The organism is Streptomyces sp. NPDC050433, assembly GCF_044458565.1.
Classification (GTDB): domain Bacteria; phylum Actinomycetota; class Actinomycetes; order Streptomycetales; family Streptomycetaceae; genus Streptomyces.
On the sequence record NZ_JBITIB010000016.1, the window covers coordinates 115,344 to 171,812 of the forward strand.

52 protein-coding genes and 2 pseudogenes (1 of these 54 cut by a window edge) are annotated in these 56,469 nt (G+C 69.3%); 36 read left to right on the top strand and 18 right to left on the bottom strand.

Annotated features, from left to right (window positions below; genetic code table 11):
- Positions 1–20: 20 nt before the first annotated feature.
- Complete coding sequence (locus tag ACIBLA_RS20885) at positions 21–1,148, top strand: histidine kinase (RefSeq protein WP_363243931.1); 1,128 nt, start codon at positions 21–23, stop codon at positions 1,146–1,148.
- Positions 1,145–1,747 carry a response regulator transcription factor gene (locus ACIBLA_RS20890; RefSeq protein ID WP_363243932.1) on the top strand — a complete coding sequence of 201 codons (603 nt, stop codon included), beginning with the start codon at positions 1,145–1,147 and terminating at the stop codon, positions 1,745–1,747. Before ACIBLA_RS20885 ends, ACIBLA_RS20890 begins: the two co-directional genes overlap by 4 nt.
- A gap of 42 nt (positions 1,748–1,789) precedes the next feature.
- Here the strand turns inward: ACIBLA_RS20890 and ACIBLA_RS20895 are convergent, their stop codons facing one another.
- On the bottom strand, positions 1,790–2,707 hold the full coding sequence (locus tag ACIBLA_RS20895) for an NmrA/HSCARG family protein (protein WP_399199408.1): 918 nt from the start codon (positions 2,705–2,707) through the stop codon (positions 1,790–1,792).
- Positions 2,708–2,917: 210 nt separating this feature from the next.
- Here ACIBLA_RS20895 and ACIBLA_RS20900 point away from each other — a divergent pair, with 210 nt between their 5' ends.
- From ACIBLA_RS20900 to ACIBLA_RS20910, 3 genes and pseudogenes are all read left to right on the top strand, one after another.
- Positions 2,918–3,280, top strand: a complete 363-nt coding sequence (locus tag ACIBLA_RS20900) for a MerR family transcriptional regulator (protein ID WP_363243934.1) — start codon at positions 2,918–2,920, stop codon at positions 3,278–3,280.
- Between the two features lie 124 nt (positions 3,281–3,404).
- Positions 3,405–4,228, top strand: a pseudogene (locus tag ACIBLA_RS20905) (aldo/keto reductase).
- A gap of 34 nt (positions 4,229–4,262) precedes the next feature.
- Positions 4,263–4,439 (top strand): hypothetical protein, encoded by a 177-nt coding sequence (locus tag ACIBLA_RS20910; RefSeq protein WP_363243935.1) that lies wholly within the window; start codon positions 4,263–4,265, stop codon positions 4,437–4,439.
- A gap of 120 nt (positions 4,440–4,559) precedes the next feature.
- Here the strand turns inward: ACIBLA_RS20910 and ACIBLA_RS20915 are convergent, their stop codons facing one another.
- Positions 4,560–4,967 (bottom strand): MarR family transcriptional regulator, encoded by a 408-nt coding sequence (locus ACIBLA_RS20915; protein WP_363243936.1) that lies wholly within the window; start codon positions 4,965–4,967, stop codon positions 4,560–4,562.
- A gap of 133 nt (positions 4,968–5,100) precedes the next feature.
- On the opposite strand from ACIBLA_RS20915, the gene ACIBLA_RS20920 reads away from it, so the two are divergent.
- From ACIBLA_RS20920 to ACIBLA_RS20940, 5 genes are all read left to right on the top strand, one after another.
- A complete protein-coding gene (locus ACIBLA_RS20920; protein WP_363243937.1) occupies positions 5,101–6,024 on the top strand; it encodes an alpha/beta hydrolase in 924 nt (307 codons plus the stop codon).
- A 51-nt stretch (positions 6,025–6,075) separates the two neighbouring features.
- Positions 6,076–7,089 carry an aldo/keto reductase gene (locus ACIBLA_RS20925; protein ID WP_363243938.1) on the top strand — a complete coding sequence of 338 codons (1,014 nt, stop codon included), beginning with the start codon at positions 6,076–6,078 and terminating at the stop codon, positions 7,087–7,089.
- Between the two features lie 212 nt (positions 7,090–7,301).
- Entirely contained in the window at positions 7,302–7,607 is a 306-nt protein-coding gene (locus ACIBLA_RS20930) for a GNAT family N-acetyltransferase (RefSeq protein WP_363243939.1), read from the top strand.
- A gap of 8 nt (positions 7,608–7,615) precedes the next feature.
- Positions 7,616–8,134 (top strand): OsmC family protein, encoded by a 519-nt coding sequence (locus ACIBLA_RS20935; RefSeq protein ID WP_399199409.1) that lies wholly within the window; start codon positions 7,616–7,618, stop codon positions 8,132–8,134.
- Positions 8,131–9,093, top strand: coding sequence for a pirin family protein (locus tag ACIBLA_RS20940; RefSeq protein WP_363243941.1), 963 nt, complete (start codon positions 8,131–8,133; stop codon positions 9,091–9,093). The genes ACIBLA_RS20935 and ACIBLA_RS20940 overlap by 4 nt, the downstream gene beginning before the upstream one ends.
- 50 nt (positions 9,094–9,143) lie before the next feature.
- Here the strand turns inward: ACIBLA_RS20940 and ACIBLA_RS20945 are convergent.
- Positions 9,144–9,599 (bottom strand): annotated as a pseudogene (locus ACIBLA_RS20945) (MarR family winged helix-turn-helix transcriptional regulator); the annotation flags it as partial.
- A gap of 315 nt (positions 9,600–9,914) precedes the next feature.
- Here ACIBLA_RS20945 and tal point away from each other — a divergent pair.
- The 10 genes from tal (at position 9,915) to ACIBLA_RS20995 (ending at position 21,869) form a co-directional block, all read left to right on the top strand.
- Positions 9,915–11,042 (top strand): transaldolase, encoded by a 1,128-nt coding sequence (tal, locus tag ACIBLA_RS20950; RefSeq protein ID WP_399199410.1) that lies wholly within the window; start codon positions 9,915–9,917, stop codon positions 11,040–11,042.
- 4 nt (positions 11,043–11,046) lie between these two features.
- A complete protein-coding gene (gene zwf, locus ACIBLA_RS20955; RefSeq protein WP_399199411.1) occupies positions 11,047–12,600 on the top strand; it encodes a glucose-6-phosphate dehydrogenase in 1,554 nt (517 codons plus the stop codon).
- Positions 12,597–13,550, top strand: coding sequence for a glucose-6-phosphate dehydrogenase assembly protein OpcA (opcA, locus tag ACIBLA_RS20960; RefSeq protein WP_399199412.1), 954 nt, complete (start codon positions 12,597–12,599; stop codon positions 13,548–13,550). The genes zwf and opcA overlap by 4 nt, the downstream gene beginning before the upstream one ends.
- The gene (pgi, locus tag ACIBLA_RS20965; RefSeq protein ID WP_399199413.1) at positions 13,543–15,195 is read left to right on the top strand and encodes a glucose-6-phosphate isomerase; all 1,653 of its coding nucleotides are present in this window, start codon (positions 13,543–13,545) and stop codon (positions 15,193–15,195) included. The genes opcA and pgi overlap by 8 nt, the downstream gene beginning before the upstream one ends.
- A gap of 51 nt (positions 15,196–15,246) precedes the next feature.
- Positions 15,247–16,197, top strand: coding sequence for a phosphogluconate dehydrogenase (NAD(+)-dependent, decarboxylating) (gene gnd / locus ACIBLA_RS20970; RefSeq protein ID WP_363243946.1), 951 nt, complete (start codon positions 15,247–15,249; stop codon positions 16,195–16,197).
- 107 nt (positions 16,198–16,304) lie between these two features.
- On the top strand, positions 16,305–16,517 hold the full coding sequence (locus ACIBLA_RS20975) for a hypothetical protein (RefSeq protein ID WP_363243947.1): 213 nt from the start codon (positions 16,305–16,307) through the stop codon (positions 16,515–16,517).
- A 378-nt stretch (positions 16,518–16,895) separates the two neighbouring features.
- Positions 16,896–17,999: a type III polyketide synthase gene (locus ACIBLA_RS20980; RefSeq protein WP_399199415.1), complete on the top strand. Its 1,104-nt coding sequence runs from the start codon at positions 16,896–16,898 to the stop codon at positions 17,997–17,999.
- The gene (locus ACIBLA_RS20985; RefSeq protein WP_399199416.1) at positions 17,996–19,312 is read left to right on the top strand and encodes an aldo/keto reductase; all 1,317 of its coding nucleotides are present in this window, start codon (positions 17,996–17,998) and stop codon (positions 19,310–19,312) included. Before ACIBLA_RS20980 ends, ACIBLA_RS20985 begins: the two co-directional genes overlap by 4 nt.
- Positions 19,305–20,522, top strand: coding sequence for a cytochrome P450 (locus ACIBLA_RS20990; protein WP_399199417.1), 1,218 nt, complete (start codon positions 19,305–19,307; stop codon positions 20,520–20,522). Before ACIBLA_RS20985 ends, ACIBLA_RS20990 begins: the two co-directional genes overlap by 8 nt.
- A 150-nt stretch (positions 20,523–20,672) precedes the next feature.
- Entirely contained in the window at positions 20,673–21,869 is a 1,197-nt protein-coding gene (locus tag ACIBLA_RS20995; protein ID WP_399199418.1) for a DUF418 domain-containing protein, read from the top strand.
- A 3-nt stretch (positions 21,870–21,872) separates the two neighbouring features.
- On the opposite strand, the gene ACIBLA_RS21000 is transcribed toward ACIBLA_RS20995, so the two are convergent.
- From ACIBLA_RS21000 to ACIBLA_RS21035, 8 genes are all read right to left on the bottom strand, one after another.
- Positions 21,873–23,696 carry a type IV secretory system conjugative DNA transfer family protein gene (locus ACIBLA_RS21000; protein WP_399199419.1) on the bottom strand — a complete coding sequence of 608 codons (1,824 nt, stop codon included), beginning with the start codon at positions 23,694–23,696 and terminating at the stop codon, positions 21,873–21,875.
- Positions 23,693–25,132, bottom strand: a complete 1,440-nt coding sequence (locus ACIBLA_RS21005; protein ID WP_399199453.1) for an ATP/GTP-binding protein — start codon at positions 25,130–25,132, stop codon at positions 23,693–23,695. The genes ACIBLA_RS21000 and ACIBLA_RS21005 overlap by 4 nt, the downstream gene beginning before the upstream one ends.
- A 122-nt stretch (positions 25,133–25,254) precedes the next feature.
- Positions 25,255–26,751 (bottom strand): SCO6880 family protein, encoded by a 1,497-nt coding sequence (locus ACIBLA_RS21010; protein ID WP_363243953.1) that lies wholly within the window; start codon positions 26,749–26,751, stop codon positions 25,255–25,257.
- Positions 26,752–26,904: 153 nt separating this feature from the next.
- Positions 26,905–28,242: a hypothetical protein gene (locus ACIBLA_RS21015; RefSeq protein WP_399199420.1), complete on the bottom strand. Its 1,338-nt coding sequence runs from the start codon at positions 28,240–28,242 to the stop codon at positions 26,905–26,907.
- A 1-nt stretch (position 28,243) separates the two neighbouring features.
- Positions 28,244–29,029, bottom strand: a complete 786-nt coding sequence (locus ACIBLA_RS21020) for a hypothetical protein (protein WP_399199421.1) — start codon at positions 29,027–29,029, stop codon at positions 28,244–28,246.
- Positions 29,030–29,054: 25 nt separating this feature from the next.
- Positions 29,055–29,399 carry a hypothetical protein gene (locus ACIBLA_RS21025; RefSeq protein ID WP_363243956.1) on the bottom strand — a complete coding sequence of 115 codons (345 nt, stop codon included), beginning with the start codon at positions 29,397–29,399 and terminating at the stop codon, positions 29,055–29,057.
- 58 nt (positions 29,400–29,457) lie between these two features.
- Positions 29,458–29,772, bottom strand: a complete 315-nt coding sequence (locus ACIBLA_RS21030; RefSeq protein ID WP_363243957.1) for a hypothetical protein — start codon at positions 29,770–29,772, stop codon at positions 29,458–29,460.
- Entirely contained in the window at positions 29,769–30,365 is a 597-nt protein-coding gene (locus ACIBLA_RS21035; protein WP_363243958.1) for a DUF6668 family protein, read from the bottom strand. Before ACIBLA_RS21035 ends, ACIBLA_RS21030 begins: the two co-directional genes overlap by 4 nt.
- 191 nt (positions 30,366–30,556) lie before the next feature.
- On the opposite strand from ACIBLA_RS21035, the gene ACIBLA_RS21040 reads away from it, so the two are divergent.
- The 3 genes from ACIBLA_RS21040 to ACIBLA_RS21050 all read left to right on the top strand — a co-directional run bounded on the left by ACIBLA_RS21040 (position 30,557) and on the right by ACIBLA_RS21050 (position 33,154).
- Positions 30,557–31,372 carry a transglycosylase SLT domain-containing protein gene (locus tag ACIBLA_RS21040; protein ID WP_363243959.1) on the top strand — a complete coding sequence of 272 codons (816 nt, stop codon included), beginning with the start codon at positions 30,557–30,559 and terminating at the stop codon, positions 31,370–31,372.
- Between the two features lie 24 nt (positions 31,373–31,396).
- Positions 31,397–32,341 (top strand): hypothetical protein, encoded by a 945-nt coding sequence (locus tag ACIBLA_RS21045; RefSeq protein ID WP_399199422.1) that lies wholly within the window; start codon positions 31,397–31,399, stop codon positions 32,339–32,341.
- A 228-nt stretch (positions 32,342–32,569) separates the two neighbouring features.
- Positions 32,570–33,154, top strand: a complete 585-nt coding sequence (locus ACIBLA_RS21050) for a sigma-70 family RNA polymerase sigma factor (protein ID WP_363243961.1) — start codon at positions 32,570–32,572, stop codon at positions 33,152–33,154.
- Between the two features lie 35 nt (positions 33,155–33,189).
- On the opposite strand, the gene ACIBLA_RS21055 is transcribed toward ACIBLA_RS21050, so the two are convergent.
- From ACIBLA_RS21055 to ACIBLA_RS21065, 3 genes are read right to left on the bottom strand one after another with little or no spacing between them, the layout of a single operon-like run.
- Positions 33,190–34,101, bottom strand: a complete 912-nt coding sequence (locus tag ACIBLA_RS21055) for a hypothetical protein (RefSeq protein ID WP_399199424.1) — start codon at positions 34,099–34,101, stop codon at positions 33,190–33,192.
- Positions 34,102–34,159: 58 nt separating this feature from the next.
- Complete coding sequence (locus ACIBLA_RS21060) at positions 34,160–34,864, bottom strand: hypothetical protein (RefSeq protein ID WP_399199425.1); 705 nt, start codon at positions 34,862–34,864, stop codon at positions 34,160–34,162.
- A complete protein-coding gene (locus ACIBLA_RS21065; RefSeq protein WP_399199426.1) occupies positions 34,861–35,910 on the bottom strand; it encodes an NlpC/P60 family protein in 1,050 nt (349 codons plus the stop codon). Before ACIBLA_RS21065 ends, ACIBLA_RS21060 begins: the two co-directional genes overlap by 4 nt.
- Before the next feature lie 160 nt (positions 35,911–36,070).
- Here ACIBLA_RS21065 and ACIBLA_RS21070 point away from each other — a divergent pair, with 160 nt between their 5' ends.
- The 6 genes from ACIBLA_RS21070 (at position 36,071) to ACIBLA_RS21095 (ending at position 42,125) form a co-directional block, all read left to right on the top strand.
- On the top strand, positions 36,071–36,673 hold the full coding sequence (locus ACIBLA_RS21070; protein ID WP_363243965.1) for a DUF6668 family protein: 603 nt from the start codon (positions 36,071–36,073) through the stop codon (positions 36,671–36,673).
- A gap of 13 nt (positions 36,674–36,686) precedes the next feature.
- Positions 36,687–37,007, top strand: coding sequence for a hypothetical protein (locus ACIBLA_RS21075; protein WP_363243966.1), 321 nt, complete (start codon positions 36,687–36,689; stop codon positions 37,005–37,007).
- A 66-nt stretch (positions 37,008–37,073) separates the two neighbouring features.
- Positions 37,074–37,832 carry a hypothetical protein gene (locus ACIBLA_RS21080; RefSeq protein ID WP_399199427.1) on the top strand — a complete coding sequence of 253 codons (759 nt, stop codon included), beginning with the start codon at positions 37,074–37,076 and terminating at the stop codon, positions 37,830–37,832.
- Complete coding sequence (locus tag ACIBLA_RS21085) at positions 37,832–39,079, top strand: hypothetical protein (protein WP_399199428.1); 1,248 nt, start codon at positions 37,832–37,834, stop codon at positions 39,077–39,079. The genes ACIBLA_RS21080 and ACIBLA_RS21085 overlap by 1 nt, the downstream gene beginning before the upstream one ends.
- Entirely contained in the window at positions 39,069–40,565 is a 1,497-nt protein-coding gene (locus tag ACIBLA_RS21090) for an SCO6880 family protein (protein ID WP_363243969.1), read from the top strand. Before ACIBLA_RS21085 ends, ACIBLA_RS21090 begins: the two co-directional genes overlap by 11 nt.
- A gap of 102 nt (positions 40,566–40,667) precedes the next feature.
- Positions 40,668–42,125, top strand: coding sequence for an ATP/GTP-binding protein (locus tag ACIBLA_RS21095; RefSeq protein WP_363243970.1), 1,458 nt, complete (start codon positions 40,668–40,670; stop codon positions 42,123–42,125).
- A 146-nt stretch (positions 42,126–42,271) separates the two neighbouring features.
- Here the strand turns inward: ACIBLA_RS21095 and ACIBLA_RS21100 are convergent, their stop codons facing one another.
- On the bottom strand, positions 42,272–43,177 hold the full coding sequence (locus tag ACIBLA_RS21100; protein ID WP_399199429.1) for a LysR family transcriptional regulator: 906 nt from the start codon (positions 43,175–43,177) through the stop codon (positions 42,272–42,274).
- An 89-nt stretch (positions 43,178–43,266) separates the two neighbouring features.
- On the opposite strand from ACIBLA_RS21100, the gene ACIBLA_RS21105 reads away from it, so the two are divergent.
- A complete protein-coding gene (locus ACIBLA_RS21105; protein ID WP_399199431.1) occupies positions 43,267–44,604 on the top strand; it encodes an aspartate aminotransferase family protein in 1,338 nt (445 codons plus the stop codon).
- A gap of 109 nt (positions 44,605–44,713) precedes the next feature.
- Here the strand turns inward: ACIBLA_RS21105 and ACIBLA_RS21110 are convergent, their stop codons facing one another.
- Both ACIBLA_RS21110 and ACIBLA_RS21115 read right to left on the bottom strand, forming a co-directional pair.
- Positions 44,714–45,517, bottom strand: a complete 804-nt coding sequence (locus ACIBLA_RS21110; RefSeq protein WP_363243973.1) for an SDR family oxidoreductase — start codon at positions 45,515–45,517, stop codon at positions 44,714–44,716.
- A gap of 42 nt (positions 45,518–45,559) precedes the next feature.
- Positions 45,560–46,042: a GNAT family N-acetyltransferase gene (locus ACIBLA_RS21115; RefSeq protein ID WP_363243974.1), complete on the bottom strand. Its 483-nt coding sequence runs from the start codon at positions 46,040–46,042 to the stop codon at positions 45,560–45,562.
- Positions 46,043–46,166: 124 nt separating this feature from the next.
- Between ACIBLA_RS21115 and ACIBLA_RS21120 the strand changes: the two genes are divergently transcribed.
- The 4 genes from ACIBLA_RS21120 (at position 46,167) to ACIBLA_RS21135 (ending at position 50,383) form a co-directional block, all read left to right on the top strand.
- Complete coding sequence (locus tag ACIBLA_RS21120; protein WP_399199432.1) at positions 46,167–46,565, top strand: molybdopterin-binding protein; 399 nt, start codon at positions 46,167–46,169, stop codon at positions 46,563–46,565.
- 41 nt (positions 46,566–46,606) lie between these two features.
- Positions 46,607–47,428 carry a molybdate ABC transporter substrate-binding protein gene (gene modA, locus ACIBLA_RS21125; protein ID WP_399199434.1) on the top strand — a complete coding sequence of 274 codons (822 nt, stop codon included), beginning with the start codon at positions 46,607–46,609 and terminating at the stop codon, positions 47,426–47,428.
- Between the two features lie 17 nt (positions 47,429–47,445).
- Positions 47,446–49,464 carry an ABC transporter permease gene (locus ACIBLA_RS21130; protein WP_399199435.1) on the top strand — a complete coding sequence of 673 codons (2,019 nt, stop codon included), beginning with the start codon at positions 47,446–47,448 and terminating at the stop codon, positions 49,462–49,464.
- Between the two features lie 73 nt (positions 49,465–49,537).
- Positions 49,538–50,383, top strand: coding sequence for a hypothetical protein (locus ACIBLA_RS21135; protein ID WP_399199436.1), 846 nt, complete (start codon positions 49,538–49,540; stop codon positions 50,381–50,383).
- Positions 50,384–50,405: 22 nt separating this feature from the next.
- Here the strand turns inward: ACIBLA_RS21135 and ACIBLA_RS21140 are convergent, their stop codons facing one another.
- Positions 50,406–51,413 carry an aminoglycoside phosphotransferase family protein gene (locus ACIBLA_RS21140; RefSeq protein ID WP_399199437.1) on the bottom strand — a complete coding sequence of 336 codons (1,008 nt, stop codon included), beginning with the start codon at positions 51,411–51,413 and terminating at the stop codon, positions 50,406–50,408.
- Positions 51,414–51,822: 409 nt separating this feature from the next.
- On the opposite strand from ACIBLA_RS21140, the gene ACIBLA_RS21145 reads away from it, so the two are divergent.
- The gene (locus ACIBLA_RS21145) at positions 51,823–54,303 is read left to right on the top strand and encodes a PQQ-dependent sugar dehydrogenase (protein WP_399199438.1); all 2,481 of its coding nucleotides are present in this window, start codon (positions 51,823–51,825) and stop codon (positions 54,301–54,303) included.
- Positions 54,300–56,469, top strand: partial view of a ThuA domain-containing protein gene (locus ACIBLA_RS21150; RefSeq protein ID WP_399199439.1) — the 5' portion only. Its footprint extends 11 nt past the window's final position; only the first 2,170 of its 2,181 coding nucleotides appear in the window; it begins with the start codon at positions 54,300–54,302; the stop codon falls past the right edge of the window. The genes ACIBLA_RS21145 and ACIBLA_RS21150 overlap by 4 nt, the downstream gene beginning before the upstream one ends.

Below are 56,469 nucleotides of genomic sequence, written 5' to 3' on the forward strand. Positions count from 1 at the left end.
GCACGGATACTGGCTGGACCATGTCTGAAATTACCGAGGCGACAACACAGGGACGGCTGCGACGGCTCAACCTGATCACGCTGCTCCCGGTGGTCGCTGTCGGTGGGGTGTTCCTGGTAGCGCTGGACGCCGATTCCTGGTTGGACGCTCTGGTCCTGGGCCTGGGTGTGGTCGCGGCACTGGTGGCCTTCGTATTCTGGGCGGCAGGCACTCTGGTCCGGGTCGCCGTGCCGTGCCTGGTCCTCACCGCGGGCGTCTGGATCTTCGGTGTCCTGGAGGCCGGGAGTGGGAAGGCGATATTCGGCCTGTCCATCGTGGGCCCGTTGGTCGTGCCGCGGCTGCGCCGCCATCGTGGCGCAGCCGCCGTCACCCTGGTCGCCTACGTCGCCCTCGTGGGCGCGGCACGGTTCCTGATGACGGATGACGACCCGCGTCAGGTGCTGATCACGTATGTCATCTTCCCCGCGGGCCTCACCGCCATCGTGACGGGGCTGATGTTCCCCAACAAGCAGTTCTACGACGTCGTCCACGACTTGGAGGAGTCGCGTCGGCATGAGGCGGAGCTGGCCGTGGTGCGTGAGCGTATTCGGTTCGCCAGCGACCTGCACGACATCCAGGGTCACACCCTGCATGTCGTGAAGCTCAAAGTCGCCCTTGCACAGAAGCTGGTGCACCGCGACCCCGGCCGGGCGGAGCAGGAGCTGCACGAGATCCACTCGCTCGTCAGCGACACCATCGCGCAGACCAAGGAGCTCGTCTACGCACAGCGTCGACTCAACCTCCCCGCTGAACTGGAGAACGCCAAGAATCTGTTCGAGGCCGCCGGCATCGAGGTACACATCCGCCGCGACGCGGACGTGGACAGTCGCGCGGGCGAGCTGCTCGGCCAGGTCCTGCGCGAGACAACGACCAACATCCTGCGGCACGCCGAGGCCCGGGAAGTCCGGATCACTTTGTCCGAGTCAGGCATCACCATCGTGAACGACGGCGTACCGGACGAGCCGCTCCCGGAACTCAGCGGTCTCGCCGTTCTCGAACAACGCGTGGCCGACAACGGGGGAAAGCTCACGGTGGACCAGAAGAACGGGCATTTCCTGACCTTCGCCAACTTCCCGTCGCCCGGTCCCGAGGCACAGGAGGCCCGATGACCACCATCGTTATCGCCGACGACGAGGCACTCTTGCGCAAGGCGCTCGCGGCGCTGCTGCCGCTTGAGGGCGACATCACTGTGCGCGCCGAAGCCGAGGACGGCGAGGACGCCGTCCGTACCACCCTGCGGTACCAGCCCGACGTGCTCGTCCTCGACCTGGAGATGCCCGGCGTCGACGGGCTCAGCGCCGTCTCGGCGATCCGCAGCGTCCTGCCGGACCAGGTGATCCTCATGCTGACCAGGCACGCCCGGCCCGGGGTACTGCGCCGGGCACTGAAGCTCGGTGTCCAGGGATTCGTCAGCAAGTCCGCCGAACCGGCGCACATCGCGTCCGTCATCGCGACCCTGCACGAGGGTCGGCGGTGGATCGACCCGGACGTCTCCGCGCTCGCCCTCATCGACGACTGCCCCCTCACCGACCGCGAGATCGACGTCCTGCGCGCCACGGCCGACGGCTACTCCGCCGTCGACATCGCCGGCCAGCTCCACCTCGCCGAGGGCACCGTCCGCAACTACCTGTCCAATGCGATGCGGAAGACCCAGACCCAGACCCGGCACGAAGCGGCGCGGTACGCCCGCGAACACGACTGGCTGTGACCACACCCGACGGGTGACCCGGAGTGGGGGCGGAAGCCTCGTTCAGCGCGGAGCGATGCCCGTGTCCGTGGAACGGAGCGCCTCGTCGAGGAGGCCCGCACCGGGGCCCGCCAGCCAGCGGTCGAAGCCCAACAGGAAGGGGAACTCCGTGCGCAACGCGTCGAGGTTCGCGTTTCCCGCCAGCCTGCCGTCGTCGACGAGTGCTTCCAACTTGCTGAGGACCTCGTCCTGTGCCGGCAGCGTCGTCGGCAGACGGCTGTAGCTGATCGGCCGGCCGGCGGCCCGGGTCAGATGCTCGGCCAGGGCGTTGCCGGTGAGAGCGTCACCGGCGATCTCCATGGTGCGGCCGGTGTAGCTTTCGGGTGAGCCGAAGACCGCGGCGACGATGCGGCCGATGTCGTGTACCGCGATGAACTGCATGGCCTGGTCGGGGCGCATCAGGAAGGACAGGTGTCCCCGGTCGAGGCCCATTTCGGGGGTCACCAGGAGCTCCATGAACGTGGCCGGCCGAATGATGGTGCCGGCGATGCCCAGATTCCGGACACGGGCCTCGATACGGCTCTTGGTGTCGAGATGGTCGACGCCCGTTGTCGAGCCCGCGGTGATCGCCGAGCTGTAGACGAGGTGGGCGACGCCGCAGCGCTCGGCGATGTCGGCCACCGCCGTGCCGAAGCGGACCTCGTCCTCGTTGGTCACGTCGGCGCCGGCCTGGCCGGAGTTCGGCTGGACGCTGAAGACACCGTGGGCGCCGGCGAAGGCCACGCGGAGCGAATCCGGATCGCCGAGGTCACCGCGGACGGTTTCGACGCCGGAGGCGGAGAGGGACCGGGCCCGGTGGCCGGACGGATCCCGCACGACCGCGCGCACCCCCCAGCCGTCGGCCCGCAGCGCAGCGGCGACCGATCCTCCCTGCTGCCCCGTGGCGCCGAGGACGACGACGGTTTTGTTGATGTCGGTCATGCCGACCACACCGCACTCCCGGCGATCACGGACATGTTCCTGATGAACATCGCTGATTCTTCCTGAGGCCCTGAGAAGTGAGCCGGAGATGTGCTGGTCACAGGCGTGCTCCAGAGTCCGTAAGGGATGGTTCGTACCGGTGCCGTTACGCTAAAACCTGACGCCAACGTCAGGTGCAAGCGAGACGTCGAGTCGGGTCGGGGGGCCGGGATGCGGATCGGAGAGGTCGCCGCGAAGGCGGGCGTCAGCGTCAGGGCGCTGCGCTACTACGAGCAGCAGGACTTGCTCCACTCCACCCGGAATCCGGGTGGCCAGCGCCAGTATCCGGCCGGCGCCGTCGAACGGGTCAGGCTGATCCAGCGGCTCTACTCCGTGGGCCTGCCCAGCAGAACCATCCGCGAGGTGCTGCCGTTCGCCGACTCCGGTGAAGTGTCACCGGAACTGCTGGAACTGCTCGCGGCCGAACGCGACCGCCTCGACCGGCAGATGACGGACCTGCGGGACGTGCGCGACCGGCTGCACGACTGCATCACGGAGGCGCGCAATCATGACGGAACAGGAAGTCCTTCCTGAAGCAGGGGCGGCGGCCGTGGCGTTCCCTCGCCCGCCCCTCAACTGCCGCTCCGGGGTAGGCGCGCAGGACCAGCCGGCACGGCAAGCGCGGAACATCAGGCGCGGAGCGCGCGTTGGTCTCGGCATGACTGAACTCCGCGTCCTCGGCTCGTCCGACCTCCTCGTTTCCCCCCTCTGCCTGGGTGGCAACGTCTTCGGCTGGACCGCCGACAAAGCACAGTCGTTCGCGGTGCTCGACGCCTACCTCGCCGGAGGGGGCAACTTCATCGATACCTCCGACTCATACATGAACTACTTTCCCGAACAGGGCAACGAGCCGGGCCAGTCCGAGACCATCATCGGCGACTGGCTCGCCACCCGTCGCAACCGCGACGACGTGGCCGTCGCAACCAAGGTCGGTGACCACCCGAAGTACATGGGCCTCGCGCCCGCCACTATCAAGGCCGCCGCCGAGGAGTCCCTGCGGCGACTGCGTACCGACCACATCGACCTCTACTACACCCATTACGACCGGGACGCGTCCATCCCCGTAGACGAGATCATCGCCGCGCTCGACGACCTCGTGAAGTCCGGCAAAGTGCGCGCCATCGCGACCTCCAACATCAGTCCCGAACGGCTTTCCGCATCACTGGCCTTCTCCGATCGTGAGGGTCTGGCGCGCGTTACGTGGCGCTGCAGCCGGCGTACGTGCGCAACCTTCCCGGACTCGCTGGTGGCTACGCGGACACCGATCGCGGCGTGAAGGTGCTCGATGCGTTGGAGCAGGTCGCGACGGCGCGAGGCGTGGAGATGGCCACGGTGGCACTGGCCTGGCTCGCGCAGCAGCCGACTGTGACCGCACCGATCGCATCGGCACGCACCGTCGATCAGCTGCCGGCGCTGTTCGCTGCGCACGACCTGCACCTGTCGGACGCCGAGTTGCAGACCCTGACGGCAGCCTCTTCCTGACCGGAGCCAGTGGGAACGGAGAGCCAGGCGCCGGTTGCGGCATTGGTCCGGGCCGGACTCACGCACCTCGGCGGGCGGGGCGAGCCTGCCGATGCCGATGGCGAAGTCCCGGCACAAGCAGCCGGAGAACGCCCGCAGGTACCTTCATCCCTCGGCGGAGGCGATCGCCGAAGTCACCGGCCTGCTCGCCCCCGGCGACAGCAGACACTGAGATCAGCCGCGGACGACCGCGCCGTCCCGCATGATCGTCAGCTGGTGCGGACTGTTCAGGGTCGGCGACCCGCTTTCGCGGCTCTCTCCTCCGGCAGGCCCGCCAGCTCTTCTACGTCGTTCACGCCTCGCTCCGCCCCTCGGGTTCGAGGAGCGTCAGCAGGATGCGCCGCAGCTCGTCGCGGTCGTGTTGATCGAGCCTGCCCATGATGTCGGAGAATCCCGCAGCGAGGGCGTCAAGAGCCTGGCCCAGAACATGGCGGCCGTGCTGGGTGGTCGCCAGGCGGTGGCGGCGCAGGTCCTCTTCGTCGATCTCCCGCCGCACCAGCCCCTTGCTGACCAGGCTCCGCAGGTAGATCGTCACGCTCGCCCTCGGGATCATCAGCTTGGTCGCCAAGACCGCGGGATACCGGCAAGTGTCCACCTCGTCGAGGACGAAGAACTCTTTCGTCTCCAGCCCCAGCTCGTCGAAGGTACCGACGCAGGAGTTCATCACCACCGTCAGCAGGCGCTGGTTCAGCTTCCACATCTGCGCCGCGTCGTCCGAAGGAATCGCGCACCCCGTTCCAAAGTGATACAGTCTCGTATTAGTTCGATAGTGAACTAGTGAGGTCAGTGGATTGGCTGCCTCCTGTACAGGATATGGGAAAGGTTCTCAGCTCATGCCGCGTCAGCACATCTCCATCCCACGAGGCCCCTTCGAGCTCGCCGCCGATCTGTATCTGCCGGAGGGCTTCGATGCCGCGCAGCCGCACGCGGCGGTCGTCCTCTCCACGCCCGGCAGCAGCGTCAAGGAGCAGATCGGCGCGAACTACGCCGCCCGGCTCGCGGACGGCGGCCTGGTCGCGCTTGTGTTCGACCCCGCCCACCAGGGGCAGAGCGGTGGTGAGCCGAGGGACCTGGAGGACCCGTACCGTCGTGGTGAGGACATCTCCTACGCCATCGACGCGCTCACCCTTGTCCCCGGCGTCGACCCCGACCGCATCGGCGTCCTCGGCATCTGCGCCGGCGGCGGCTATGCCGTGCATACGGCCCGCACCGATCACCGCATCAAGGCCGTGGGCACTGTCGTAGGCGGCAACATAGGCGCATCGTTCCGCGGCTTCACCCCGAACGGTCCTGCCGCCGCACTGGACGAACTGGCGAAAGCGCGCACGCAGGAGATCCTCAACGGGCAGGTGAAGCGCGACAACTGGCTGCCCGACACCCTTGAGGATGCTGCGGCGATCGGCCTCACCGACATCGACAGCACCCAGGCGATCACCTACTACCGCACCCCACGTGGGCACAGCGAGCACTCCACCAATCGCCGGCTCTCCCGCAGCGACTCCCTCATCCTCGGCTACGACGCGTTCGCGCATGTGGAGGAACTGCTCACGCAGCCGCTCACTGTCATCCTGGCGGGCCGTAAGGGCAACACCGGCTCCTACGAGGCGGGCATGCAGCTGTGGGAGAAGGCGCCGAACCCCGTCGACCTGTACGTCGTCGAAGGCGCCGGGCACTACGAGATGTACGACGTACCCGACTACGTCGACCAGGCGATCGCACGACTCGTGCCCTTCTACCACGAGCACCTGCCCGCGTGACCCCAGCGCAGGCCCTGACCTTGACAAGTCCTGTGAAAGGAACGTGACCAGATGCGCATCCCGGCTCGGTCCCTGGGACCCGACCGCTTGGAGGTCGGTGCGATCGGCTTCGGCGCGATGAGCTTCGCCAACGTCTACGGGCAAGGCGGCGATTACAGCCCCGACGCGGTGGCGCGGGAGATTGTCGAGCGCGCGGACAAGCTCGGCGTGACCATGATCGACACCGCCGACGGCTACGGCGACAGCGAGGAAATCATCGGCCGGGCAGTTGCTGGTCGGCGCGACGACTTCGTCATCGCCACGAAGTTCGGCATCGTCTCCGTGCCTGTCGGGGGAGCGGAAGCCCGCATCGACGGCAGCCCCGCCTACGCGCGTGAGCGCCTGGAGCGGTCGTTGCGGAGGCTGGGCACCGACCACATCGACCTCTACTACCAGCACCGTGTAGACCCGACGATCCCGATCGAGGAAACCGTCGGCGCCCTGGCCGAATTCGTCGCCGAGGGCAAGGTGCGCCACCTTGGATTGTCCGAGGCCGCCCCGGACACGATCCGGCGGGCTGCGGCTGTCCACCCGATCACCGCCCTGCAGACCGAATGGTCCCTGTGGGAACGAAGCATCGAAGCCGACATCGTCCCTCTGGCCCGGGAACTCGGCATCGGCATCGTGCCCTACAGCCCCCTTGGGCGCGGTGCGCTTACCGGTGCCATCGCCTCACGCGGGGATCTGAACAGCCAGGACTACCGGCGCGACCTGCCCTGGTACTCGGAAGAGAACCTCGACCGCAACCTCTCCACCCTTGATGTCCTGCGCGGCATCGCGGCGGAGGTGAACGCCACGCCTGGCCAGGTGGCCCTGGCCTGGCTGCTGGCCCAGGCGCCCGACGTCGTCCCGATTCCCGGCACCCGCCGGCCCCAGTACTTCGACGAGAACGCTCTGGCCGCCACCGTCCCCCTCACGGCAGTGCACCTTGCCGCCCTTGAGCGCATCACAGTGCTGGGCGAACGCGACCAAAGCACCGCCATCGCCGCGCATAACTGGATCAACGGTGTCACGCCGCCACGCTGACCGATCGCGCCCGGTCGGCGTACGGCCCGTCGCCGGGTCCGGCGTGACATCGCCGACGGTGGTGATCCCGAACTGTATGGTCGCTCACCTGGCTCGCGGGTGCCGTCGCGGGGGTCGGTTGACTAATCAACTAGCCTGGTGGTTGTCTTGCCGCGGAAGTCTCCTCCTCGTGCGGAGGAACGGCGGCGCAGCGACCATCCCGAGGAGGAGCGATGGAATCCCGCGTGGCGGACAACCCCGGCCGATCGCGTTTCGAAGTCTTCGACGGCGACGAACTCGCCGGCTTCGCCGAGTACCACCGGTACCGGGACGAGATCGCCTTCATCCATACGGAAATCGATCCGCGGTTCGCAGGCCGGGGCCTCGGCGGCGTACTGGCCCGCGCGGCCCTGGGCGCGGCCAGGGAGGAAGGGCTCGGGGTGCTTCCCTTCTGCCCCTTCATCCGTGGCTGGATCGGCAAGCACTCGGAGTACGCCGACCTGGTGCCGCAGGGGCAGCGGGACCGGTTCGGGCTGTGAGGCGGGCCGTGTCGCAGGCGGAGCAGACCGAGACGGCTGATGCCATCCAGCCCCAGCCCCAGCCCGAGTACGTACGAGCCGCAGCCGTGGTCGCCACCAGTTCTGGATCGGACTACCGGGTGGACATACGCGCGGGTCGCCACCCGCTGGCCGCCGATGAGCCGGAGTCGGTCGGTGGGGCCGACACAGCGCCCACTCCCGTCGGCCTGCTGCTGTCGGCGCTGGGCTCCTGCACGGCAATCACCCTGCGCATGTACGCCCAGCGCAAGCAGTGGCCCCTGCCCGAAGTCCGGGTGCACCTGGCATACGAGAAGGGGCCGGACCGGGCGTTCCGCATCACCCGGCGCATCGAGTTGACGGGTGACCTCGACGACGATCGGCGTGCGCGGCTGCTGGAGATCGCCGACCGGACCCCCGTCACGCGGGCGGTACGGGGTGAAGTGCCCATCGTGCCCGCGCCCGAACGCCCGGGACGGCACAACTCCGTACCGCGGCCCGCCGCGACAGAAGGGACGCAGTCGTCATGAGTGACCTCGACCTCCAGCCCGGCCTCCGTGAGTTCGGAGGCCGGGCCGATGTGCCTGGACAGCCCGTCAGGGAGCTGCTGAACCCGCGTGAGGCAAGCCTGGGCGCCACGGTCGTGCGCAGACTGCTGCCGAATCTGGGACGGCGCATGGTGGGCGCCTGGTGCTTCGTCGACCACTACGGGCCCGACGACATCGCCGACGAGCCCGGCATGCAGGTGCCGCCCCACCCGCACATGGGCCTGCAGACGGTGAGCTGGCTGCACGAGGGCGAGGTCCTGCACCGCGACAGCGTCGGCAGCGTGCAGGTCCTGCGTCCTCGTCAGCTCGGTCTGATGACGTCGGGGCGGGCCATCGCGCACGCCGAGCAGAGCAACGTGCCGCATCCCCGGCTGCTTCACGGCGCCCAGCTGTGGGTCGCGCTGCCCGACGCCCACCGGCACACCGCGCCCGCCTTCGAGCACCACGCCGACCTGCCGGCCGTCACGGGTCCGGGGCTGACGGCCACCGTCATCCTGGGCGGACTGGACGGCGCCGTCTCGCCGGGCACGACGTATTCGCCGCTGGTCGGCGCGGACCTCGCGCTCGCCGAAGGCGCGGACGTACGGCTGCCGGTGGAGCCGGACTTCGAGTACGCCGTGCTGACGATGTCCGGAGCCACCGAGGTCGACGGCGTGCGCCTCGACCCCGGCTCCATGCTCTATCTGGGGTCGGGGCGTACCGAGCTGCCGCTGCGCGCCCTCAGCGACTCGGGGCTGCTGCTGATCGGGGGAGAGCCGTTCGAGGAGAAGATCATCATGTGGTGGAACCTCATCGGACGAACCCAGGAGGAGATCGCCGAGGGGCGTGCGGCCTGGATGTCCGGCGATCGTTTCGGGACGGTCCACGGCTACGACGGCTCGCCGTTGCCCGCCCCCGCACTGCCGGCGACCCCGCTCAAGCCGCGCGGCCGTACCCGCTGACCGCCCTGGCCCTGCTGACGGAACGGTACGAAACCGTCCTGGAGCGAATCCTTTTCCAGCTGCTCCAGAAGGCGCTTCGAGAGTTCGCTGAACGTGTTCAGCTCCTGTGGTGTGAAGGGGGCGATGAACAGGCGGCGCACGGCTCCGGCGTGGAGTGGGGCCGCTGCCGCGATCGCCGCCCGGCCTGCCGGGGTGGCGACCACGAACGCGCCGCGGCCGTCCTCGGGGCACGGCTCACGAGTCACCAGCCCACGTTTCGTCATCCGGGCTATGTGGTGGGACATGCGGCTCTTCTCCCATTCCACAGCTCTGGCCAGGTCCAGGAAGCGGAGTCGGCCCTCGGGCGCCTGGGTGAGATTGACGAGGACCGCGTAGTCGGCGGCGGACAGGTTGCACTCGGTCTGCAGATCGTGGGAGAGCCGGCCGATGAGCCTGCTCTGCAACCGGACGAAGTTGCGCCAGGCGTCCTGCTCGGCCGGGGTGAGCCAGCTTGCTTCCTCAGTCATACGTGCAAGCGTAGAGGTGATTGTTGATGTGTCACCTAGCAATGTAGGTTGAGCCTCGGTAACAGTTGATGCATCATCTAATCTGCGGGTCGGCCGTCGGTCAAGGTGCGAGGGTGAGCTTTCTCCCTGTGGCAAGGAGGGGAATCGTGTCGGAGAAGAAGGTCATCGCGGTGGTTGGTGCCACCGGTGCGCAGGGCGGTGGTCCGGCCAGGGCGATCCTCGCCGATTGATCAGAGCCGACGTCAACGTCCGTCGTTCTCGTGACGCGTGAGGTCACGGGCTGATCCCCCTTACACCGAGCAGGAGTTCTGTCCGATGACTGACAACATGAGCGCACTGAAGCGCCTCTCCGAGGAAGGCGTCTCGATCTGGTTGGACGACCTGTCGCGCCGGCGGATCACGTCCGGCAGCCTCGCCGAACTGATCGACCAGCAGCACGTCGTGGGCGTCACCACCAACCCGTCGATCTTCCAGAAGGCCATCAGTGGCGGCGACGGTTACGAGCAGCAGCTCACCGACCTCGCCACTCGCAAGGTCACCGCCGAAGAAGCCCTCCGCATGATCACCACGGCGGACGTCCGCGACGCCGCCGACATCCTGCGCCCGGTCTTCGACGAGACCCAGGGCCAGGACGGCCGCGTCTCCATCGAGGTGGACCCGCGTCTGGCGCACAACACCGCCGCGACTGCTGCCGAGGCCAAGCAACTGGCCTGGCTGGTGGACCGCCCCAACACTCTCATCAAGATCCCGGCGACCAGGGCGGGCCTGCCCGCGATCACCGAGGTGATCGGTAACGGCATCAGCGTCAACGTCACGCTGATCTTCTCCCTGGAGCGCTACCGCGAGGTCATGGACGCCTACGTGGCGGGCCTGGAGAAGGCGCAGGCCGCAGGCGTCGATCTCGCGACCATCCACTCCGTCGCTTCCTTCTTCGTCTCCCGTGTCGACAGTGAGGTCGACAAGAGGCTGGAGACGCTCGGCACCGATGAGGCCAAGGTACTCAAGGGCACCGCCGCGCTGGCCAATGCCCGGCTCGCCTATCAGGCGTACGAGGAGACGTTCGTGGGGGAGCGTTGGGCCGCCCTGGAGCAGGCGGGAGCCAACAAGCAGCGCCCCCTGTGGGCTTCGACCGGCGTCAAGGACCCCGCGTACAAGGACACGCTGTACGTCGTCGAGCTGGTCGCGCCGAACACGGTCAACACGATGCCGGAGGCCACGCTCCACGCCACAGCCGACCATGGCGAGGTCACGGGCGACACCATCACCGGCACCTATGACCATGCCCGCGCCGCCCTCGATGCCGTCGAGAAGCTGGGTATCTCCTACGCCGATGTCGTGCAGTCGCTGGAGGACGAGGGCGTCGCGAAGTTCGAGGAGGCCTGGAACGAACTGCTCGCGTCCACCGAGAAGGAGCTGAAGCGCCTTGCCTCGAAAGGGGATTGACGCGATGCCGGACACAACCCCGACGCCTGGGGCGGACGGGTGGACGAACCCTCTGCGCACCGCTTCCGACCGCCGTCTGCCGCGTATCGCGGGCCCGTCGGGTCTGGTCATTTTCGGTGTCACCGGCGACCTGTCCCGCAAGAAGCTGATGCCGGCCGTGTACGACCTCGCCAACCGCGGGCTGCTGCCGCCGGGCTTCTCGCTCATCGGCTTCGCCCGGCGGGACTGGGAGGACGAGGACTTCGCGCGGATAGTCCACGACTCGGTGCGCGAGCACGCCCGTACGGAGTTCCGGGAGGAAGTCTGGCAGCAGCTCGCCGAGGGCATCCGTTTCATCGTGGGCGACTTCGGTGATGACGAGGCGTTCAAGAAGCTCCGGGAGACCATCGACGACCTCGACGCGTCCCGGGGCACCAGTGGCAACTTCGCCTTCTACCTGTCCGTGCCGCCGAAATTCTTCCCCAACGTCGTCCGGCAGCTGAAGAGGCACGGGCTGGCCGACGCGCCTGAGGGCTCCTGGCGGCGGGCGGTGATCGAGAAGCCCTTCGGGCGCGACCTGAGGAGCGCCCGTGAGCTGAACGCGCTCGTGCACGACGTGTTCGAGCCGGACCAGGTGTTCCGCATCGACCACTACCTGGGCAAGGAGACCGTCCAGAACATCCTGGCGCTGCGCTTCGCCAACCAGATGTACGAGCCGATCTGGAACCGCTCGTACGTCGACCACGTGCAGATCACGATGGCGGAGGACATCGGCATCGGCGGCCGGGCCGGCTACTACGACGGCATCGGATCGGCTCGCGACGTCATCCAGAACCACCTCCTCCAACTCCTCGCCCTGACCGCCATGGAGGAGCCCATCGCCTTCGACGCCGATTCGCTGCTCACCGAGAAGCTCAAGGTCCTGAAGTCGGTGCGGCTGCCGGAGGAACTGGGCGAGCACACCGTGTTCGGCCAGTACGCGGCCGGCTGGCAGGGCGGCGAGAAGGTCGTCGGCTATCTCCAGGAAGACGGCATCGATCCCGTGTCGAAGACCGACACGTACGCGGCCGTCAAGCTGGAGGTGGACAACCGCCGCTGGGCGGGCGTCCCGTTCTACCTGCGCACCGGCAAGCGGCTGGGCCGCCGGGTCACGGAGATCGCGGTGGTCTTCCAGCGTGCCCCGCACTCGCCGTTCGACTCGACCGCCACCGCGGAACTCGGCACGAACGTCCTGGTCATCCGGGTGCAGCCCGACGAGGGCATGACCACCCGGTTCGGTTCGAAGGTGCCCGGCACCTCGATGGAGATCCGAGACGTGACCATGGACTTCGCCTACGGCGAGTCGTTCACCGAGGAGAGCCCCGAGGCGTACGAGCGCCTGATCCTCGACGTCCTGCTCGGCGACGCCAACCTCTTCCCGCGTACCGAGGAGGTCGAGGAGTCCTGGCGGATCCTCGACCCGATCGAGGAGTACTGGGAGACGCACCGGAAGCCCGCGCAGTACACCTCGGGCGGCTGGGGCCCCACCGAGGCCGACGAGATGCTCGCACGAGACGGACGGAAGTGGCGCAGGCCGTGATCACCGACCTCACGTACACGACGGCCGCCCGGATCAACAAGGCGTTGACCGAGGGCAGGGCCAACGGCAGCGCCGCTGTCGGCATGGTGCTCACTCTCGTCATCGTCACCGACGAGGAGAACGCACACGACGCGGTGAAGGCCGCGACCGAGGCCTCGCGTGAACATCCCTCCCGGATCCTGGCCGTCATCAAGCGGCCGGCCCGTGGCTTCCGGCACCGCAGCGAGCCCCGCGTCGACGCCGAGGTCCGTATCGGCGGCGATTCCGGCAGCGGTGAGACCGTGCTGCTCCGGTTGTACGACGAGGCGGTCGACCACGCCGACTCGGTGATCCTGCCGCTGCTGCTGCCGGACGCCCCGGTCGTCGTCTGGTGGCCGGCCGACGCCCCGGCGGCGCCCGCCGAAGACCCGCTGGGCGCGCTAGCCCAGCGCCGGATCACCGACCTGTACGCCGTCGAGGAACCGCTGCGGGAACTGGCCGCCCGTGCGGCCTCCTACGCCCCCGGCGACACGGATCTGGCCTGGACGCGCCTCACCCCGTGGCGTTCCATGCTGGCCGCCGCGCTCGACCAGGTCCGCGCCACCGTCACCTCGGCGGTGGTGGAGAGCGAACCGGGCAACCCCAGCGCCGAGTTGCTGGCCCGCTGGCTCACCGACCGCCTCCGCGTGCCGGTCGAGCAGCGGGACACCGACGGCCCCGTGGTGACAGGGGTCCGGCTGTACACCGAGTCGGGCGAGATCCATATCGATCGCCCGGTCGGCGTGGTGGCGACCCTCTCCATCACCGGCCAGCCCACCCGCACCCTCGCCCTGCGCGTGCGGAGCACGGCCGAGCTGATCGCCGAGGAACTGCGGCGTCTCGACCCGGACGACGCGTACGCGGCGGCGCTGCCCACCGCTGTGACACCACCGGCACGGCCGCGCACGAATCAGGAGCCGGAGCATGCCTGACACCCTCCGAGTCAACGAACTGCCCGAGTTCGCGGCGCTCGTCAAACACCGCGAGGACTTCGGGCCGACGCATCTGCGAGATCTCTTCGCGGCGGACGGGGACCGTGCTCAGCGTTTCGCCGGGAGCGTCGGTGACCTCCTCGTCGACTACTCCAAGCACCTGATCACCGACCGGACGCTCGATCTGCTGCGGGAACTGGCTACCGCCACCGGCGTGTTCGGCCTGCGCGACGCGATGTTCCGCGGTGAGCCGATCAACGTCACCGAGCGGCGGGCCGTGCTGCATATCGCGCTGCGCGCCCCGCGGGACGCGGTGATCGAGGTCGACGGCGAGAACGTCGTACCGAAGGTGCACGCCGTTCTCGACAAGATGGCGGCCTTCGCCGGGCGAATCCGTTCGGGAGAGTGGTCCGGGCACACCGGCAAGCCGATCCGCAATGTCGTCAACATCGGTATCGGCGGGTCGGACCTGGGCCCGGCGATGGCGTACGAGGCGCTGCGGGCCTACACCGACCGCTCGCTGACCGTCCGCTTCGTCTCCAACGTCGACGGCGCGGACCTGCACGAGGCCGTGCGGGACCTGGACCCGGCGGAGACGCTGTTCATCGTCGCCTCGAAGACCTTCACCACCATCGAGACGATCACCAACGCGACCTCGGCGCGGACCTGGCTGCTGGCCGGGCTCGGCGATGATCCCGGATCCGACGCCGTCGCCAAGCACTTCGTGGCGCTGTCGACGAACGCCGAGAAGGTGTCGGACTTCGGTATCGACACGGCCAACATGTTCGAGTTCTGGGACTGGGTCGGTGGCCGGTACTCGTACGACTCGGCGATCGGTCTGTCGCTGATGATCGCGATCGGTCCCGACCGGTTCCGGGAGATGCTCGACGGCTTCCGGCAGGTCGACGAGCACTTCCGCACCGCGCCCGCCGAGGCCAACGTGCCACTGATTCTTGGTCTGCTGGGCGTCTGGTACGGCAACTTCTTCGATGCCCAGTCGCACGCCGTACTGCCGTACTCACACTATCTGTCCAAGTTCACGGCGTACTTGCAGCAGCTGGACATGGAGTCCAACGGCAAGTCCGTGGACCGCGACGGGAACCCGGTGCGGTGGCAGACCGGGCCGGTGGTGTGGGGCACGCCCGGCACCAACGGCCAGCACGCCTACTACCAGTTGCTCCACCAGGGCACGAAGACGATCCCGGCCGACCTGATCGGTTTCGCCAACCCGGTCAACGGACTGGAGCCCGAACTCGACGCCCAGCACGACCTGCTGATGGCCAACCTCTTCGCGCAGGGCCAGGCGCTCGCCTTCGGCAGGACCGCCGACGAGGTACGGGCGGAAGGCATCCCGGAGGAGCAGGTTCCGCACCGCACCTTCCGCGGCAACCATCCCACCACCACCATCCTGGCGCCCGAGCTGACTCCGTCGGTGCTCGGCCAGCTGATCGCGCTGTACGAGCACAAGGTGTTCGTGCAAGGCGCGATCTGGAACATCGACTCCTTCGACCAGTGGGGCGTCGAACTGGGCAAGGTCCTCGCCCAGCGAGTGGAACCCGCCCTGACCCAAGGCGCCGAGGTACCCGGCCTCGACACCTCCACCAGCGCCCTCTTGGCCGCCTACCGCAGGATGCGGTGGCGATGACGCGGGTCCACGAGGTCTTTGTGAAGGCTCCCTTCAGCCAGGACGGGCGTCATGTCCGCCACATCGGAATGCTGGCCGGCCACGAACAGCACAGGAGCACGTGACATGACGGCGATGGAACTCGGACTCATCGGCCTGGGCAAGATGGGCGGCAACATGCGCGAGCGGATCCGCCGTGCGGGCCACACCGTCATCGGCTACGACAGCAACCCCGAGGTCTCCGACGTGAACAGCCTCGGTGAACTGGTCGGCAAGCTCGATGGCCCGCGCGTGATCTGGGTGATGGTCCCCGCGGGTCCGGCGACACAGGGCGTCATCGACGAGCTGGCGGAACTGCTGTCTCCCGGTGACATCGTGGTCGACGGCGGCAACTCCCGCTGGACGGACGACGAGAAGCACGCCCTTGAGCTCGCCGCGAAGGGTATCGGCTTCGTCGACGCCGGCGTCTCCGGCGGTGTCTGGGGTCTGCGGAACGGTTACGCCCTCATGGTCGGCGGTGCGGCTGAGGACATCGCCGTCGTGCGGCCGGTCTTCGAGGCGCTCAAGCCGGAGGGTCCGTACGGCTATGTCCACGCGGGCAAGGTCGGCGCCGGGCACTTCGCGAAGATGGTCCACAACGGCATCGAGTACGCCATGATGCAGGCCTACGCCGAGGGCTGGGAGCTGCTGGAGAAGGTCGACTCCGTCACGGATGTGCGTGAGGTCTTCCGGTCCTGGCAGGAGGGCACGGTCATCCGCTCCTGGCTGCTCGACCTGGCCGTGAACGCCCTGGACGCCGACGAACACCTCGACAAGCTCAAGGGATACGCCGCCGACTCGGGTGAAGGCCGCTGGACTGTCGAGGCCGCCATCGACAACGCCGTACCCCTCCCCACCATTACCGCCTCTCTCTTCTCCCGGTTCGCGTCCCGGCAGGACGATTCCCCGCAGATGAAGATGATCGCCGCCCTGCGTAACCAGTTCGGCGGCCATGCCGTCGCCGCCGTGGGTGACAACGAGTAGTCGCGCGAAACGACGGCCTCACAGCCGGTGCCGAGCCTCAGCCGAGCAGCCTCCGCCACCGGCCCCTTCCTGTCAGTCAGCAACCCATCCAGGAATGTGAAAGTGACATGAACCAGACGCTGTCACGACGCCTGCACCCACTCAGCCGCAACACGGACAAAGGCGAATACGCCACCGGCCAGTACCGCGGCATGCTGATGCGCGCCCTGGCGCTGATCGCCCCGACCGTCGGCCGGCTGCCCACCCCTCAGGAACAGACCCTGACCTCGCCAAGTTCAACATGGGCGCACCGAAGGTGCGGTTCACCTTCGGCTTCCTAAAGACGACCTCCAAGCCCTACCAGGTAATTGATCGACCAGGGTGAGCCAGGCGTTGAACCACCCAACAACTTCGACCGTAGTTGATCAACACAGGGACCACTGAGCCCGATGGATGAACACGGCGATCCCTGTGCCCGCTGAACCGGTGCGATGTGTTGTCCGACTTGGGAGGTTGTGGCGATGACACGACTACGGAGGTCGAGTCCGGACGGGCTGACGGAGGAACATCCGGCCGGCCGGGGCCGGATGACGGGGTGTCCTGCGTTCCACCGCCCCGCGGGCGCATTCTCGACGCTGGAATCAGCGGCCTCCCGAACTCCCGCAGCACGTCCGGAACGAGACTGAATCATCTGTTCCAGAATATCGATCGGAAGACGCGTGCCTGTACTTTGCTGCCCAGCAGTCGATGTACCTGAATACACGATCAGCATGCAGGAGACGCTTGAGCTTGCGGAGCGCCTGCACCCTGACCACAGTCAGCTGCCGTTGGCACTCAAGTTGATCAACAATACGGGAGTACGGACCCGGCATCTGGTTCAGCCCATCGAAAGAACCCTGGCGCATCCGGGATTTGAGGAACGCAACCGAATTCATCTCCATGAAGCGAAGGCCCGGATCCCGGCCGTGGTCGAGCGGGCACTGCGGAATGCCGCGCTCAGCGCCGACCAGGTTGATGCCATCATCTACGTGTCGTGCACGGGGTACAGCATGCCCTCCATGACCGCATGGATGATCAACAGCCTGGGGTTTCGGGCGGACACACGACAGTTACCCATCTCGCAGATGGGTTGCGCCGCGGGCGGCGCTGCCATCAATCGTGCCAGTGACTTCTGCCGGGCCCATGCCGACGCGAATGTCCTGATAGTTTCCTGTGAATTCTGTTCGCTCTGCTATCAACCGACCGATATGACCGTGGGCAATCTACTGTCCAACGGGTTGTTCGGGGACGCGGTGGCGGCGGCGGTCGTTCGCTCGGAGGGGGGCAGCGGAATACAGTTGACGCGGAACGGATCGCACCTCGTGCCGAACACAGAGGACTGGATATCGTACGCGGTGAAGGCTACCGGGTTCCATTTCCTGCTCGACCGAAGAGTTCCAGGGACGATGAAGCAACTCGCCCCTGCTCTCCGCGATCTGGCCGACCAGCACGGGTGGGACGCGGGCGCGCTCGACTTCTACATCATTCACGCCGGCGGACCGAGGATCCTCGACGACCTGTCTCTTTTCCTCGGCGTCGATCCGGCCATGTTCTCCTACAGCCGCAGCACCCTGACGGAGTACGGGAACATCGCCTCCGCTGTCGTGCTCGACGCCCTGCGCCGACTGATCGAATCAGGGACCGTTCCGCACGGAGCACGGGGGATGCTCGCCGGGTTCGGGCCGGGCATCACTGCCGAAATCGCGCTGGGCACCTGGGTTGCCCCTGACACGCAATTCTCCACGCCGTTCCCCTCTCACGAAGTAAAGGAATTCGCACTGTGAGCATATCGCCGAAAGGCGTCAGTCAGCAGTTGACCATCGGAGGAGACCGCACGGTCAACCGGATCGGCTACGGTGCCATCAAGTTGACCGGGCCGGGATGCTGGGGGCCGCCGAAAGACCCCTCTTCAGCCATCCGACTGCTGCGCCGCGCTGTGGAGTTGGGCGTCAACTTCATCAACACCGCGGATGCCTACGGGCCGGACTTCAACGAGCAGATCATCCGCGAAGCACTGCATCCATACCCCGAAGACCTGGTGATCTGCACCAAGGGCGGCTTATTGCGGCGTGGCCCCGGAGACTGGCGGGAGGGGTACATCGCCGCTTGTGGCCGGCCCGAGTACCTGCGCCAGCAGGTCGAGATGAGCCTGCGCAACCTGGGTCTGGACTGCCTCGACCTGTATCAGCTGCACAGCATCGACCCGACTGTGCCCCTCACGGACCAGGTGGGTGAGCTGCGACGGCTTCAGGAAGAGGGGAAGATCCGGCACATCGGGCTTTCCTCGCAGCCCGGAGTGACGATAGAGCAGTTGAAGGAGGCGGCCAGCGTCGCCACGATCGCGTCGGTGGAGAACCTCTACAACATCGGCGACCGCACCGACGAGGCGGTCGTCAGGTATGCCGAGGAACACGGCATCGCCTACATCTGCTATTGGCCGCTGGGCAGCGGAAGCCTTCTGGCGCCCTCCAGCAAGCTGGCCAAGGCGGCCGGTGAGATCGGAGTGAAGCCCGCTCAACTCGCCCTCGCCTGGCTGCTGCACGACTCGCCCAGGACACTGCCGATCCCCGGCACCACGTCGATCGAGCATCTGGAGGAGAATCTGCGGGCGGCCGACATCCTGCTGGACGACGATCAGTGGGACGAGATCGCCCGAAGCAGCCGGGAGGAAGCTCCGACCCGGCCCTCCGCCCCCGTTCGGCGCGAACCGAAGGAGCACCCGAACGTCGAAACCCTGCGATCCGTGTACGAGAACCTCTCATCCATCGGGGAGTACTCGGACGACGACGTCGTCCTGCACCCGGCCGGGCGCACCGAGCGCGATCCCGGAGATATCGTGGGCAAAGCGGCGGTCGTGGCCCGGCAGGCGGCTCTTCTCGAACTTCACCACGGCACCACGGTGATGGAGCTGGAGAGCATCATCGCCAACGACTACTTCGGGGCGGTGCTGGGCACCGTGCACACTCAGTACCCACAGGTCGCGGCAGTGCGGTTCTGCGGACTCTGGCGCTTCCGGGACGGCCGAATCGTGGAGCACTGGGAGAACGCCTACAACACTCAGGAAGCCCTGAAAAAGCTGACGCAGACTCATGGCTGAGGAATCCCCGGTGGACGACAGCCGAGTCTGGGACTGCCCCTTCCAGCACAACGAGGCACTTGAGTTCGATCCGCTCATGCTGCGGCTGCTCGATGAGGACCCTGTGGCGCGGATACGCATGCGACACGGGAGCGGCGAGGCATGGCTGGTGTCCCGGTACCGAGACGTACAGGTGGTCACCTCGGACCGCCGATTCAGCCGGGCCGCCGGCATCGGCCGGGACCTGCCGCGGATGACGCCGCAGCCGATAGCGCACTCGGACGCGATCAACAACATGGACCCTCCTGAGCACACCCGGTTTCGCCGGGCGATCGCTCAGGGGTTCACCCGCCCCGCCGTCGAGCGTCTGCGGCCCCGCACCGAGCGAGCGGTGAATCAGCTGCTGGACGAAATGGCCGGGACGAGCGCTCCGGCCGACCTGGTCCAGCACCTGTCCTCTCCACTGCCTCTGGCGGTGACGAGTGAGATGTTCGGCATCCCCGAACGTGATCGGAGCTGGTTCCAGGAACGGGCTGCGGCGGTCATGACGTTGGCGACCGGGCGGAGCGCCGAAGCAGCGCAGGCGAAGACGGATCTGCGCGGGTACTTCACCGAGTTGGCCGAGCGCAGGCGACGGGAGCCGGGTGACGACCTGCTGAGCGCGATGAGCAGGGCCGAAGGTGCCGACGAGCCGCTCACCGACACCGAGCTGGCCATGCTCGGGCAGGTGATCGTGGTCGCATCCGACACGTTGACCTTCGAGATCAGCAATTTGATCTACACCTTGCTCACCAGGGACACCCTCCTCGCCGAGCTCCGGACACGGCCCGAGCGGCTCCCTGCCGCGATAGAGGAGATGCTGCGGTTCATTCCCTTCCGACAGGGCGTCGGTATTCCACGGGTGGCCACCGAGGACGTGGAGCTGAGCGGGACAAGGATCCAAGCTGGTGACGCGGTACACGTGTCGTACCTGAACGCCAACCGGGACGGCGAAGTGTTCCCCGACCCGCACGAGTTGGACCCGCGACGGGAATCGGCGCGGCACATGGTGTTCGGATACGGCCCGCACCGGTGTCCCGGCGCGCAGTTGGCCCGGATGGAGATGCAGGTCGCCTTGGCGGCGCTCCTGCGCCGCTTCCCGAAGCTGCGGCTGGCAGGCGAAGCCGGCGACATCGTATGGAACGCGGAGTCCATCTGGCGGTTCCCGCTCGCGCTTCCGGTCCGCTGGTGAGGCTCCGGGGCAGCGCTGCCGTGGCGGGACCGGTTGAACCGTTCAGGCGGGTTTCACGTGGTGGTCCCCGGGCGGCGGCGACGCAGATGTGGTGATGGTCGGCGCGGCCTCGCCGTTCGTTTCGCTCCGCATCGGTCCCGGAGGCCCCTCTTGCGTTCCTCGCGCCGTACACAGGCATCTCGCGCCACTGAGGCGCTACCGGGGAGCGAGCGGATACGAGAGATCGACCTGCTGCGCGGATTCGCCCTGCTGGGCATTCTCCTGGTCAACGTCCAGTCCATGGCCGGACCTCATACGGGTCCGGGGGGTGAGTTGTCCGTGTGGTGGGTGGACGAGGCGGCCGAGTGGCTCGTCACCGCCCTGGTCAGTGCCAAGTTCTACCTGCTCTTCTCCTTCCTGTTCGGATACAGCTTCGTGTTGCAGAGGGCCTCGGCCGAGCGCGCGGGGGCACCGTTCGCTCCTCGGCATCTGCGCCGGTTGAGCTGCCTGTTCCTCCTGGGGCTCGTGCACGGCGTCGTCCTCTTCTCCGGCGATGTCCTGATGGTCTACGCGGTGCTGAGCCTCGTCCTCTTCGCGGTCAGGGACATCGAGCCCCGGACCGCCGTACGGGCGGCGGCCTGTCTTGTCATCGGTGTCGCGGTATGCCTGCTGGTCTGGGGCCTGTCGATGGTCGCCTACGCGGAGCCGGTGAATCCGCAGGACCGCACGGCTGCGATCCAGGAGATGGCGGCTGCCTACAAGGGAGACTTCGGCTCCGTCGTCCGGGCCAATCTGGGCTCGTTGCGTGACTCCCTGGGCTGGAACATCCTGTACGGCGCCGACATGCTGGCGGCCTTCCTGGTGGGACTCGCCGCCGGCAGGCGCGGGCTGCTCACCGACACCGGCCGGCACCGTGCCCGGATGGTGCGGATCGTCGTACGCGCCCTGCCCGTCGGCCTGGCGGGGAGCGTCTTCATGGCCCTCTGCCACAACGGTCCGCTGGACGCCCGGTGGTACGACATCGGCTCCGCCGTCGGCGTGCTCACCGCCCCGGCACTGACGGCCGCGTACGTCTGCGGACTGCTGCTTCTGCTGCGCTCCCGGCCCGGCGGCCGGGCCGCCGGCGCCCTGGCCGGGGCCGGCCGGCTGGCCCTGACCCACTACCTCACCCAGTCCCTGGTGATGGCGCTGGTCTTCACCGGTTACGGACTGGCCTGGTACGGCCGCCATGGCGCCGCGGTGCTGCTGGCGGGGTGCTTCGCCCTGTACGCGGCGCAACTCGCGTACGGCGGCCTGCTGTTGCGCCATGTCCGGTACGGACCGGCCGAATGGCTGCTGCGCGCGGCGACGCTGGCTCGCAGGCCCTGAGATCTACGCGTACGGCTTGTCCAGGGACACCGCGTCCCTCTCCCACTTGCTCATGGTGTCGGCGGGAGCGCCGCCGCCGGACCAGGAGCGGGCGGCCCGCTCGGTGATGGCTGCCGTCTCGGCCTTGGCCGCCGCCGAGATGGCACCGGCGTTGGGCTCCTTGTACCAGGGACGCAGACGGATCAGGGCGGGCCGTACACCGGTGGCCAGCAACAGGGCGGTGCCCTTGGGCAGCGCTCGTATCCGGTCCGCGGGCAGCACGGGGTCCAGCCGGTAGGAGTACGAGTGGGAACCGCCGTCCTTGCTCCTGGAGTAGGACGCGGTGCGTACGTCGTGGTTGCCGACGAGCTTGGAGATCTTCTCCACGAAGTCGGCGTCGTCCAGGCCCGCGCCGAGCAGCTTGATGGTGGCCGCGCTCCACAGGGCGTCCATGCCCGCCTCGCCCCACACGCGGCTTCCCTGCCGGTAACTCTGAAGAAGAGTCACGACGTTGATGCCGCGCGAGCCGAAGTGGCTGTACAGGTCGGGGAGGTCGGAGATACGGCAGACGTTGGCCGCCTCGTCGAGGACCGCGGTCATCGGAGGGTCGAGCCGCCCGCCCATGCGCTCGGCGGCCACCACGCCCGCGCGCATCGTCGCGTCGGCGAGCCCCGCGATCACCCCCGCGGCCGAGCCACCGCCGTCCTTCGACAGCAGATAGAGGGTGTCGGTGGCCAGCACGTGCTCGTGCGGCTTGAACTGCGGCAGTGCGGGATCGGGCGTCACCCAGGCCACGATCTCCGGGTCGAGCAGACAGGCCACGCACTGCCGGGCGGTCTCGTAGATGCCGTCGCGGGTCTCCACCGCGCCCCGGACCGTGCCCTGCAACTGCTCGGCCATGGCGATCATGTCGACATCCCGCAGCAGGTCGATCGGCGTGCGGTCGGCGGGGTCCGCGAGCCATGCCAGCAGGTCGAGCACGGATGCCTTGCCGCGCGCGGCGGCGAGGAACAGGGCGGTGAGGGTGTTCTGGGCCGCGGAGATCCAGAAGTCCTTCTTCGACTGGTCGTCGTTGACGGAGGCGACGAAGTGCCCGGCCAGCCGGCGGGCGCCCTCGATGGTGTGACAGTCGGCGAGGATGTCCCACCACATCTCGCGCGGGGTGTGGGCGATGCCCTGCGGGTCGAACGTCCAGACCCGGCCGGCCTCTTCGCGTGCGGCGCGGGTGACGGCGTAGACGTCGGACTTGTTGGAGGTCAGCAGTACCGCTCCCTGGGCGCGCAGTACGCGTGGGACGGCGATGCCGGTGGACTTGCCGGCACGCGGGGCCATCAGGTCCAGCTCCACGTCCTCGTAGGACGAGCGCAGTTCGGGGCCGCTGGGATCGAGGTCGCCGAGGAGGTTGCCCGTCTCGTCGGGGTGCAGATGCTGGCGGCCCTTGAGCGAGGGGCGCAGGTCGCGGGCGCGCTCAGCGATGCCGGCCGGGGCCAGGGCGGCCAGTTCCCGGCCCCCTGCCAGCCCTTTGGGCCGGGCGGCGCGCCGCATCACCCACCGTACGACGAGCACGCCGGCGGCGACGGCCGAGCCGAAGACCAGGACGATACCGGCGACCACACCGGCGGGCGAGGCGTCCGGCCAGAGTCCCGCGGGGCCGTCGGTGACCAGGGTGCCGAACGTCGCCAGGGCGAACGGCGGAGGATTCCAGCCGGCGCCGGTCAGCGCGGCGCCCAGCGTGCCGCCGAGCCACACGCCCCCGAACACCACCAGGCTCACGCCCGCCACGGCGACGATCGCCCAGGGTGCCAGCTCGCCGCCGAGGCTCCTGCCCTTGGCCGCAGTCGCGCTCACGCGGTCCAGTTCCTTTCTGTCTCCGACAACTTGGAGAGGTCGGGAACATGCGCGGACGCCTGCTCGACGACGGGATCGTTCGACGCCCAGCGTTTGTTGGTGTCGTGCAGGCGCCGTTCGGTGTCGGTGATGGCGACCTGGATCGGGATGCCGGGCCGGCCACCGACCTTGATCAGGAAACGGCCGCGGCCGGGTGGCTCCTCCCGGTCCCCGTGCGCCGCCCAGCCCGGGGGCGAGGACCAGGAGGAGACCAGATCGATCTCCCGCCGGGACAGGCCGACGATCTGGCCCAGCTCCTCCATCTCCTGGCGCGGCAGCCCCGCGCAGACCACCATGCCGGCGCGTTCGACGAAACCACGTGCCTTGACCCGGTCGGAGTCGGTGCCCAGCGCCTCGGCGTCCTTCAGAGTGTGTGTGATCTTGGCGTCACCCAGGCCGAGGCTTCGGTTGAGCCGGGTCAGGGCGTCGATACGGTCCACGATGCCCGAGGCCGCGCGCAGCGGTCTCCACAGCTCGTCGAGCACGGTGAAGAACCAGCGCCGGGGCCGCAGTCCGGCGTCCGCCAGGGCGTGCGAGGCGGCCACGGTGCCCAGGCCGTCGGACCAGGCGGCCAGCATCGCCGCTGCGGTGAGCTGGGTGTCCGCCTCGCCGATCCGGGAGATGTCCACGCACACCGCCGGTGAGTCCAGGTCGATGCGGGTGGACGTCTCGGAGGCGAACGTGTCGCCCAGCGGTCCGTCGAGGATGCCCAGCAGCGAGCGGTGCAGCGGGTCCACGGCGTCGCGGTAGCGGGTCTCGTCCCCGCGGTCCAGAGTCACCGCCCGTACCCGGTCCGGCCCCTCGGTGATGATCCGGAGCAGATCGGGCAGCAGCGGCTGGCGGCCGGGCGGTGTGTGCTCGCGCAGATGGTGCAGCGCCGCGGACAGCACCGACTGCTCGTGGTCGTCGACGGGACGGTCGCGCACGATGGTGACCAGGGCGGCGACCATGTTGAGCACACGGCCGTGGGTCTCGGCCATCAGCACCCGGCCGGCCTCGCCGCCGATGCGCTCGGCGGCGGCGCCCATGGCCCCCGGGTCCAGGACGTTGATGCCGCCCACTCCGCGCCCGATGGAGATGACCTGTCCGCCCAGGGCGCGCACGGTGTCGGCGTAGTCGGGCTTGAGGTCGCCCAGCACCAGCGGCACCACACCGGTGGCGGCCAGCCCGATGAGCATCCGGTTGACCAGGGTGGACTTGCCCAGGCCCGGCATCCCGAGCATGAACAGTGAGGGGTTGGAGATGTACTGGGCGCGGGTGAACCACGACAGCGGGTCACCGCAGACGGTGGCTCCGGTGAACAGGTGCTGGCCGAGCGGGACACCGCTCATCGGCGCGCCGGAACCCGCCGCGAACGGCCACAGGCCGCATGCCTGCACGGTCGTCGCCCGCCACATGGTCGGCGGGTCCACGTTGGCCACCTGGCCGCCGCCAGGGCCGGGCCAGCCGCGCGGCGGCACCAGCGGGGCCCTGGGGCGGGGGGGAGCCTTCTTGCTCTTGGTCTTGGGCGTGTTCCTGCTCACAGGGCCTCCTTCAATTCGCGCGGGACCAGGGTGTACTCCCACGGCAGGATCCCGACCGGCAGCGTGCAGCTGAACGCCGCCGCCTGCATCCGGTCGGCCGGACGCATCATCAGGCGCGCTCCGGCCAGTTGGTTGCGCACCGACGTGTTGGCGTCGTCGAGATCCTCGACGCTGTCGACCGTCACCGTGACCATCAGTGAGAACTCGATCAGACCGGCGCCGCTGGCCTCCTCCACCGCCGTCTGCTCGGTGGCCTGTACCTCGTTGGCGGCACGCGCCTGCACCATGCCGCGCTTCGAGGTCGCCATGAACTGCGCCGCCCGCCGGTCGGCCTCGACGATGCGCGCCGAGGTCGCCGGGTCGATGGGGCGGTAGAGCAGGGCCACGCGCTTGCGGCGGGTGCCCGCAGTGGCCTCCAGCAGTCCCTGCAGCACTTGGGCACGCACCGTGCCACGTGGTGCGAGGGTGAGCAGCCAGGTCCGGGACACTCCTGAGTCGTGCTGATAGGAGTTGGCCGTTTCCACGGTCGCCGTTGGACCGGCGTCCTCCCAGTCCAGACCGGTTCCGCCGTACTGCGCGCGTGCGTCGAGGACGTCCCCGGCCACGGCCGGGTCGTAGGCCACCCGTACGACTTCCGCGACGCGCTCGGCCGACAGCGGGGCCGCGGGGCCGCCGCCCGCGGCCATCAGTCCCGACAGCAGGCCGGGAATGCGGATGGCGAGATCGGTGATGATGTCGTCGCCCTTGCGTTTCTGGCCGTTGGGATTTCCGTAGGTCAGCGAGATGTAGGTGTGCATCTCCGAGGACGCGGTCGGATACCGATGCACCACTTCCTCCATCACCGCCCGTGCCGCCTCCGGGGCGTCGGGATGAATGCGCGGCAGCAGTTCGTTGGCCAGCCTGTTTCCCGTGTCCGGGGCGGTCTCGACCACCACCGCGGCCCCGCGCAGGCCCGGCTCGGAGGACAGCCGGGCCAGCCAGTGGCCCCATGACGCCACCCAGGTGTCCACCTGGTCGGCGTCGACCAGGGAACCGCCGTCGGGTTCACACTCGAGCACGATCGTGTAGAGGTTCCGGCTGCGGTGGTGGACCACACCGAACGGCTGGTCATAGGCGTCCCTGCCCTCCTTGAGCGTGACCCGGCTCAGCAGTCCCGGCGGACGGAACCGGCCCCCCGGCCGCGAGGCCAGCGGACCTGAGACATAGGTGGTCGATCCCTTGGCCTTGCGACGGAACCAGCTGACGCGCAGGGCGAAGAGCTGATAGACGTTGCGCCCGTCCTGCGTGCGCGCGGCCAGCGGCAGCAGCAGGAAGACCTGCAGGACCACCAGGACCAGAGTGACCTGCAACGAGATCAGCGACGCGATGAGGTCGACGATGATCCCGCCGAACACCCCGATGGTGCCGATGAGGCCGAGCGGCCCCAGGCCGGGCCGTCTGGGCCTGCGCCAGTTCCCGTATGTGGGATGGACGACAGGAGCTTGGGTGGACATGGGGAGTACCTGCTTCGCTTACGGTGAGTGAGTCGTGGGCCGTCCTGGACCGAATCTGGGTCCGGGGCCCGGGAGGGGTCCGGACTCCGGACCACGAGGGTGGGCGCGGCCGATGGGCGGAAGGAAACCCGCCGTACACCGGTCTGGCGTTGTTCACCTGTCGCGTGGGATGTCTTTGTACATACCGCCGTCAATAGCGTTGTTGTATTCGCTCTGGTACCACGCCCCGGAATACGGCTTGGGCTTGGATCCGCCGCCGCCTGACGGTGACCTGTCTTTGGCGCCCGAGGATTCGTCTCCGCCGTCTCCGCCGCTGCCCGACGGTGAGTTGTCCTTGCCTCCTCCGCCGCCGCCTGACGGTGAGCTGTCTTTGGCGCCCGAGGATTCGTCTCCGCCGTCTCCGCCGCTGCCCGACGGTGAGTTGTCCTTGCCTCCTCCGCCGCCGCCTGACGGTGAGCTGTCTTTGGCGCCCGAGGATTCGTCTCCGCCGCCTCCGCCCCCGCCCGACGGCGAGCTGTCTTTCCCTCCGCCCCCTCCGCCCAAAGAGCTGGCTCCCGAGGGCTTGCTGAGCGCCCCGGCGCCAAGACTTGCGAGAGAGGCCGCCCCTCCGCCGATCGCCTTCGCGCCGGTGGCGATGCCACCGGCGATGCTGCTGGCCGCCTTGTCGGCCCCGTCGCTACCGAGCGACTCCATCGCCGGAACGATCACTCTCATCAGCGCGGGCAGAGCGACGGCCGACAGCAGAAGCACCCCCATTCCGGCGACTTGGACATTGACTTCGCTCGCCCCTTCGCCCGGGACTCCGGTCGCTTTTGAGTTCACCATGACGGACCCCGAGAAGAACACGAGGCTGACCACGGGCTTGTACAGCAGCCACGCGATCAGCCACCCCATGTGCTTCTTCCACCAAGTGCCGCCCCACTCGGTCATGGAGGCAGCGGCGGCCAGGGGGAGCGTGCCCATCAGGATGATCATCACGCCGAGCCGGATCCACATCAGAAGCGCGTGGATGATGCCGGCGACGATGAGGAGGCAGCCGATGATCAGCAGCAACATGGCAGGGACGCTGTCACTGCAGTCGATGCCGTCCATCAGGTTCTCGAGGGCGCCCGTGAACAGGTGGGCGGAGTATCTGTCCATGAGGGCGGTGAACGTGATGATCACGCTGCTCGCGAGCGTGTTGACCAAAGTGATCCGCAGGACGCCCTTCAGCGCGGTCTCGCCGCTGTCGGCCTTCCTGTCCAGGGCCATTTTGACCGCGGCGAAGAGGATCGAGCCGACTGCCAGATACATGACGATCCACTGCGTCTGACGGTTGATCACACCCGACGAATCCTTGTCGTACGAACCGATGCTGCCCACGGCCTCGAAGATGCTCAAGGCGCCGCGCATCGCGATCTTGGCCACCATCCTCATCATCTCGCCGATCGGATCGCCGAAGATCAATTCGCCGATGTCGATGCCGTCGTCGCAGCCCGCGGCCAAGTACATGTCATTCTCCCCATGCGGAGAAGCCGCTGGGCTTCGCCTGCCGTACTCGTGTGTAGAGCGACCCGTCGTCCAGAGGGGCCACCTTCCAGTCGCCGTCCCGCCAGCGCAGGGACACCGATGTGCTCAGGTAGCCGCCCACGGGATTGGTCAGGAGCAGCCGTACGGTCGCGGACGCACCCGAGTAGGACGCCAGCGAGAAGCCCACGAACCGCCCGCTGAGGTTCGCCTCAGGATCCTTCGTACCGGTATCGGCTTTGGTGGTGACGAATCTGTCGCGCGGCCTCCCGGGCACGAGTTGCTGCTCCGCCGCGGCGCGCCACCCGGTGCCGCTCAACTGGACGGGAATGACGTGCGCCGCCAGTACCGCGCCCGTGGGCGTGTGGGCGAAACACCACCACACGGAGCTGTCGGTGTGCAGCGGACCGGCTGACGCCGACGTGGGAACCATGACGGTGACGAGCTTTCGCCACCGCAGATCCCTCGGTGTGGTGGTCGGCCGCGAGGTGTCCCGGTCGTCGGTACGGCAGTTCTCCGGACGGCCTTGCGGACCTCCCCGGACCTGTTGCGGATCGCCGGGGGACAGCGGGCCGCTCAGCCCGGACAGCAACTTCCCGCTTTCGGCCGCGATCCCCGTTTCCCTGGCGGGGGCGCCGTTGGTGGCACCGGTCGAGAGGGCCGCCAACGACATGACCGCGAGAAAGCCGAGGAACCCGGCCGCGGAGATCCAGCCGCGTTGCTTGTAGAAAGGCCCGTCGACGGGCTTCTTCTTCCGTAGCGAGCGGAACATGTTGATGCTCTCTCCTGCGGGACGATCATTCTCCTCCCCCTCCTGTTTGCTCAGAGTCAGAGAAGAAGAAGCTGACGACGGGGCCCGCGGTGGAGACGAGGACGCAGCCTCCCAGCACCATGCCCAGGCGGCTCATGTGCTCGGAACCCTCTCCGCGCTTCACCGACGCGGCCATCATGACTCCGGTGATGATGATTCCCGCCACACCGGCGGCGGTGCCCGCCCAAGCGGCGATTCCCAGCACGGTGTCGATGGCACTGGCCAGTTCGGGAGGGGCGTTCCGCTGCGGTTTGGGGACCTTATTGGTGCCGCCGGTTTCGGCCAGGTAGTTCCAGCCCTTGGCGGTGAGGTTTCGCAAGGTGTGCTTCATCAATGTCTCCGGTTCATAACAAGTCGAATATTCAGGTGTGGTCAGCTGTCACGTGCGGTCAGCGCAGGAGATAAGGCCAGATCACGAAGTTGACGAGGGGCCCCGCGGTGACGCCGAGGATGCAGGAACCCAGGATGATGACGATCCCTCGGAAGTAGGTCGCCCCTTCACCCATTTCTCCGGCCCGCAGACGCATGGCCATCTGTATGCCAATGAAGATCACGCCCCCCACGGCGGCGGCCGTCACGAGCCAGGAGAGATAACCCAGCAGCTCACCCGCCTCGGGGTTCGGAATGAACTTTTTGTCTTTGTCGGGCCCGTACTCAAGGTCCCCGGGTGACCACGAGGGGCGGGGGACCTCCGCGGGGTTCATCGGTGTCCCGCCGTACGTCCGGTCGGGCCGGCGGCGAGCTCCGCCAGCGCACGTACCTCTTTCGGCAGCGGATCCACCTCCTCGCCGAGGCGCCACGCCGGAACCCACGGAACGCGGTGGACCTCGGCCGCCGAACGCAGCACGCGTACGCGTCGGCCGAGTTGGCGCGGCAGCCGCCCCGGCGCGTCGGCGACGAGCACGACGGCGATGAGGTGCACCCCGGCGGGATGTTCCCCCGTGCGCAGCGCGTTCAGTGCCTGGGACGCCGCCCGCATGCCACCGGCATGGGTGCGTGCCACCAACAACACTCCGCCGGGTTCGCCCCGGGCCGGTTCGGGCCACCGAAGGCGCAGGTCCGCCCCGCCCAGCACCCGCGCGAGCGTGCTCGCGCCGGCGCCGCCGTGCGCGTTGACCCAGGCGACCCGCTCCCCCCGGTGCGGCGAGGGCGTGCGTGGGGCGGGCGCGGGTGCGTCGGGGCGCGTGGCCCTCGCCGCTGAGCGCGGTGACACGGCTGTCGCCGGGGCGTCCTGCTGGGTGGCCGGCCCACGAATCCACATCTGCGGGCTGGCGGATGCCGCCGGTGGGACACCCATGAGCGTCCACCCTTCCCTCGGTTCCGAACTATGGCGGCGGATCCCGCATTGAACTGATCGGCCTCTGCGTCCGTTGCGCCGGTGCGGGCCCGCGGTGATCCGTCGGGCAGCCACTACGGGAAAACCCATGACTTGGTTCAGCGCTGTTCGAAACCACGTCGTGGGCCCGATCACGAGAGGAGCGACTGGACGTGGGTGCGGATACCAGCGGGCAAGCCACCAAAGGTACGAACGCCGTGCTCATCGCCGCCGGCGCGGGTACGGCTCTCACTGGGTGCGCGCTTTTCCCGCTGATCATCCTGGTCATCCTGGTCGGGGCGATCGTGATATTCGTCATCTATGTCTTCTTCTTCCCCCTGGTCCTCATTTGCGAGATTTTCGGCTGCGGGGGAGGCGACGGCGAAGCGACGGGGGACAGCGACCAGGTCGCCGAGGCGTTCGGCGGCGACGGGCGGGGCGAGTTGTACGAACCGAGCGTGCCCGCGCAGTTCCGTGAGCACATCAAGAACGCCGGGGCCGAATGCACACAGATCGGCCCGATCGTCATCGCCTCGCAGATCCAGTACGAGTCCATGTTCAACGAGAAACTCGTAGGGCCCGACGGGGCCGAGGGGATCTCCCAGTTGCCCCCGGACAAGTTCGACGAGTTCGGTGAGGACGAGGACGACAACGACGAGACCTCGGCCCTGGACGCGGCGGACTCGATCATGGCGCAGGGCAAGTACATGTGCTCACTGGCCGGGGACATCGACGAACTCGTCGCCAACAACGAAGTCAAGGGAGATCTCCTCGACTTGACCCTGGCGGCATACCACGTGGGCTTGGACGCGGTCAAACAGGCGAAGGGCATGCCGGACCACTCCGGCGCGCAGAGCTACGTCTACGGCGTCAGGAGCTCGTTCGCCGTGTACTCGGGTGTCGTCAAGGTGCCCGAAGGATCCGCGTACCCCTCCATCAGCCCACTGCCGTTCGACAGCATCAACCCGTCGCCCACCGGCGGGCAGTGACCAGGACAGCGAAGGAGTCATCGGGTGCTCAGGAAACACGTCAGGCAGGGCCGCGACGGACAGGAAGACGCGGAGCGGCGAGCGGTGCTCTCCGTGGAGGTTTTCATCGAAGCCGACGGCCGTGTGACGGTCGACGGTGCGCCCTTCCCCCTGCCGGACGGCGAACCGGTCAACGTGGCCGTCCTCGACACCATGCAGCGACGGGCGCGGGCCGGGGGCGGACCCGTCGAGGCGGTGATCGTCGACCGGCAGGCGGGGTACGCCACCCGCGTCGAGGTCGCCGCCGACGGTTCGAGCCGCATCGTGCGGCACGAGAGATACCAGGAGTTGACCGAGGCGGAGTCCCCGCCCGCGGCGGGGCCGGGGCCGGCGGATTCCGGGCCGGCCGAACAGGGATCGGCCGAACCGCCCTCCGCCGGGCTTGCGTTGGTCCCCGGCCCCTCGCCCGACGCACCGCCCGGCGAAGGCACACCACCCACCGACGCGGGTACACCGGTGCTCGTCCCGGACGAACTCGCCGAACTCGTCGCGCGTATCGGCCAGGCCATCGACACCGGAGCGCGGGAGCGGGCGGCGGCGCTCGCCTTCCGGCTGCGCGAGCACACCGCACGCACCTTCGGCGCCGAACACCCGTACACGCTGGAGGCACAGGCCCTGGAAGCGTACGCCGCCCACAAGAGCGGCAACCACGCCGCCGCGACTCTCGCCAGCCTCGAACTCGCCAAGATCCGCCATCAGCAGGGCGACCCGCGCGCCCATGAGGACCTGCTGCGCGCCGTCGCCGTGTGGCGGCTGATCGACGACCTGCCGTCCGCCGTCGACCACGGCCGGACCCTGCTCACCACCTGGTCCCGGTTCGCGGAGGAGGGCCGTGTGGCCGCGGGGGACGTCGAGTTGGTGAGGGGCGTGGATCGCCGTATACGCGCCCTCGCCGCCGAGGCGGCCATGTCCGAGACCGGCGTGGCCTGAAGGGGAACGCGCAGGTCGACGCGGAGAAGCGTCCCGGGAGAGGCGCCTCCCGTGCGGTATTCGACCCTCCGGTTACCGCTGAGTTTGGCTGAATCAGAGGTTTAAACGTCAATCAAACGTCAACGCGACGTGGAATCCCACGCGTAACACTCCCTCCGAATCGAGACCGCCGAGCGCGGTTTTGAGACCTGACCTTCCCCAGAGGTCGTGCAGCGAGGGAGTAAGTACGTGAGCGGCACAGTGATGGGCTCCTTGGGAGCGGCGAGCGCCGGCGAACGCGCGATGCGCACACTCCACGACGATCAGGCGGGCGCGCTCTACGCCTACGTGGTACGGCTGTTGAACGGCGACCGGCACAAGGCCGAGGACGTGGTGCAGGAGACCCTGCTGCGCTGCTGGCGGACACAGGACCTGACCGACGGCCGGCAGCTGCGGCCGTGGCTGTTCAGAGTCGCCCGCAACCTCGTCGTCGACGAGTACCGGATGCGCAAGACCCGTCCCCAGGAGGTCAACGGCAACACCTGGCTGGACGACTTGCTGACCAAGTCCGACGACGTGGACTGGCTGCTCTCTTCCCTCCTGCTCAAGGAGGCGTTCAAGAAGCTGTCGCCCAACCATCGTGAGGCGCTGTACGAGACGTACTTCTCCGGCAGGTCGATGCGTGAGACGGGCCTGCTGCTCGGTGTACCGGCGGGCACCGTCAAGTCGCGTGTGCATCACGCGATACGTGCCCTGCGACTGGCCATGGGGGTTGTCGAAAGCCCCGGCGGCCAGGTCGTCAAGAAGCCCGAGGGACACCTGTCCGCCGCTTGAGTACACCCGTCGGCCGGGCTGCGGACGGACCGGACTCAGCCCGCCTTCCGGGTGTCGACCGCGGGCCGTTCCCAGGTCGGAGCGGGGCGGGGGGCTCGTGGCGCGGGTGCGTCCGCCACGACTCGCGGGGCGGGTGGTTCCGCCACGGACTGCTCCCGCGCGCCCGGTTCGCTCGCGTCCTGGGCCTTCAGCAGCCACTCCCGGTGTTCAAGGGCCGCGGCGAGCGCCTCGCCGGCCCGGCCCGGGATCTGGTTGCGCATACGGATCACGTCGACGCCGGCGGACAGCGCCTGGCCCACGTGCGTCATCCGCATCCACAGCATTTCGGCGTGGCTCGCCGCCGCCTCGGCCTGTTCGGCGTCCCCCCGGTAGTGCCAGCGCTCGGCCACGTCGCGGTACAACTGGACGCCGCCGACCACGTCTCCGGCCAGGGCGGTGGCCTCGGCGTGGACCTCGCGGACACGCAGGGCCTCGGGGTGGGAGACCCCGAGGACGCCGGCGGCCTGTGTGTCGAGCCGGGCGGCGAGCTCGCCCGCCTGGTCGGTACGGCCCGCGTCGAGATGGTCCCGCACCTGGGCCAGGGACTCCGCGTACGTCTCGGTCCCCTTCGGCACGCCGGGGACGGCAGCCGCTTTCGCCGAGCGCCTGACGGGGCGCCTCCCCTTACGCTTCTTCGGCGCCGCGGTGCGCGCGCCGCCGCCCGGTGCCTCGCTCACCTCTCCTTCGGGCGAGATGATCAACCGCCATACGGCACCGCCCGGTTCGGTGGCCGTGGCCCGCACGGCACGGCCGAGCCTGGCTGCGGCGTCGGCCACGACCTCTGTGGCGGCGGCGCGCGTGGCGTGCCCGGACGTGGGAATCAGGGGGCCAGAGGCCAGGACCCGGCCGTCGTCGTGCACGGTGAGGTCATAGACCGGCCAGGCGGGTACATCCGTGGATTCGCGCATCGTCGACAGAACCTTTCTCCCGTGCGGTTGGACACCCGGCCTGATCCGGGGAAAGCCTCTAACGGACGGTGACCTCGGCGACCCGCCATGGCTTGTCGGTCGTCGTGCGGGTGAGATGTACGTAGACCGAGGCGACGACCGGCTCGCCCGTCCACCGCTCGCGCCCCTTCGGGGTGGCGGTGACGGTCCACTGCCGCCACGCCTCGGTGCCGGTGTCCGGGGGCTTGGCGGCGTCCTCGGTCTTCTGCACCGCGACGGTGGTACGGGCGCGGTGTCCGGCCCACTCCAGCCACTGGGCGCCGGGGACCGACTTGGGCCGGTGGGCGCGTACTTGGTCCGCGTACGCCGCGGTCAGCCAGCCCGCTTCGGCAGCGCGCAGCTGGGCGTCGTGCGGCCCGCTGTCGGTGGTGGTGTCGTAGGTCCACAGGGCCGTGAGTGTGCCCTCGCCGACGGCGTCGGCGTCGGTTTGGTCGACGTCCTGGGGCCGGGGGGCGCTTCCGCGAGGTGCGTCTGTGCTCGTGGGCTCCGTGGGCTCCGTGGGCTCCGGGAGCGCGGGTGCGTCCGTGCGCGGGACGGGCGGTGTCGGGTACGGACCGGTGCCGGTCGCCGAGGGGGGCGACGGCGCCGTGAGCGCGCGTTCCTCACCGCCACCGCCACCGCCACCGTTACCGTCACCGCCGGAACCGCACCCGCCGGTGAGCAGACCGATCGCGAGCACCGTCGCCGCCGAGGCGATGGTGGCCCGTGTACGGGTGTAAGTCATCCGAACCGCCTGGCTGTCTGGGGCTTGCTCGCGTAGTAGGGCTCGTCGAGGTTGCTGATCTTGACCACGTCACCGGTCTTCGGCGAGTGGATGAACTGCCCCTGGCCGATGTAGATGCCGATGTGGTCGTAGCTGCCGTTCAACTGGAACCCGATCACGTCACCGGGCCGCAGGTCGTCGCGGGACACCGCCTTGCCGGCGGTGACCTGGAGCTGGGTGACGCGGGGGAGGAGGAGGCCGCCGCCGGCGGCGTGGTAGACCGCGTTCTGTACGAGGCTGGAGCAGTCGAATCCCACGGTGTTCGCGCCCTGCGCGAATCCGCGGCCGGGTCCTTCCGGACCGCCGCCGCCCCACGAGTAGGGCGTGCCGAGCCATTTCCTGGCGTTGGCCACGACGCGGTCGCCGAACGCGCCGCCGGTCTCGGCCGGTTCGCCTCCGGTGTACTTCGGCATCGACGCGATGATCCTGGTGACATAGCCCTGGGTCTCCGGGAAGGGCGGCACGCCCCCGTACCCCTCGACCGCTCCCGGGCCCGCGTTGTAGGCGGCGAGCATGAGGCGGGTGAGGTCGCCGCCGATGTTCATCTCGCTGACCTTGTCCGCGAGCCAGCAGTCGTAGCGGGCCTGGGTCATGATCGCGTCTCCCGGGGTGAACGGGTCGGCCACACCGTCCGGTTCGGGACTGCCGTCCTTGCCGGCCGCGTCCACGCCCCAGGTCGCCCAGGTACCGGGGATGAACTGGCTCAGCCCTTGGGCGTCGGCCGGGCTCACGACAGTGGGGTCCCAGCCCGACTCCGCTTCGATCTGCGCGGCCACCAGCGGGGCGCTGACCTCCGGGCAGAGACCGCCGGCACGTTCGATCCACCGCACGTACTCGGGCGGTATGCGTTCGGTGGTGAGCCCGGTGACCAGTCCCACCGGTTCGACGTCCTGTTTCTGGCCGGCGGCCCCCAGCACCGACAGACCGACCAGGGAGCCGACCAGTCCCAGGACGACGCACCCGGTGGCCAGGACGGCCGATCCGGTCCGGCCGGGGAGGCCGCTCATCGACGATCTCCCACATGGTGCGCAACTACCCGAAAAGCCATGCGGTCCGACATGGGGGAAGTGGTCCTTATCTGTCTTAGATGCAGGAAGAGAAGTTTCTTGCGAATTATCAACTCATGTGTATTATCGGCGCGTTGTGTTGACGGCCGAAGGAGATGTCTTGGCAGGGGATGAGCCGGTGGTCAATCCCTGGCTGCCGCGGTCGGATCCTTCGGGGGGCACCAACGGGAAACCGGGGCGATCGGTTCAAGGTGCGGACTCCGGGCTTTCCGGACCGCGAGCACCTCAGGGCGCCGGAGTCCCCCGACCCGAGCGGGGGCTGCCCGTCGCTCATCCGCTGCTGAGCCGCGGGCAGTCCTGGTGGTGGCTCGGCGTACACGGCGGCGCGGGCGTCAGCACTCTGGAAGAGGCCGTGCCCGGTGGCCGGGACGCCGGCCGCGCCTGGCCGGTGACCACGGGGTCCCAGGCGGTGGTACTGGTGGCCCGCTCCACCGCGCGCGGCCTCGGCGCGGCGCAGAACGCCGCCCAGCAGTGGGCCTCGGGCATGGTCACCGGCATCGACCTGCTGGGTCTCGTCGTCGTCGCCGACGCCCCGGGCCGGCGTCCCCGAGTCCTGCGGGACCGGGTGCTGTTGGTGTCCGGTGCCGTACCGCGGCTGTGGGAGATCCCGTGGGTGGAGCCCTGGCGGCTCGGCGAACCCCATGTGCCCAAGGAGTGCGTGTCCCTCGCCCGCGACCTGACCCGACTCACTCAACCCGCCTAGAGAGGGAACCGAGTTGTCCAGCCTGTTGGCGGCCCTCGTGGACGCCTCACCGTATGTGGACCATGTGATCGCCGCCTCCCCGCAGCCCTCGGGTGTGCCCGATGTCGGCGGGGGAGAGGCGCCGCCCGGAGCCGAGGACCTGCTCACAGTCCTGAAGTGGGTGGCCTGGAGCGTGACCGCCCTCTGTGTCGGGGGCATCTTCGGCGTCGCCGCCCGGATGGCGGTCGACCACTCCCGGGGAGGCGGCCGTGAGCACGCCAGAGGACTCGGCTTCGTCCTGGGGGCCTGTCTGCTCGTCGGCTCCGCCTCGGGCATCGTCGGCGCCCTCGTCTAGGCCCTGTCCGGGAAGACCGACCCTCCGCCACTCATTGACCCGACCACCCACAGGATGGGAGGAACCATGGCAGACCCCGGCACCCGCGCGGCGGCCGACGAACCGCGAAGTCCGTGGCTGCGCCCCGGTTTTGTCCTCGCCACCGCGTTCATCGGCTTCGTCGCCGTCGTCGCGGGGGCGGTGGTGCTCACCTCGGACCCCGCCGGCCAGGACGACGCGCCCCCCGGCTCGCGGCCTCCCGCCGACCGCGCCACCGCACCGGCGGAGTCCTCACCGGCAGGTGATGATCGGTGCCCGGAACTGGCCGACAAGCGCCAGGAGTTGCCCACCGCCGCTCCCCGGGGGGTGACCTGGTCCCTGTTCGGCGCCGTCGCCGTCCCCGCCTCCAAGGAGTCGGGTCCGGCAGTGACCGGCGAGGACGTGGCGCGCTGTTACGCCCGTACTCCCGTGGGCGCCCTGCTGGCCACCAGTCAGATCAGCGTGCGTTACCTGGCGGCCGACGACTGGCGGAAGGTGACCCGGGTCCAGACCGTCGGCGCGGGCCGTGACGCCTACATAGCCGGTCGGACCGAGGCGGAGAAGAAGTCGCCCACGAACCCGGACGGTGGTGCCCACGGGCAGATCGCCGGATTCAGGTTCGTCACCTACGACGACAGCACCGCGGTCGTCCAGACCGTGTGGCGGTTCCCGGACGGCGCGATGCAGGCCGCCACCACGACGGTGCTCTGGCGGGAGGGCGACTGGCGGCTGGAATACCCGGCGGACCCGGCCGCGCCCATCCCGGTCGGTTCCCTCGCGGGCTACACCGAGTGGGGCGGCGTCTGATGGCCGGCTGCGACTTCGGCTGGGTGACCCCCTCGGTCGGCGGCTACTGCGTGGGTGACGGGGCCGGGACGGTCCCCAGTGACCTCGGTGACAGCGCGTTCGACGACATCGCCGAGAGCGCCGCCAAGGCGGCGAGTACGACCGTCAAGGCGCTCGGCAGCGCGTGGATGAACCTGGGCACCCCCGACCTGACCGACGACGCCGGGCCGGTGGCGTTCCTCCAGGGCTCCACGCTGTGGTTCACCTCCTTCACGGCCGTACTGTGCCTGCTGGTCGCGGCCGGGCAGCTCGCCTGGCAGCGCCGCGGTGACTCGGCCCGGCAGGCCCTTCAGGGGCTGCTCAACCTGGTGATGGTCTCCTCGGTCGGGGTCGCCGCGGTCGCCCTGCTGACCTCGGCGGGGGACAAGTTCAGCGTCTGGATCATCGACAGGTCCACGGGCTGCCGGCAGATCAGCGCCACCGGGGAACCCGTCGCGCAGTGCGTGGGCGAATTCGAGAAACGCACGTCGGCCATGCTGGCGCTGGGCGGCGCGGACTCCTCGTTCCTCGTCCTGATCATGGCCGTTCTGGTGATCACCGGCACCGTGGCGCAGATCGCCCTGATGATCGTGCGGATGGCCATGCTGGTGATCCTCACCGGAACGCTGCCGCTGGCGGCGGCGGCCAGCTCCACTCCCGCCGGCCGGGTCTGGTTCCGTAAATCCGTTGGCTGGCTCCTCGCCTTCGTGCTGTACAAACCGGCGGCGGCCGTCGTGTACGCGGCGGCGTTCTCGCTCAGCGGCCAGAAGCAGGACAACGAAGTCGTCTCGATGGTCTCCGGGGTCGTGCTGATCGTCCTGGCCTGCTTCACGCTGCCCGCGCTGATGCGGTTCGCCGCCCCCGTCGTCCAGGCGGCGGTCTCCGGAACGAGCCGCACGGCCAAGGAGTCCGCCGGATCGGGCGGACCGGCCGCGGCGGCAACCGGTGCGCTGCCCGTACCGCATCTGCGCAGCCTGGCCACCGGCCGATCGGTGGCCGGGGCCGCCGTGAGTCCCGAGGCCACCGGCGCACGGACGGGTTCGAGGACCGCCCGGGGCGCCGTGGGAGCACGGGGGGTGCCGGACGGCGACCGCGCCACGGGCGCACCGCCGGAGCCGGAGGGTTCCGCCGAGGAGCGGTCCGAGGACCGGGAGGAGACCGCCGCGCGGGTGCCCGTCCTGGTCCGGCAGTATCCCGACGACCATCAGGAGAAGGCCCATGACCACTGACGAACTCACCACGCGCACCTACGGAAACTTCCGTAAACCTCGTACCTCCGGGCTGCGCGGGCTGTCCCTGGGGGCGACGCTGCTGCTGTTCGCCGGGCTGATCGCCGTGGTGCTGGCCACGTTGGTCTCCATCGTGGCCGCGCTGAGCCTGGCGTTGTCGCTGGCGATGCTCACGGCCGCGCTGGGTTTCAAGGACCGGCACGACCGGACGCTGATGAAGCGCGGTGCGGTCCGTCTTGCCTGGTGGCGCACCACCTCTTCCGGCGGCCACCTGTACCGGTCGGGTCCGCTGGGCCGTACCGGCTACGGCACCTGCCAACTGCCCGGCCTGGCAGCCGAGTCGACGCTGACGGAGGCGCAGGACGGATACGGCCGCCCGTTCGCCGTGATCACGATTCCGGCGACCGGCCATCACACCGCGGTCATCTCCTGTGACGCCGACGGATCCGCCCTCGTCGACGAACGTCAGGTCGACACCTGGGTGGCCCACTGGGGCCAATGGCTGTCCGCTCTGGGTGCCGAACCGGACCTCGTCGCCGCGAGCGTCACCGTGGAGACCGCCCCCGACTCGGGCGTGCGCCTCCAGCAGGAGATCGCCGCCAACACCGCTTCCGACGCTCCCCAGTTGGCGACGGAGATGCTCCAAGAGGTGCTGTCCGCCTACCCCGCGGGCTCGGCGCGGATCGCCACGCGGATCGCGTTGACGTACTCCGGCGCCGCCCGGCCGGGCACCCCCCGCCGAAGCGCCGAGGACATGGCGCTGCACATCGGCACCCGCCTGCCGGGCCTGACCGCCGGGCTGTCCCTCACCAGCGCCGGTACGGCCGTACCGATGACCGCGACCGAACTCGCCGAAGCGGTGCGCGTCGCCTACGACCCGACCGTGGCGACTCTGGTGGAAGAGGCACAGGCCACCGGCGGCACCGGTCTGACCTGGCGGGAAGCCGGGCCCATGGCGGCCCAGGAGGCATGGGACCACTACCGGCACGACGGGGCGTTCAGCGTGACGTGGGCCATGACGGAGGCTCCGCAGGGCGAGGTGTTCTCCAACGTCCTGACCGGGCTCGTGCAGCCCAACCGCGACATCGCCCGCAAGCGGGTCACACTCCTGTACCGCCCGCACACTCCGGCCGACGGCGCCCGCGTCGTCCAACAGGACTACAAGAACGCGCTGTTCAGCGCCCAGCAGTCACAGATCGGCAAGGCGCGTGAGGACGCGGAGGTGATCGCGGCACGCAGGACCACCGAGGAACAGGCCCAGGGGCACGGCGTGATCCGCTTCGGCCTGCTGATCACGGCGACCGTCAACAGCGCCTCGGAGCTGCCGAAGGCCGCCGCGGCGGTGGACAACCTGGCCCCGGCCGCCCGTATCGCGGTGCGGCCCGTCTACGGCTCCCAGGCGACGGCGTTCGCCGCGGCGCTGCCCCTGGGCCTGGTGCTCCCGCTGCACACCGCCCTGCCGCAGACCGTGCGCGACGCGATGTGACATGACATGACGTGACGTCAGAAATGCTGCGGCGCCCATGAAGTGACGTGGCGTCAGCGGTGAGGCAGAGCGGCGACGAAAGAGGAGAACTCGATGGCACGCATGACCAGGCAATCCCGTCCGCTCCGCCCTACCCCCCGTGGCTGGCCCGGCCCCGGCGGCGGCATGGTCGGCCACGTCGATCCCGCACCCGAGTGGCGAGGCACCTCGGTACAGGTGTGCGGTCTGTGGCCGTTCGGCGCGGGCGCCGGGACCCCCATGGTCGGGGTGCCGCTCGGCCGTGACCTGGACTCCGGGGCCACGGTGTGCTGCGATCCCGTGTCCTGGTTCACGCGCACGGGCCTGTTGGCCAACCCGTCGATGTTCGTGCTGGGCCGCCCGGGGCTCGGCAAGTCGACGGTCGTACGGCGCATGGCCCTCGGCCTCTCCGGCTACGGTGTCCATCCGCTGATCTTCGGTGACCTCAAGCCGGACTACGTGGACCTGATCAGGGCCATCGGCGGCCAGGTCATCAGCCTGGGGCGGGGCCGCGGCAACCTCAACGTCCTGGACCCCGGCGAGTCGGGCCGGGCGGCGGCCCGGCTCACCGGCGACGCCCGCGGGCGGCTTCTCGCCGACATCCACGGCCGCCGCCTCAACATGGTCTCGGCCCTGGTGACCATCCTGCGTTCGGCGCCGCCGACGGACCGCGAGGAGACGATCCTCTCGACCGCGCTGAACGTCCTGGACGACCGGCACGACTCGCGCTCCGGCCGGGTGCCGGTGCTCGGCGACCTCGTCCAGGTCATCAAGGACGCACCGGAAGCGGTACGGGCGGTCGCCCTGGACCGGGGAGACCTGACCCGCTACCGCGACATCACGGAGAATCTGGAGGCCTCACTGACCGCCCTGCTCGGCGACGGCCGCCTGGGCGGCACCTTCGCCAGGCCGACGACGGAGGCGATGAAGCTGGACCGTCCGGTCTGCTTCGACGTCAGCGGCATCGACGACAGCGAGGCCCTGCTCCAGGCCGCCGCCCTGCTGTCCTGCTGGTCGTACGGCTTCGGCGCGGTCTCCGCGGCACACGAACTCGCCGACGCGGGGCTGGAACCGCAGCGCAACTACTTCCTGGTCATGGACGAACTGTGGCGCGTCCTCCAGGCGGGCCGCGGTCTGGTCGACCGCGTCAACGCTCTCACCCGTCTGGACCGCCAGCGCGGAGTGGGACTGGCCATGATCACCCACAGCATCGACGATCTCCTGGCGCTGCCCACGGAGGAGGACCGCACCAAGGCGAAGGGCTTCGTGGAACGCGCCGGCATGGTGGTCTGCGGGGGACTCCCGCCCGCCGAGATACCGCAGCTCGCTCAGATCGTGGAGCTGGCCGAGGCGGAGAAACGCCTGTTGGTCGACTGGTCAACCCCGCCGGCCTGGGACGCGACCAACGGCCGCCGGGCCGAACCGCCTGGCCTCGGCAACTTCCTCATCAAGGTCGGCAACCGTCCTGGGATCCCGCTGCACGTGGACCTGACGGCGGCCGAACTCGCGGTCAACAACACGAACAAGAGGTGGAACAAGTAGGCGTGGGCTCACCGCACTGACCTCTCCGGGAAGACAGACTGAACCGTTGCCCGCGCAGCCCGTAGATATGACCGGGCGCCGCTCGTCCCGGCTGCCGGTCCTCGCCACCGTGCACGACGACCTCATCGACGCGGTCGACCGGACGGTCAAACAGGGTTACCGTCGTTGGACGTCGGCGGCAGCAGGGCGTCAAGCACCGTGTGCACAGCCGCGCGAGGCGGGGCGCCCTTGCGGATCGCCGCCGTGATCGTACGGGTCACGGGGTTGGCCAGCTCGCGGGTGGCGACACGATAGCGGCTGGCGTCGACAGCCAGCCCCGGCAGCAGCGCGACCGCGTGCCCGGCTTCGACAAGCTCCAAGGTCAGCATGTAGTTGCTGAAGCGGCCCACCACTCGGGGCTCGAACCGCGCCTGTCGGCACAGCCGCAGCGCGAGATTCGCCATGTACGACTGAGGGATGTCGAGGGCCCACGACTCATCGGCGAAGGCGGCCAGGTCGGCCGGTCCGCGCCCGGCGGCCGGGTGCTCGGGCGGCAGCACCAGCAGGATCGGATCCGTCGTGAGCGGTACGAGGTCGAGGTCCGGGCCGAGCGGCAGTTCGCCGAAATCCGTGGTCGTGATCACGAGGTCCGCGTCGCCGACCCGCAGGGCCGGCACGCTCTCGTGCGGCTCCAACTCCAGGAGCGGGACGTCGAGATGGGGATACGCGTGGGCCAGGTGTGTCACCGCCGGTACGGCCATCGTGTGCACCGCGCTCTGGAACGCCCCGACCCGTACCAGGCCCGACGGCTCCTCGCCGAACCCGCGCAGCTCCGCCTCCACGGTGTCCATGTGGTCGAGGATCGCCCGCGCGCGCCGCGCCAGAATCAGCCCGGCCGAAGTCAACCGCACCCGGCGCCCCGTGCGTTCGAGCAGCTGCGTGCCGGTCTCGGTCTCAAGTACGGCGAGTTGCTGAGACACGCTCGACGGGCTCAGGTGGGCGGCCTGCGCCACCGCCCTGACCGTGCCCAGCGTGTCCAGCCGCGTCAGCAACCGCAGCCTCCAGGGGTTCATCACCGCCTCATTGTTGTGCGGATTTCCCGAACAGCACAGCCGGAATTGTGTGATGGACGTGGCACCCACCCCGTCCTAGCGTCACGGTCATGGCTGCCGAATCCCCTACGTCCACCGCTCCTGCCCCTGAGGCCACGTTCTGGGCCGACGCGGACCGCCACCTCGTCCGCTACGGCGGAGGCTTCACGAGCGAGATCATCGAGCGTGCCGCCGGAAGCTTCGTGTACACCGCGTCCGGCCGGAAGATCCTCGACTTCACGTCCGGACAGATGAGCGCGATCCTCGGGCACTCCCACCCGGCGATCGTGGAGACCGTCCAGAGCCAGGTCGCCACCCTCGACCACCTCTACAGCGGAATGCTCAGCCGCCCGGTTGTCGAGCTGGCCCGCCGCCTCGCCGATACGCTGCCCGCGCCCCTGGAGAAGGCGCTGCTCCTGACCACCGGCGCCGAGTCGAACGAGGCCGCCATCCGGATGGCCAAGCTGGTCACGGGCAAGCACGAGATCGTCTCGTTCGCCCGGTCCTGGCACGGCATGACGCAGGCCGCTGTCTCCGCCACCTACAGCGCGGGCCGCAAAGGTTACGGCCCGTCCGCCCCCGGCAACTTCGCCATCCCCGTGCCGAACCCATACCGGCCCGACTTCACCACGCCCGACGGTGCGCTCGACTGGCGCCGCCAGCTGGACTTCGCCTTCGATCTCATCGATGCCCAGTCCACCGGAAACCTCGCGGCATGCCTCGTGGAGCCGATCCTCAGCTCCGGCGGCATCATCGAACCTCCGCCCGGCTACTTCGCCGCCCTCCAGAGCAAGTGCCGCGAGCGCGGCATGCTCCTGATCCTCGACGAGGCCCAGACCGGCCTGTGCCGCACCGGCACCTGGTACGCCTTCGAACGCGACGGGGTCGTCCCCGACATCCTCACACTCTCCAAGACCCTCGGCGCGGGCCTGCCCCTCGCGGCCGTCCTCACCAGTGCCGAGATCGAGCAGGAGGCATACGACCGCGGCTTCCTCTTCTTCACCACGCATGTCTCCGACCCACTGGTGGCCGCGGTGGGCAACACCGTCCTCGACGTCCTGGCCAAGGATCGCCTGGACGAGCGCGCCCGCGACCTCGGCTCCTTCCTGCGCACCGGCCTGGAGGACCTGGCCACCCACCACGAGGTCATCGGCGACATCCGCGGCCGTGGCCTGCTCGCCGGCCTGGAACTCGTCGTCGACCGTGAGACCAAGCAGAGCTCGGACGAGCTGGGCGCCCAGGTCACCCGCCGCTGCCTCGAACTCGGCCTGCACATGAACATCGTCCAGCTTCCCGGCATGGGGGGCGTGTTCCGTATCGCGCCTCCGCTGACGGCGACCGAGGACGAACTGGCCCTCGGCCTCTCGATCCTGGACACGGTGATCGGTGAGGTGAGCGCGGCGCTGTGAGAGCGGAAGTCCCCTCCTGCACGGGACAGTTGGGAGGGCCTCTGCCCTGCGGGCCAGGGGCCCTCTTGCCGGCCCTCCGCGACACGCGCACGGAGAACGGCCGGCCGCGTCAACCGGCCTTCGCCTGCGCCGAGATGCCGCCGTCGACCGGCATCGCCGTCCCCGTGACGAACGACGCGCGCCCGCTGCACAGCCAGGCCGCGGCCTCGGCGATCTCCTCGGGGTCCGCCATCCGCTTCTGGATCTGCGGAGCGATGAACGCGGTCTCCAGATACGGCATTTGCCGTACCGCCTCGTCGATCATCTCGCTGCGCGTCGTGCCGACCACCAGTGCGTTGACGCGGATCCCTTGCTCGCCGTACTCCGACGCGGCGGCGCGGGTCATCCCCAGTACCGCGTGCTTGGCCGCCACGTACGGCACGGACGCGCCCGTCGCGTAACGGCCCGCCGTACTGCTGGTGTTGACGATGGCGCCGCCCCGGCCGGACGCGAGCATCACGGGTATCTGGTGCTTGAGGCAGTTCCAGGTGCCCCGGACGTTCACGTCCATCGTGCGGTCGTAGACCTCGTCGGCCGTCTCGTGCAGCGAGGACTCCACCGTCGCGTAACCGGCGTTGTTGAACGCGCAGTCCAGAGCGCCGAAGTGCGCCACCGCCGCCTCGACGACGCGACGTACGTCGTCGGCCACGGTCACATCGCCGGGCACCGCCAGGACCCGGCCGCCCCGCTCGGTGATCTGCTCAGCCACCGCGCTCAGCTTCTCCGCGCGACGCGCCATCAGCACGACCGCGGCTCCCTCGGCCGCGAACAGCCGTCCCGCCGCGGCGCCGATGCCGCTCGACGCGCCTGTGATCATGGCGACTTGACCCGTCAGCAGTCCCTGCCGGTCGCCGGCCCCCGTGTGTTGGTTCATGCCACGATCCTAAGCAGTACGTCCGAACGGCGGCGGAAGGATTCAGCGAAGCGACTTGTCCATCACATGCTCCCTGGTCTTGCCGTCGGACAGCAGGTCGCCTCGCTCCGGCGTGCGGACGAAGCCGTTACGCCGGTACAGCGCGGCGGCGCGCTCGTTGCCCGGAATCACCGCCAGCTTCAGCGTCGTGGCGCCCGACTGCCGGGCCCATGCCCCGACCGCTGCGATCAGTTGGTCCGCGACACCGAGCCCCCGCGCCTCGGGACCGACCCACACCGACCTCAGCTCACACACGTCGCCGTCCCCGCGAATCCCGCTCGCCATTCCGACCGTGCGGCCGTCCAGCGACGCGAGGACGTTGTACGTGCCGGGAGCCTCCAGTCGGGCCCGCCACCGATCCTCGCCGCCCCGCTCCCAGTCCCCGAGGCGGGATTTGAACGCGTACGGCGCCTCCGCGAGTGCGGCGAGCCGAGCGTCGCGCCACAGGGGCCAGTCGTTCGTCGTGAGTACCCGCAAACGCACCATGTCCACCAGTCTGCCGACACCGGGGGCCGACGGGCTTGGGGGTTCCTCAAGGCGTTGCGCATCTGCGATGGATAATCCGCTCAAACCTTGCAGATGCGAGGCCCGGCGGCCTATCTTTCCGCGCATGCAGTCCTACACAATCGGTCAGGCGGCACGCCTGCTGGGCGTCAGCACCGACACGGCCCGCCGGTGGGCCGACGCCGGCCGGGTCGAGACCCATCGCGACGAGGGCGGGCGACGGCTCATCGACGGCCGCGACCTGGCCGCGTTCTCGATCGAGGTCGGCCAGAGCGGCGGCGGTGGCGAGGAGGAGGTCTCGTACACCTCGGCCCGTAACGCGTTCCCCGGCATCGTCACCGCCGTCAAGCTCGGTGACGTCGCGGCCCAGGTCGAGATCCAGGCCGGGCCGCACCGGCTCGTCTCGCTCCTGACCAGGGAGGCCGTCGAGGAGCTGGGCCTGGAGGTCGGTATGCAGGCCACCGCCCGCGTGAAGTCGACCAGCGTGCACATCGACCGCGTCTGATCCGCCTTTCCGGTTCTGTCTCTCAGGGAGTCCTCACCCTCATGTCTTTCACCCTCAGCACCGCCATACGCCGCGCCGCGGCCACCGCGCTCACCGCGGGCCTGCTCGTCCCGCTGACCGCGTGCGGCGGCGGTGACAGCGACAGCGAAGACACCGGCACCGGTGCCAAGTCCACCGAATCGGCCACCGGAGCGCCCAAGGCCGACCTGACCGTTCTCGCCGCATCCTCGCTCACCGATGTCTTCGAGACGGCGGGCGCCGCGTACGAGAAGGAGAACCCCGGCACCAAGGTGACGTTCTCCTTCGCCGGCTCGCAGGAACTCGCCGCGCAGGTCCAACAGGGCGCCCCCGCCGACGCGTTGGTCACCGCCGACACCAAGACCATGGACGGTCTGAAGGCCGACACCGGGACGCCGACCGTCATCGCCAAGAACCGTCTGGTCATCGCCACCGGCGAGGGCAACCCGGAGAAGATCGAGAACCTCAAGGACCTCGCCGACACCAAGCTCAAGGTCGTCCTCGCGGCGCCCGAGGTCCCGGTCGGCCGGTACAGCGAACAGGTCCTGGCCGCGCAGAAGATCGAAGTGAAGCCGGTCTCCGAGGAGCCGAACGTCCGCGCCGTCCTCAGCAAGGTCGAACTCGGCGAGGCGGACGCCGGGATCGTCTACAAGACGGACGCGGCCACCGCCACCGACAAGGTGGACGCGATCGAGATCCCCGACGCGCAGAACGCCGTCGCCGAGTACCCGGCCGCCACGCTCAAGACGTCCGAACACGCGGAAGCGGCAGCCGCGTTCGTCGCGTGGCTCACCACCCCCGAGGCGCAGAAGCTCCTCCAGGACGCGGGCTTCCAGCAGCCGTAACAGCCCGCAGGAGCCCGATGACCCGCCTCAGTTCTCTCCGCCCGGCCCCTGGCCGCACCCCTACCCGTACCCGTACCCCAGTCGCGCTCGCCGTCCCCGCGCTGCTCGCCGTCGCCTTCCTGCTCCTGCCGCTCGTCGGGATCCTCGCCCGCACCTCCTGGGGCGAGGTCGGTACGCATCTGAGCAGCCCCGGAGTCGTCGAGGCGCTGCGCCTCTCGCTCCTCGTCTCCTTCTGGGCGCTCGCGCTCTCGCTGGTCCTCGGGGTGCCGCTGGCCTGGCTGCTGGCGCGGGTGGACTTCCCCGGCAAGGCGCTCGTACGGTCCCTGGTCCTGCTGCCGATGGTGCTGCCGCCCACCGTCGGCGGCGTCGCGCTGCTCCTCGCGTTCGGGCGGCGCGGGCTGCTCGGCCCCTGGCTGGACGACACGTTCGGCATCACCCTGCCGTTCCACACCTCGGGCGCGGTCCTGGCGGCGACGTTCGTCGCGATGCCGTTCCTCGTCATCAGCCTCGAAGGCGCGCTGGGCGGACTGCGTCCCCGTTACGAGGAGACCGCCGCGTCCCTCGGAGCCTCGCCGGTACGGGTGTTCGCCACCGTCACCCTGCCGATGGTCGCCCCCGGTCTGCTCGCCGGGGCCGCGCTGACCTGGGCGCGGGCGCTCGGCGAGTTCGGGGCGACCATCACCTTCGCGGGGAATCTGCCCGGCACCACACAGACGCTGCCGCTCCAGGTGTATCTGCTGCTCCAGGGCTCGCCCGAGGCCGCGACATCCGTCTCGCTGCTGCTGCTCCTCATCGCCATGGCCGTGCTGATCGCGCTGCGCGGGCGCTGGACGGGCACGCCACGGGACTCCGAGAACGTGTGGAGCGGGGGCCGGAAGCATGCGGCGCGGGCCGCTTCACCGGAAGACGACACAGGGGCGGACGGGGAGGACGGGGCTGACCGGGCGGCGGCCGTGGACCCGGGCAGGGGCAAGGTCGGCGAGCCGGAGACCGCCGACGAACGCTGGTCGCTGCACGCCGACGTCACCGGCTTCACCCGCCTCACGCTCGACGCCGAACCCGGCACCACCATCGCCGTCGTCGGTCCCAACGGCGCCGGCAAGACCACCCTCCTGCGGGCCCTCCTCGGCCTGACCCCACGCGCCCGCGCCGAGCTGCGCCTCGGCGCGCTCGACGTCACCGCGCTCCCGCCGCACCGCCGGGGCGTCGCCTGGGTGCCCCAGGACGGCGCGCTCTTCCCGCACCTGAGCGCCCTGAGCAACACGGCGTACGGGCTCCGCGCCCATGGCGTCGGCCGCGCCGAGGCCCGCCGGACCGCCCAACTGTGGCTCGACCGCCTCGGGGTGGGCCATCTCGCGCACCGCAGGCCCGCCCAGGTCTCCGGCGGGCAGGCCCAACGAGTGGCGCTGGCACGGGCGTTGGCGACCCGTCCCCGGCTGCTGCTGCTCGACGAACCGCTGGCTGCCCTCGACCAGACCACCCGCGCACGGGTACGGCACACCCTGCGCGGCCACCTCGAGGGCTTCGGCGGAGTGTGCCTGATGGTCACTCACGACCCGGTGGAGGCCGTGTCGTTGGCCGACCGCGTGCTCGTCCTGGACGAGGGCCGCGTCGTCCAGGACGCACCGCCCGCCGATGTCACCCGCCACCCCCGCTCGCCGTGGGTGGCCCGGATGCTCGGCCGGAACGCCTGGCCCGGCACCGCGACCGCCGACGGGCTCGCGCTCACCGGCGGCGGACTGCTGGTCGTCGCCGATCCGCTGCCTCCGGGCACCCGCGCACTCGCGATCATCGCGCCGGAGGCCGTGTCTGTGCACCGCGACCGGCCGAGCGGCAGCCCCCGTAACGTCTGGCCCGGCACCGTACGCGAGATCACCTCCAGCGGCAGCAGACTGCGTGTGCTGATCACCTCCGAGCGGGCCCCGGACCTGGTGGCCGAGATCACCCCGCAGGCCGCCGTCGAACTCGCCCTGGCCGACGGGGTGCCGGTGTGGACGAGCGTGAAGGCGACGGAGGCGACCGTGGTGGAGCTGTGACGGGCCGCCCTGTGCGCGGCGGTGGCGGGACCCCGGCGTAGCCTGCCGGCACCCCGTCACCTTCAGGAGCACGATGTCCGCCGCCGCCGTACCGCCCCGCATCCTCTACGTCACCGACCTCGCCTACCAGGCCAGGGGCCGCCGCTACTGCGACGAGGACATCCTGTTCTCCACCCGGCTGCGGCGGGACTTCACCGTCGCCACCTGCCATCCGGCCGACGCCGCGCGCCTCATGGGCGATTTCGACGCCGTCGTCGTACGCAACAGCGGTCCCGTGATCCACTACCGCGAGCAGTACGAAGCCTTCCGCGACCGGGCGCTGGCCGACGGCGTGCGCGTCTACAACCCGCTGACGGGGCGCGGCGACATGGCGGGCAAGCAGTATCTGGTGGAGCTGAGCGACGCGGGGCTGCCGGTCATCCCCACCGTGGACCGGGTCGCGGACCTGGGGCGGTTGCCGGACGCCGACGAGTACGTCCTCAAGCCGAAGGACGGGGCGGACTCCATAGGCATGCGGTTCGTGCCGCGCGACGGGCTGGCGGATCTCGGTGGGTCCGCCGGAGGGCTCGGGGACGTGCTCGTACAGCCGCGTATCCCGTTCTCGTACGAGGTCTCCTTCTACTTCGTCGACCACGACTTCCAGTACGCGCTGTACGCACCCGACCCGGAGCGGCGGTGGCAGCTCGTGCCGTACGAGGCCAAGGCGGTCGATCTCGACTTCGCGGGGAAGTTCATCGACTGGAACACCCTCGACCACGGCATCCAGCGCGTCGACGCGTGCCGCGCGCCGGACGGGGAGCTGCTGCTGGTGGAGTTGGAGGACCTCAATCCGTTCCTGTCGCTGGAGCTGCTGGACGAGACGGCCCGCGACGCGTTCATCGCACGCACGATGGTCTCGCTGCGCGCGCTGCTGAGCTGACCTGACGGCCGCCGGCCACGTCCTAGAGGGGTGGATCGGTGAAGAGTTCACGCAGCCACCAGGCGCTCTGCTCACCACCTCCGGCGCTCACGCCGCCGGATGTCTCCGGGAAGAGACGGCCCCAGGAGCAAGCCCGGCCGATGGCTCCGAGCCGCCACGCCAGGCTGACAGCGCGTCGCAGCTCCGCGGCTGTGACGCCGGTCCGTGTCCACGGCTCCAGATAGGCGTCGCGCAGTCGCGGCAACACCTGGGGCCCATAGCGCCCGCGAGCCGTGCGAGCGGGGACCAACAGGCTGCAGAAGGGGTGGGAGACCGCCGCGTCGCCCCAGTCGAAGAAGGTGAAACGGCCCGGCTCCGGGGCGAAGAGCTGACCGTCATGCAGATCGGAATGGTCGAGCGAATCGGCAAGGCCGACGCTCTCAAGTTCCTCGCACCAGCCCACGAGGCGGGGACGCAGCTCGCGCAACGCCCGGCGGTCGGTGAGCCCGAGCGTGGTGTTCTCATCGACGATCTTGTCGAAGACCTCGGGGAGGACAGCCAGACGCGCGTCGGGGACACCGAGCACGTCGAACGTCTTCACGTACGGACCCAGTGCCCGCTGCATGTCGGCGTACTGGCGCAGCATCTCTTCCCAGGCTCGCGGGCCGGCGGAGCCACGGTCGAGTACGTCTCTGAAGAGCGGCCCACCGTCCGGCAGCAGCGACCAGCCACGGCCTGCGTCGACGGCGAGTGGCTTCAGCACATGTTCCGGGACCCAGCGGGCCAGCGCCTCGGTCAGTCCCGCTTCGAAGGCGCTGGGGGGCGGGTTGGCCTTGAACCACACCGCACCGTGTCCTTCGACCGGCATCCGCACCAACACGGACCACGGCCGCAGCCGCACCCTCCGCCGCCCCGTCTCGTGCAGCCCGTGAGCGGCGAGCGCGGACTCCGCCCAGCCGAGGGCGGCCTCTCGCCAGTCGTCCTGTTCCCAGGGCGTCGTCGCCTCCGGATACTGCCCCCGGTCCACCACCGCCGACGCGTCACCCTGCATCCCGCCATCCCATCATGCGCGGTCCGCGTGCGGCGACTGCGTTACGGCTACGTTTCCCGTACCCCCGACGAATTTGTTCAGTCACACAACAGTGTCCGAAAGGTGGGTAGTTGCCGGTGCGGTGGGCGGTGAGATCGTCCGGGGATCCGGGCAGGCCAACACCGGTCTACGCGCGGGAAGTTCAGGCTCGCGCGCGTACGTGGAGGCCCGTCGGGACGCCCGCGTTTAATTTTGACACGACCTTGACAAATTAATTCGGCGTTGCCAGCATGCAACTCGCTCGGACTGTGGACATGGCTTCCGGGCGAACGCAACGCAGCCCTCCCCCTCGCACCATCCGCTCGGCAGCAAAGCGCGACGGCGCGCGCCTTGCCTGACACACCCCACCTCTGGTCAGGAAGGAAACCTCATGTCACGACGCCCACCTGCGTGGTCCAGAATTCTCGCGGCGCTCGCCCTCGTACTCTCCGCCGGCCTCACCGCCGCCCCCGCCGCCGTCGCCCACCCCGGCCACCCGGAACACGAAGCCGCGGAAATCCCGGCAGCCGACTACCAGCAGGTCCAACTCGCCCTCGGTGGTGCGGAGTTGGGCGAGGCGATGTCGCTCGCCGTACTGCCCGACCGCTCTGTCGTGCACACCGCGAGGGACGGCACGGTCCGCCTCACGGACGCCGCCGGGAACACCAAGACGTCGGGCAAGCTCGATGTCTACACGCATGACGAGGAAGGTCTTCAGGGAGTCGCGGCCGACCCGGACTTCGCGACCAACCGATATCTGTACCTGTACTACTCGCCCAAGCTCAACACCCCCGGCGGCGACGCCCCGGTGACCGGAAGCGCGGCCGACTTCGAGCCGTGGAAAGGGCATCTGAACCTCTCCCGTTTCACGCTCAAGGCCGACAACACGCTGGATCTGGCGAGCGAGAAGGTCGTGCTCGAAGTGCCCAACGACCGTGGCCAGTGCTGTCACGTCGGCGGTGACATCGACTTCGACGCGCAGGGCAATCTCTATCTGACGACGGGCGACGACACGAACCCGTTCGAGTCGGCCGGTTACTCCCCGATCGACGAACGCACCGACCGCAACCCGCAGTTCGACGCCCAGCGCTCCTCGGGCAACACCAACGACCTGCGCGGCAAGGTGCTCCGTATCAAGCCGGCCGCGGCCGGCGGCTACACCGTCCCGTCCGGCAACCTCTTCGCACCGGGTACGGCCCAGACGCGCCCCGAGATCTACGCGATGGGCTTCCGCAACCCGTTCCGGATGTCCGTCGACAAGGCCACCGGCATCGTCTACCTCGGCGACTACGGCCCCGACTCCGGCTCCACGAGTGCCGACCGGGGCCCCAGCGGCCAGGTCGAGTTCAACCGCATCACCGGGCCGGGCAACTACGGCTGGCCGTACTGCACCGGCACCAACACCGCCACGGAGACGTACGGCGAATGGGCGTTCCCGAACGGCCCCTCCGCAGGCAAGTACGACTGCGCGGGCGGCGCCACCAACAACTCCCTCCACAACACGGGCCAGAGCAAGCTCCCGCCGGCCAAGGCCTCCTGGATCCGCTACTCCGGTGACGCGGGCTCCCCGCCCGAGTTCGGCAGCGGCTCCGAGTCGCCGATGGGCGGCCCCGTCTACAACTACGACGCGGGCCTCGACTCCGCCGTGAAGTTCCCGCAGTCGCTCGACGGCCGCTTCTTCGCCGGTGAGTACGGCCGTAAGTGGATCAAGGCCATCGAGGTCAAGGCCGACGGCAGCCCCGGCGTCATCGAGAACTTCCCGTGGACCGGTACGCAGGTGATGGACCAGGCCTTCGGCCCCGACGGCGCGCTGTACGTCCTCGACTACGGCACCGGCTCCAACAACCAGGCGCTGTACCGCGTCGAATACCTCGCCGGCAGCAACCGCAACCCGGTCGCCAAGGCCGCCGCCGACAAGACGTCCGGCCCTACACCGCTCGCGGTCTCCTTCTCGTCCGAGGGAAGCGCCGACCCCGAGGGCGGAGCGCTCAGCTACGCCTGGGACTTCGGTGACGGCGCGAAGTCGACCGACGCCAACCCGAGCCACACCTACACCGAGGCCGGCACCTACCGGCCCACCCTCACGGTCACCGACCCGGAGGGCCTGACCGGCACCGCCAGCCTCGTGGTGACGGCCGGCAACACCGCCCCCACCGTCACCCTGACCACGCCCGCCGACGGCGAGCTGTTCTCCTGGGGCGACAGCGTCCCGTTCACCGTCACGGCCGGCGACCCCGAGGACGGCACCGTCGACTGCTCCAAGGTCAAGGTGACGTATCTGCTGGGCCACGACGAACACCGGCACCAGATCACCTCGAAGAACGGCTGCACCGGCACCATCGACGTCCCCGTCGACGGTGAGCACGACACCGCCGCCAACATCTACGGGGTCTTCGACGCCGAGTACACCGACGCCGGCGGCCTCACCACGCACAGCGACAGCATCCTCCAGCCCCGGCACCGCCAGGGCGAGCACTTCGGCGCCCAGTCCGGTATCGAGATCGCGGCCCACGGCAACGCCGAAGGCGGTGCCACGGTCGGCTTCACCGACAACGGCGACTGGGTCTCCTTCAAGCCGTACGCGCTGGACAACGTGACCAGCGTCTCGGCGCGCGTCGCGTCCGGCGGCGTCGGCGGCACCCTCGAAGTACGCGCCGGGTCCGCGACCGGCACGCTGCTCGGCACGTTGAACGTGGCCCCGACCGGCGGCTGGGAGAACTTCGTCGACGTGACGGCGGACATCTCCAACGCCCCGGGCGGGACAACCGAGTTGTTCCTCGTCTTCAAGGGCGTGACCGGCCAGGGCAACCTCTTCGACGTGGACGCGTTCACCTTCGCCACCGCTGCGGAAGCCAAGGGAGTTGAGCGATGAGAAGCCAGATCGCCCGGCGCGTACGGCACAGGTCCTGCGCGCTGGCCGTAGCGCTCGGCGCCGCGCTCCTGGCGCCCACCGGGGCTTCCGCGGAGGCCGCGGCCGACCCGTACGACGTCCTCGTCTTCTCCAAGACGGCCGGATTCAGGCACGATTCGATCCCCGTCGGTATCGAGACGATCCAAGGGCTCGGCGCGGCCAACGAGTTCGCCGTCACCGCGACCGAGGACAGCGGTGCCTTCACCACGGCCAACCTCGCGAACTACGAGGCGGTGGTCTTCCTCAGCACCACCGGCGACGTGCTGAACGACGCGCAGCAGACAGCGCTGAAGTCGTACGTCGACGGGGGCGGCGGCTATGTCGGCGTCCACGCGGCGGCCGACACCGAATACGGGTGGCCGGCGTACGAGGGCCTGGTCGGCGCCTGGTTCAAGAGCCACCCGGCGATCCAGCAGGCGACGCTCAAGAACGAGGACCGGACCCACCCGGCCACCTCGCACCTGGACCCGACCTGGTCCAGGACCGACGAGTGGTACAACTACCGCACCAACCCCCGCGACAGCGTCCACGTACTCCAGAGCCTGGACGAATCCACCTACAGCGGTGGGGAGATGGGCGACGACCACCCGATCACCTGGTGCGACGAGCAGGCCGAGGGCCGGTCGTTCTACACCGGGCTCGGCCACACGCGGGAGTCGTACGCCGACCCCGCCTTCCGGCAGGTGCTGCTCGGCGGCATCCAGTACGCGGCCGGCGCGGTCGACGCGGACTGCTCGCCCACGGACGAAGGCGGCGACCCCGCGGTCGTCGAGGGCGAGGCGTACACCTCCGGCTCGGGCGTGGAACGCGCCAACCACGGCTCGGCCAGCGGCGGTCAGACCCTCGGCCACATCGAGAACGGTGACTGGGCCGGGTACTCCCAGGTCGACACCGCCGGTGCCACCACCTTCACCGCCGACGTCTCGTCGGCGGGCGCGGGCGGCACGGTCGAGATCCGCGGCGGCTCGGCCACCGGCACGCTGCTCGGGTCGGTCGACGTCGCGCCGACCGGCGGCTGGGACACCTTCACCGAGGTCTCCACGACGCTGACCGCCACCGGGACGGGCGCGCTGTTCCTGCGCTTCACCGGGGGAGCGGGCGCGCTGTTCGACATCGACAGCTTCACCCTGTCCGGCGCGGCCGAGGAGCCCAAGGCCGAGGGCTCGTCGAACGTGCACCTCTTCTACTACCCCTGGTACGGAAACCCCGAGGTCAACGGCAGTTGGCGGCACTGGCAGCAGGGCGGCCAGAACCCGCCCGAGGACATCGGCGCCGACCTGTACCCCAAGCTGGGCGCGTACGACTCCGGTGACTTCACCGGCGCCGTCGAACAGCACATGAAGTGGATCAAGCAGTCCGGTGCGAACGTCCTGGTCTACAGCTGGTGGGGCCAGGGCAGTTACGAGGACGGGCTGGCCGACGGCGTACTGGACGCGGCCCAGCGGCACGGCATCAAGGTCGCCTGGCACCTGGAGCCGTACAGCGGGCGCAGCGGTGCGTCCACGGTGGACGACATCAACTACATCAACGAGCGGTACGGCGACCACCCGGCGTACTTCCGGGACGCGGAGCGGAACAACAGCAACGCGTTCTATGTCTTCCAGAGCCTCGATGTGCCCGACTGGTCGGCCCTGGACCAGGTGACGGACAACAACATCGTTCTGGCGCAGACCACCGACACGTCGAAGATCGCGCACTTCAACGGCCTCTACACGTACGACGGCATCGCCGGCGCCACCGCACCCGGCTGGAAGAACGCCGGGGACTACGCACGGGCCAACGACCTGGTCTGGGCGCCCTCGGTGGCTCCCGGCTACATCGACGACCGCGCCGTACCCGGCAACACCACGCCCACCGTGGGCAGGGACAACGGCGCCGCGTACGACAAGCAGTGGAACAACGCGCTGGACCCGGCCATCGGCGGATCACCCACCTGGGTCTCCGTCACCTCCTTCAACGAATGGCACGAGGGAAGCTCGATCGAACCCGCGTCGGGCAACCCGCCTGCCGGGCACGGCTATCAGACCTTCTCGGGCGCGTACGGGAAGACCGGGACCGAGGCCGAGACGGCGTATCTCGACCGGACGCGGCACTGGGTGGACCGGTTCGAGGCTGCGCGGGCGGCCA

Excerpts from the sequence above, each read along its gene's own strand:
- ACIBLA_RS21080 (WP_399199427.1), top strand. The coding sequence starts at position 37,074 with ATGGCAGACCCCGGCACCCGCGCGGCGGCCGACGAACCGCGAAGTCCG.
- ACIBLA_RS20890 (WP_363243932.1), top strand. The coding sequence starts at position 1,145 with ATGACCACCATCGTTATCGCCGACGACGAGGCACTCTTGCGCAAGGCG.
- ACIBLA_RS21020 (WP_399199421.1), bottom strand. The coding sequence starts at position 29,029 with ATGTTCCGCTCGCTACGGAAGAAGAAGCCCGTCGACGGGCCTTTCTAC.
- ACIBLA_RS20920 (WP_363243937.1), top strand. The coding sequence starts at position 5,101 with ATGCCGCGTCAGCACATCTCCATCCCACGAGGCCCCTTCGAGCTCGCC.
- ACIBLA_RS21110 (WP_363243973.1), bottom strand. The coding sequence starts at position 45,517 with ATGAACCAACACACGGGGGCCGGCGACCGGCAGGGACTGCTGACGGGT.
- ACIBLA_RS21115 (WP_363243974.1), bottom strand. The coding sequence starts at position 46,042 with ATGGTGCGTTTGCGGGTACTCACGACGAACGACTGGCCCCTGTGGCGC.
- ACIBLA_RS21035 (WP_363243958.1), bottom strand. The coding sequence starts at position 30,365 with ATGGGTGTCCCACCGGCGGCATCCGCCAGCCCGCAGATGTGGATTCGT.
- gnd (WP_363243946.1), top strand. The coding sequence starts at position 15,247 with ATGTCCGCCACATCGGAATGCTGGCCGGCCACGAACAGCACAGGAGCA.
- modA (WP_399199434.1), top strand. The coding sequence starts at position 46,607 with ATGTCTTTCACCCTCAGCACCGCCATACGCCGCGCCGCGGCCACCGCG.
- ACIBLA_RS21025 (WP_363243956.1), bottom strand. The coding sequence starts at position 29,399 with ATGAAGCACACCTTGCGAAACCTCACCGCCAAGGGCTGGAACTACCTG.
- ACIBLA_RS21105 (WP_399199431.1), top strand. The coding sequence starts at position 43,267 with ATGGCTGCCGAATCCCCTACGTCCACCGCTCCTGCCCCTGAGGCCACG.
- ACIBLA_RS21060 (WP_399199425.1), bottom strand. The coding sequence starts at position 34,864 with ATGACTTACACCCGTACACGGGCCACCATCGCCTCGGCGGCGACGGTG.
- ACIBLA_RS20915 (WP_363243936.1), bottom strand. The coding sequence starts at position 4,967 with ATGTGGAAGCTGAACCAGCGCCTGCTGACGGTGGTGATGAACTCCTGC.
- ACIBLA_RS20990 (WP_399199417.1), top strand. The coding sequence starts at position 19,305 with ATGGCTGAGGAATCCCCGGTGGACGACAGCCGAGTCTGGGACTGCCCC.
- ACIBLA_RS21100 (WP_399199429.1), bottom strand. The coding sequence starts at position 43,177 with ATGAACCCCTGGAGGCTGCGGTTGCTGACGCGGCTGGACACGCTGGGC.
- ACIBLA_RS21090 (WP_363243969.1), top strand. The coding sequence starts at position 39,069 with ATGACCACTGACGAACTCACCACGCGCACCTACGGAAACTTCCGTAAA.
- ACIBLA_RS20895 (WP_399199408.1), bottom strand. The coding sequence starts at position 2,707 with ATGACCGACATCAACAAAACCGTCGTCGTCCTCGGCGCCACGGGGCAG.
- pgi (WP_399199413.1), top strand. The coding sequence starts at position 13,543 with ATGCCTGACACCCTCCGAGTCAACGAACTGCCCGAGTTCGCGGCGCTC.
- ACIBLA_RS21015 (WP_399199420.1), bottom strand. The coding sequence starts at position 28,242 with ATGTACTTGGCCGCGGGCTGCGACGACGGCATCGACATCGGCGAATTG.
- ACIBLA_RS20940 (WP_363243941.1), top strand. The coding sequence starts at position 8,131 with ATGAGTGACCTCGACCTCCAGCCCGGCCTCCGTGAGTTCGGAGGCCGG.
- ACIBLA_RS21085 (WP_399199428.1), top strand. The coding sequence starts at position 37,832 with ATGGCCGGCTGCGACTTCGGCTGGGTGACCCCCTCGGTCGGCGGCTAC.
- ACIBLA_RS20930 (WP_363243939.1), top strand. The coding sequence starts at position 7,302 with ATGGAATCCCGCGTGGCGGACAACCCCGGCCGATCGCGTTTCGAAGTC.
- ACIBLA_RS21120 (WP_399199432.1), top strand. The coding sequence starts at position 46,167 with ATGCAGTCCTACACAATCGGTCAGGCGGCACGCCTGCTGGGCGTCAGC.
- ACIBLA_RS20925 (WP_363243938.1), top strand. The coding sequence starts at position 6,076 with ATGCGCATCCCGGCTCGGTCCCTGGGACCCGACCGCTTGGAGGTCGGT.
- ACIBLA_RS21135 (WP_399199436.1), top strand. The coding sequence starts at position 49,538 with ATGTCCGCCGCCGCCGTACCGCCCCGCATCCTCTACGTCACCGACCTC.
- ACIBLA_RS20900 (WP_363243934.1), top strand. The coding sequence starts at position 2,918 with ATGCGGATCGGAGAGGTCGCCGCGAAGGCGGGCGTCAGCGTCAGGGCG.
- ACIBLA_RS21145 (WP_399199438.1), top strand. The coding sequence starts at position 51,823 with ATGTCACGACGCCCACCTGCGTGGTCCAGAATTCTCGCGGCGCTCGCC.
- ACIBLA_RS21130 (WP_399199435.1), top strand. The coding sequence starts at position 47,446 with ATGACCCGCCTCAGTTCTCTCCGCCCGGCCCCTGGCCGCACCCCTACC.
- ACIBLA_RS21030 (WP_363243957.1), bottom strand. The coding sequence starts at position 29,772 with ATGAACCCCGCGGAGGTCCCCCGCCCCTCGTGGTCACCCGGGGACCTT.
- tal (WP_399199410.1), top strand. The coding sequence starts at position 9,915 with ATGACTGACAACATGAGCGCACTGAAGCGCCTCTCCGAGGAAGGCGTC.
- ACIBLA_RS21005 (WP_399199453.1), bottom strand. The coding sequence starts at position 25,132 with ATGTGGCGGGCGACGACCGTGCAGGCATGCGGCCTGTGGCCGTTCGCG.
- ACIBLA_RS21010 (WP_363243953.1), bottom strand. The coding sequence starts at position 26,751 with ATGTCCACCCAAGCTCCTGTCGTCCATCCCACATACGGGAACTGGCGC.
- ACIBLA_RS21055 (WP_399199424.1), bottom strand. The coding sequence starts at position 34,101 with ATGCGCGAATCCACGGATGTACCCGCCTGGCCGGTCTATGACCTCACC.
- ACIBLA_RS21065 (WP_399199426.1), bottom strand. The coding sequence starts at position 35,910 with ATGAGCGGCCTCCCCGGCCGGACCGGATCGGCCGTCCTGGCCACCGGG.
- ACIBLA_RS21095 (WP_363243970.1), top strand. The coding sequence starts at position 40,668 with ATGACCAGGCAATCCCGTCCGCTCCGCCCTACCCCCCGTGGCTGGCCC.
- ACIBLA_RS20885 (WP_363243931.1), top strand. The coding sequence starts at position 21 with ATGTCTGAAATTACCGAGGCGACAACACAGGGACGGCTGCGACGGCTC.
- zwf (WP_399199411.1), top strand. The coding sequence starts at position 11,047 with ATGCCGGACACAACCCCGACGCCTGGGGCGGACGGGTGGACGAACCCT.
- ACIBLA_RS20975 (WP_363243947.1), top strand. The coding sequence starts at position 16,305 with ATGAACCAGACGCTGTCACGACGCCTGCACCCACTCAGCCGCAACACG.
- ACIBLA_RS21140 (WP_399199437.1), bottom strand. The coding sequence starts at position 51,413 with ATGCAGGGTGACGCGTCGGCGGTGGTGGACCGGGGGCAGTATCCGGAG.